Below are 55,651 nucleotides of genomic sequence, written 5' to 3'. Positions count from 1 at the left end.
GAACCGCGCGACGGAGTCGGCCAGCTCCTGCAGGGCGTTGGGCTCGAAGAACTCGCGCGGCTGGCGCTCGTTGCGGGTGATCTGGTCGATCGGGATGGTCGTGATCGTCATGGCTCGCTCCAAGAGGCCAGGTTCGGGGGCGCTTCCCGCCTCCCGTACTCTTATTCTAGCGGCTCAGATGATCTTAGGCCAGATTTTTGGGCCAAATCTTCGCAGGTCAGAGGGCATACGAAGGGGCGGCCCCCCTGGGATGGCCGCCCCATTTCGTGTGTGCAGATTGTTGGTCAGCTCACCTGCACCAGCAGCTCCCGCTCGCGGCAGGAGCAGTTCGCCCCGTGGTGCGCTTCCTCGTCGATGACCACCACGGCCAGCGTGCTCAACACCGCCCCCGCCTGCCGGACACTGAGAGGCGGGCGACCCGACTGCTCGGCCTCCAACATGCGCCTCCGGATTCGTGCCGGATCGATTGCCACTTCGGCCCTCCCCTGCGGGGCGGTCCCCCCGCCCCCACTTTCCCCGTGTCCCCGGAAGCCGTGCGACCTCGCACGGCCGAGCCCTTGCACTGCGGCCAAGGGCGACCCACCCACCCGACCCGGGCGCGCCCGGCCCCCCTTGTGCGCCCCGGCCCGGTCTGCGGCAACGACCTACCAGGTCGTGTCGTTGGCGCGGGCAACGTTGTCAACGCCGGGTCGGGGAGCGACGGACCAGGTGGTGTCGTCGCCGACGGGGGCAACCACCCAGGTGGTGTCCCCGTTGGGCGCCACGGCCCAGGTGGTGTCGCCGGCGACGACGGTGTCGGCCTGCACGTCGAACGCCCCGGCTGCGGCGAGCCCCGTCAGCGCGGCAAACGTAACGGTGGCAGCAATACGGGCACTACGGGAAAGAAGCATGAAAACCCCGAACTTTATAGCTGTCGCGAGAGTGGGCGCGCTGTGCGGCGGCGGCAACTGGGCCGCCAGGCTGTACGTGAACCGTTACACGCGGTGCGCATGTGCCATTGGCAACCATGTAGGGGTCCTGTGGAAAGATCAAGAACAGCCGACGTCGGATTTTCACCAGTCCCACAACTCAGAGGTTGCAAGGTGCCACAAGTACCCGACCTGCCCGATCTGTCCGCGTCACTGGCCGACGCGTATCAGCGCATTCTCGACGGCGAGACCCTGGCCCGGGAAACCGAGGGTCTTGACTCACTGTTGGGCAACGGTCTTGCAGCCCAGTACCCGTACGCGCCGGACACATATAGTCCGGTCGAACCGCAGTACGGGGCGCTGCGGATGATGCACATCCTGCACGCCCATCTTGAACAGTTAACGGCATACGCGGGCGCAATGCCGGACCTGCTGGTGGATCTCCGGGACCGATACCAGTCGTCCCGGCCTTCCGATAAGTCGATCCAGCACCTGATCGGCCGCCCGGCCATCAACAAGCGCATTGCCGCCGAACACAGCGGCGCCCGCAAGGAGATTCTGGCAGCTCAGCCGGGACCTCGCAGCACCGAAGACCTGGCTCACTCCTTCGAGCGCGACCGCTCCGGATTGCTGCGCGGCCTGACCATGCGCACGGTCTACCACGGCTCTGTGCGTCGGGTCGCAGCGATCGGCGACTGGGCGCGAAACATGGCGGCCGCCGGCGGCGAAATACGCACTGTTCAGGGCCGCTTCGCGCGCAGCATCGTCTTCGACCGTCGCGTGGCGTTCGTGCCCGTCTTCACCAACGAAGGCGAACCGCCTCCCGACGAGGCGGTCATGGTCTCCGACCCGCTGGTCGTCGGGCACATCGCCCACCACTTCGACCTGTTGTGGGAGCGCGCCGACCAGTGGGAGGGGCGCCGCGAGACCCCCGAGGACGGCTTAGTCACGAACCGCAGTCAGCGGGACATCCTGCGGGAACTGTGCCTTGGACGCACCCAGGCTCAGGCCGCGAAGAACCTCGGCATCAGCTCGGCCTGGGTCAACAAGCAGATGGGGGAGCTGCGAGACAAGCTCGGCGTGGGCACCCTGAACGAGGTCATCTACTGGTGGGCGACGTCCCCCGACCACGACGAACAGGACGGTTGACGCGGCCAGCGCACCGACTACGAGGTAACGGCGGTGCGCCAGGTCAGCGTGACCCGGTCGTCCACGTCTCGCACCCCGCGGGCACGCGCCGGGTACACCTGGACCTTCTGCAGCAGCAGGACGAGCAGGGCCCGCTTCGACTGAGCCGGCGCGTGTTCCCACCAGCGGGCCAGGTCCTCTACGCCGCCGACCGGCACGTCCACGGCCTGCTCCACGTACCGCAGCCTCGAACGGGCCTGCTTCAACCGCTGGCTGGTCTCCCGGTCTGCGGCGACGTATGCGTCCCGCGACAGCTCACCCTTGGCGTACGGCTCCGCCAGTTCGCCCCGCGACTTCTCCAGGTCGGCGATCTGCGCACGCAACTCCTCCGCCTCAGCGGCCAACTGCGCGCGTGCCTGCTCGAGTGCGGCCTGCGCGTCCGGGCGCGCCAGCTCGCCAAGAGCGTTCTCGCCCAGGTGGTCCTCCAGCAGCGCCGCGTTGATACGGACCTTGCCGCACCCGCCGCGCCCCTCGAAGTTCGTCGGGCAGCGGTAAGACGGTGTACTCGCGCTGGTTCGGCTGCCGGTCAGCTGCTGCCCGCACTCACCGCATTCTGCGAGCCCGCCTGTGGCCAGGTACTCGTAATCGTCCTCACGGGACTGCCCGCTGCGGACACTGCCGCGCCGGCTGGGGCGGTGCTCCTGCAGCCACCGGAACTCCTCCGGTGTGATCAGCGCCTCCCGGCCGGTCTCGCGCAGCTCTCCTGTATCAGGATCCCGCTCCAGGCCAGCGATCGCCGGGTTGTCCAGCAGCCGGCCGAGCGTCATGGTGGTCCACTCGCCACCCATGGTTCCGCGGTGGCCCTCGGCCGTAATCCAGGCCGCGACCTCAGCTTGCGACTGGCCTGCCCGGATACGGCCCACAGCCTCGCGAACGACCTGACGCTCCTGATCGCGGACACGCGTCAGGGCCTGGTTGTCGAAGCCGTACAAGCGCGGCATGCCACCGTTCCCAATTCAACTCAGCGGCCCGCAGACGCCAGTCCCTGTCGCAGCGAGCCGACCCCCAATGCTTCCCACAAGGCAGCCGTGGGAATGCGTACCGTGCTCCCCATGGACAGCGTCCGCACAGGGAACTGACCGGTCTTGATCAGGTCGTACGCCTTGTTGTGACCGATACCCAGAGCGCGGGCGGCGGTCACGACGTTGACCGTCGCGGGAAGCGCCAGGACCTCGTCCAAGCTCATGCCCCGCTGCTCATCGGCCGGAATGCTCGTTGTCGCCATGATCGTTGTCGCGTTTCTCCCCCGCGCCAACTTGTGCCACACCATACACGGGGTGCCGTAAGAACCAGCGTGTCCGTGACAGATTAGGGAAGAATGTGCGCCCACAGTGACAGGCAGGCGTAGGGGTGGGGGACGGTGTTCGAGGACAAGACGTACAAGCGGTGTTCTTGCCATGGCCCGCTGGTGAAGGACGGCAACCCGGTCCTCGACGACAACGGCAATCCGAAGGTCGGCCGTCTCGACAAGACCTGCCCCAAGCTCAGCCAGCGCGACCACGGCACCTGGTACTACTCCATCGAGCTGCCGCCCGGTCCGGACGGCAAGCGCCGGCCGCGCGCCAAGAAGGGCGGCTACCGGACTAAGAAGGAAGCAGCCTCCGCAGCCGAGAAGGTGTGGAAGCTCGCGGAGGGCGGCGTCGACGTCCTCAGCGAGGAGACCGTCGCGGACTACCTGCGCCGCTGGTTTGCCAAGCGTGTCGACCTGAAGCGGTCCACACGCGACAGCTACGAGGACTACATCGAGCGGGTCTTCATCCCCTACCTCGGCGGGACCAAGCTGCTGCAGCTGCGCTCCCTCCACATCCAGGGCATGTTCGAGAAGCTGTGGGCCGACAACGAGGTCCACGCGGAGAACCTCCGCAAGGCGCACGAGGCTCAGACCGCTGAGCGCACCGCGCACACGGCCTGGAAGGACTGCCCGGAGCGGCCGCGGCCCAAGGAGCTCCGCCAGGCTTGGCAGGACGCCAAGGCGGCCTTGAAGGAGGCGCGGACCCTGCCCACGCACGTGACGGGCCCCGGCACGCAGAAGAGGATGCTCAACACGCTCTCCGGCGCCCTGGACGACGCCGTGAGCAAGAAGCTGATCTCCGAGAACTGGACGAAGGGCGTCGTCCTGCCGAAGTACGTCCGCCCCAAGCCGATCGTGTGGACACCGGCCCGGATCGAGGCGTGGCGCCAGACCGGCGAGAAGCCCGGCAAGGTCATGGTGTGGATGCCCGAGCAGACAGGCGAGTTCCTGGATGCCGTCGCCGGGCACCGCCTGTACCCGATGTTCCACCTCATGATCTTCCGAGGGCTGCGCCGCGGTGAGGCCGCTGGCCTTCCGTGGGGCGAAACCGATCTGGCGCACGGCACCGTGCACATCAGCGAGCAGCTGGTCGTCGCGTCGTACGAGGTGTGGGAGGACACCCCCAAGAGCGAGAGTGGCGAGCGCACTATCAAGCTGGACTCTGAGACGCGGAGGCTGCTGCAGCTGTGGCGCGAGCGTCAGGCCGGGGAGCGTGCCGAGTGGGAGGAGGCCGCCCGGACCTGGAACAACACGGGCCTGGTCTTCACGTGGGAGGACGGCCGCGCGTACCACCCGGAGCACCTGTCGCAGACCTTCGGGCGCCTGGTGAAGAAGCTCGGCCTGCCGCCGGTGCGACTGCACGACCTGCGCCACTGCGCGGCAACCCTGTCCCTGGCCGCCGGTCTGCACATGAAGGCAATCCAGACGCTGCTGGGGCACGGCTCCTACTCGCTGACCGCCGACACCTACACGTCGGTCCTGCCGCAGTTCGAGGAGGCCCAGGCCGAGGCTCCGCTCGCTCTGGTCCCCCGCAGGTCGCCGGCGCAGCGTGAGGTTGCTCACGAGCTGGAGGCGAAGCCCGACGCTCCCTCAGGGGATGGAGCCGATGTTCCCCCGGGGAACGGCCCCGATGTTCCCCGTGAGGACGCTGCATAACGCGGCGTTCCCCCTACGTTCCCCTTGAGCGTCAAAAGGCCCCTCGGAGGCAGTCTCCGAGGGGCCTGTTTCATGCTCTGATGCAGGTCAGAGGGTGAGCCGCCTGTCGGGTTCGAACCGACGACCTTCGCTTTACAAGAGCGGTGCTCTACCAGCTGAGCTAAGGCGGCACGGCACCGTCCCCGCGCCGGGTTGCCCGGGCTTCGGGTGGGGCCATGAGAAGTGTACCCAGGCGGGGAGGGGGGAGGGCCCGGGAAATGGGCGCCAGGGGGGTGCTGACAAAGCGGTGCGGGCCAGGTACCGTCGCGGGAGGTCCACGACTTGTGGACTAGACCTCTTTTCCTTTACTCGGATCGTCCGGCACGTTCCTGCCGGTGAAGGGACCACTGCACCATGGCTACTGTCACTTTTGACAAGGCGACCCGGATCTACCCCGGGTCCGAGCGCCCCGCCGTCGACGCGCTGCAGATCGACATCGCGGACGGCGAGTTCCTCGTCCTCGTCGGCCCCTCGGGCTGCGGCAAGTCGACCTCGCTCCGCATGCTGGCCGGCCTGGAGGACGTCAACGGCGGCGCCATCCGGATCGGTGACCGGGACGTCACCCACCTTCCGCCCAAGGACCGGGACATCGCCATGGTGTTCCAGAACTACGCGCTGTACCCGCACATGACCGTCGCGGACAACATGGGCTTCGCCCTGAAGATCGCGGGCGTCAACAAGGCCGAGATCCGCAAGCGGGTCGAGGAAGCCGCCAAGATCCTGGACCTGACCGAGTACCTGGCCCGCAAGCCGAAGGCGCTCTCCGGTGGTCAGCGCCAGCGTGTGGCGATGGGCCGCGCGATCGTCCGCGAGCCGCAGGTCTTCCTCATGGACGAGCCGCTGTCCAACCTGGACGCGAAGCTCCGTGTGCAGACCCGTACGCAGATCGCCTCCCTGCAGCGCCGCCTCGGCGTCACCACGGTGTACGTCACCCACGACCAGACCGAGGCCATGACCATGGGCGACCGCGTGGCGGTCCTCAAGGACGGTCTGCTGCAGCAGGTCGACACCCCGCGCCACATGTACGACAAGCCGGCCAACCTCTTCGTCGCGGGCTTCATCGGCTCCCCGGCGATGAACCTGGTCGAGGTGCCGATCACCGACGGCGGCGTGAAGTTCGGCAGCGCCGTGGTGCCGGTCGAGCGCGACGCGGTGCAGGCCGCTGCCGACAAGGGCGACCGCACGGTCACCGTCGGCGTCCGCCCGGAGCACTTCGACATCGTCAGCGCCGAGGGCTCCGGCCTGTCGAAGGACGAGCCGGCCGGTCTGGCCGTGACGGTGAACGTCGTCGAGGAGCTGGGCGCGGACGGCTTCGTCTACGGCTCGGCCCAGGTCGGCGGCGAGCACAAGGACCTGGTCATCCGCGTCGGCGGCCGCCAGGTGCCGGAGAAGGGCTCCGTGCTGCACGTCGTGCCGCGCGCCGGCGAGACCCACGTCTTCTCGACCTCCACCGGTGAGCGTCTGAGCGACTGAGCCACCGCTCGTCCGATCGTCCGGTTCCGCGACGGTCACACCCGGCCCGGCCCCCGCGCAAGGGGGGCCGGGCCGCGGCCGTTTCCGGCGCCGCGACACCCCGTTTCCGGGCATAACCCGGCGTTTCGACCATGTTCGTCAATGCGGATGTAGTCGATCAAGGGGCATTCATCACTCATCAGAGTGGCTAAATGTCGCCAAATCATCACTCCTCGCTACCATCACTGCCGTGAACCAGGTAGCCCGCCGCATCGGCAAGTCACTCGCCCTCGTCCTCCCGGTCGTCCTCGTGCTCTCCGGCACCCTCGCCGTCACCCGCGTCCCGTGGGCCACTTCGGCGTCCGACGCCCAAGTCCTCACCGCCTCGCACCAGAAGAAGGCGGCGACCGAGCGGTCGGCCCCGCAGGAGGTGCTCCGCCGCAAGCTGCTGGGCGAGGTGCAGGAGAAGAACCCCGGCATCGCCCTGACGCACCTGCAGCGCGAGATGAACGAGCGGCCCTCGCTGGCGCAGTACTGCGGCTCGATCGCCAAGTCCCTGGGACGGGCCGCGGTCGCCAAGTACGGCTCGGTGCACCGCGCCCAGGCCTGGTCGCGGCCGGTCTGCGACACCGCCTTCGCGACGGGTGTGGCCTCCGTCGGATGACCCGGCGCGCGGGTCGCGTAGGGTGCGCCCATGAACGGCACGCCCGCGACCTCCCAGACGGTGACCCAGGCCGTCCTCCTCGCCGGAGGACAGGGCTCCCGTCTGAGGCCCTACACCGACACCCGCCCCAAGCCGATGATCGAGATCCCCGGGACCGGGGTCCCGATCATCGGCCATCAACTCGCCTGGCTGGCCGCCGAGGGCGTCACCGACGCCGTGATCTCGTGCGGCCATCTCGCTGAGGTCCTCCAGGAGTGGCTCGCGGGCGCGGCGGACGATCTGCCGCTGCGGGTGACCACCGTCATCGAGCGTGAACCGCTCGGCCGCGGCGGCGGCCTGAAGTACGCCGCGGCCTCCCTGCCCCGGCCGCGGGAAGCCTGGTACGCCACCAACGGCGACATCTGGACCCGGTTCTCGCTGCGGGAGATGGCCGCCTTCCACGTCGAACGCGCCGCGGTGGCCACCCTCGCGCTGGCCCGCCCGCGCATCCCGTGGGGCGCCGTGGAGACCGACGAGTTCGGCCACGTCCTGGACTTCATCGAGGCGCCACCCTCGCCGTTCCTCATCAACGCCGGCGTCTACGTCTTCTCCCCCGAGTTCACCGGACTGCTCCCGGAGCGCGGCGACCACGAGCGCACCACCTTCCCCCAACTCGCCCGGGAACGGCGGCTGGCGGGCTTCCCGCTGCCCCAGGGCGCGTACTGGCGGGCCATCGACACCGCCAAGGACCTGGCCGAGGCCGCGAAGGAACTCGCCTCCCAGGCCTGAGCGCAGGGGCCGCGAGGGGGCCGTGCGGCCGCAGGGCCCCGGGACGGCGCGAAGAGGCGGCCGGAGGAAGGAATCCTCCGGCCGCCTCTCGGTGTCTCCGTACGGGCGTCCCGCGTCCCCGTACGGGCCTTACGCGACCCTGCCCGGCCCGTGCTTCGACGGGGCGCCCAGCAGCCAGCCGGAGGTCTCTCCGCTGCCGAGCAGCCCGCCGAGCGCGCCGCCGCTGTCGGAGCCCCCGCCGCCGGTGCCGCCGCCGTTGCCGCCGCCCGGGGTGGGCGGGTTGCTCGGCGGCGTCGGACGGGACGGGACGGACGGCACGGACTGGGAGGGCCCGCCGCCGGTGCCGCCGCCGCTGCCGGTGTTCGTGGAGGACGAGCCGGAACGGGAGTGCGTGGCGTTCGGCGCCGAGGACGCGGCCCCCGGGACCGACGGCGAGGAGGACGGGGACGACGACGGACCGCCGGATCGGCTCGCCGAGGGGCCCGCGGAGGGCCGGGACGACTTCTCGCCCGGCACCTCGGGCAGCGGGGAGCCGTCGAGGTTGTTGGTCGGCAGGTCGGTCGGGGCCGGGAGTTCCGTCCGCGGGCTGGTGGAGCGTACGGCCGTGCCGAGGGTGGCCCCGACGACCAGCGAGATCCCGGCCAGCACGGTCGCCAGCACCGCGCCGCGCCGCAGCACCCGGCGGCGCAGCTCCCACAGCGGGACACGCGGGCCGAGCTTGCGCCAGGCCTCGCTCGCCAGCCGGCCGTCGGCGGAGTAGACCGGTGCGCCCGCGATGACCAGGGGGCTCCAGGCGGCGAGCAGGATGATGTCGGGCGTGTCGTACGCCGGTACGGTCCGCCAGCTCACCGTCACCAGCAGCGCCGCCGACAGCAGGGCCCCGATCGACGCCGCGAACCGCTGCCAGAGCCCGAAGACCGTCAGCACACCGGCGATCACCTGCAGGAAGGCCACCGTCAGCCCGGCGCCGATGGGGTGCGCGAGGGCGAGGTCGCGCAACGGCTCGGCCAGCCCCCACGGGTGCAGCGAGCCGAGCCAGGTCACCATCGAGCCGCGCTTGCCGCCGTCGAAGTAGACGGGGTCGCAGAGCTTGCCCATCCCGGCGTAGATGGAGATGAAGCCCAGGAAGATGCGGAGCGGCAGCAGCACGATGCCGAGGTTCATCCGGCGGCCGGGGTAGTAGGCGTGCCGGATCGGCTCGGCCCGCTCCCGGTTGCGGGCGCGGCCCGGCTCCCCGTACCGCTCCTCGGAATCCTCGTCGTCAAAGTCACGGGGCGGCGCGGTGTACGCGAACTCGCCGGTGTCCTCGGGATCGAGGTGGTCGTCGTAGGCGCCGCGCGCGGGACGGACCCCGCCGAGCATCTCGCCGGGCGCGGGCGGACGGCGCGGGGGGCCGACGACGGGCTGCGGCGACTCCTCGATCCGCGGCAGCACCTGCGTCGCGGCGCCGATGTCCGGGCCGTCCGCCTGGCCGTGGCGCACCGCCGCGAGCAGCTGGGTGGCCGCCGCGTCGCCGGGTGCGCTGCGCCCGGACCACACCAAGGGCGCGCCGCGGCGCTGCGCGGCCGCGGAGGGGCGTACGGAGGTGGGAATGACGGGGACGCGCTGGGTCCTCGCCAGCGCGCGTCCCGACGTCGCGCCGAGCTGCACGCGGAAACTGGCGTGATTGACGATGACCTGGGCCGGGTCGGAGGAGACCTTGAGCATGTTGAGCACAGGCTCATCGGTGATCGCCGACGACCGTCCCCCCGGAGGAGTGCGGGGTGTTCTGGTGTCCACACTCATCTAACCGAGTGACACCCGATAAGGACACTGTGTGACGGGCCCCGTTGTGTCCGAGGCCCGTCAATCAAGGGTTGTCGGGGGGAGCGCGAGCGGCTCAGGCGCGGCGGCGCGCCGCCTCGTAGAGCACGATGCCCGCCGCGACACCGGCGTTCAGGGACTCCGCGCCGCCCGGCATCGGGATGCGCACCCGCAGGTCGCAGGTCTCGCCGACGAGCCGGGACAGGCCCTTGCCCTCCGAGCCCGCGACGATCACGACCGGCCCGGCCAGCGCCTCGAGGTCCTGCAGTTCGACCTCGCCGTCGGCGGCCAGGCCGACGACCGTGAGGCCCGCCTTCTGGTACGCCTCCAGCGTCCGGGTGAGGTTGGTGGCCCGGGCGACCGAGACGCGCGCGGCGGTGCCGGCCGAGGTCTTCCAGGCGCCCGCGGTCATTCCGGCGGCGCGGCGCTCGGGGACGACGACGCCGTGGCCGCCGAAGGCCGCGACGGAGCGGACGACGGCGCCGAGGTTGCGCGGGTCGGTGACCCCGTCCAGCGCGACGATGAGCGGGTCCTCGCGCGCGTCGAAGGCCTCGGCGGCGAGGTCCTCGGGGTGGGCGTACTCGTACGGCGGGATCTGCAGCACCAGGCCCTGGTGGTTGAGCCCGTTGGTGATGCGGTCCAGCTCGGGGCGCGGGGCCTCCATCAGCGGGATGCCCCGGTCGGTGGCGAGCTTGATCGCCTCGCGCACGCGCTCGTCGTTGTCGATGAACTGCTGGACGTAGACCGCCGAGGCCGGGATGTCGGCGCGCAGCGCCTCCACCACCGGGTTGCGCCCGGCCACCAGCTCCGAGGTGGACTTGGAGCCCCGGCCGGACGGGCGGCGCGACTGCGTGGACGCGGCGCGCTTCACCTTGGCGTTCGCGGCACGCTGCTTGGCGTGCCCCTTGCGCGCCTCCGCGGGCGGGGTGGGGCCCTTGCCCTCCAGGCCCCTGCGCCGCTGCCCGCCGCTACCGACCGTGGCGCCCTTCTTGTTGGACGTGCGGCGGTTCCTGCGCTGGCTGTTGCCGGCCATGGGTCACCTGTTTCCTGCTGCTGTCACTGCTACTGCGTGAACGTACGTACGTGTCAATGATGGCGCGAACGCCCGGCTACCGTGAGCCGAGCGACCAGCGCGGCCCGGAGGGGGTGTCCTCGATCTCCAGCCCGGACTGCTGGAGCTGGTCGCGGATGGCGTCGGCGGTCGCGTAGTCCTTGCGCCCCCGGGCCGACTCCCGCTGCTCCAGCACCAGCCGGACGAGGGAGTCCACGACCCCGTGCAGGTCCTCGCTGCGCTCGCCGCCGGACCAGTGCTCGTCGAGCGGGTCCAGGCCCAGGACACCGAGCATCGCACGTACCTCGGCGAGGCGGGCGACGGCGGTCTCCTTGTCGTCGGCGGTGAGCGCCGAATTGCCCTGCCGGACCGTGGTGTGGACGATCGCCAGCGCTTGGGGGACGCCCATGTCGTCGTCCATCGCCTCGGCGAAGGCCGGCGGCACCTCGGCCGCCGGTTCGACCGGGCCGGCCTTCTCGACGACCCGCTGCACGAAGCCCTCGATCCGCGCGAACGCCGACTCGGCCTCGCGCAGCGACTCCTCGCTGTACTCGATCATGGAGCGGTAGTGCGGGGTGCCCAGGTAGTAGCGCAGCACGATGGGGCGCCAGCGCTTGGTCATCTCGCTCACCAGGACCGAGTTGCCGAGCGACTTGCTCATCTTCTCGCCGCTCATCGTCACCCAGGCGTTGTGCACCCAGTACGCGGCGAAGTCGTCGCCGTAGGCCTTCGCCTGCGCGATCTCGTTCTCGTGGTGCGGGAAGATCAGGTCGATGCCGCCGCCGTGGATGTCGAAGGCGCTGCCCAGGTACTTGTGGGCCATCGCGGAGCACTCCAGGTGCCAGCCGGGACGGCCGCGGCCCCAGGGGGTCTCCCAGGAGGGCTCGCCGGGCTTGGCGGCCTTCCACATCGCGAAGTCGCGCTGGTCCCGCTTGCCGGTCTCGCCCTCGCTCTCCGGCTGGCGCAGGTTGTCGAGCTCCTGGTTGGACAGCTCCAGGTAGTCCGGGAAGGAGCGGACGTCGAAGTAGACGTTGCCCTCGGACTCGTAGGCGTGGCCGCGCTCGATGAGGCCGCGCATCATCTCGATCATCTCGGGGATGTGGCCGGTGGCACGCGGCTCGTACGTGGGCGGCAGGCAGCCGAGCGCGTCGTAGCCCTCGTTGAAGGCCCGCTCGTTCTCGTAGCCGATCGCCCACCAGGGGCGGCCCTGCTCACCGGACTTGGTGATGATCTTGTCGTCGATGTCGGTGACGTTGCGGACGAACGTCACGTCATAGCCGCGGTGGGCGAACCACCGGCGCATGATGTCGAAGTTCAGACCCGACCGGATGTGCCCGATGTGGGGTGCTGCCTGCACGGTCGCGCCGCACAGGTAGATCGAGACGCAGCCCGGCCGGAGCGGGGTGAAGTCACGGACCTGGCGCGCGTTGGTGTCGTACAGGCGAATAGTCACGCATCAAGGGTAGTGGCCCCGGGTGCGTGCGCCGTCCGCTCGGCGTGAGCTTCACGGTGTTGTGACGCTCGCGGGGGCCGTGGCATCGCTCGCGGAGCCGGCGGGCCGCCGCGAGCTTCACTCGTACGGCGGATGGCGGGCCCTCCGGACCGCGGGCCAACTCGCCCCCGGAACAGGTCACTTCGCCCGGCGGACCACCAGTGCGGTGGCGACCGCGGCCAGGCCCTCGCCTCGTCCGGTGAACCCCAGCCCGTCGGTCGTCGCGCCGGAGACCGCCACGGGCGCGCCCACGGCGGCGGAGAGGATCTTCTGGGCCTCGTCCCGGCGCTTGCCGATCTTGGGGCGGGGACCCACCACCTGGACGGCCACATTGCCGATGTCGTAGCCCGCCTCGCGGACGATGCGGGCGGCCTCGGTGAGCAAGGTCACACCGGAGGCGCCCGACCATTCCGGCCGGCCGGTTCCGAAGTGCGCGCCCAGGTCGCCCATCCCCGCGGCGGAGAACAGCGCGTTGCAGGCGGCGTGCGCGACGACGTCGGCGTCGGAGTGGCCGGCGAGGCCGTCGCCCTCGCCCTCCCACAGCAGGCCGGCGACCCACAGTTCGCGGCCCGCCTCGAAGGCGTGGATGTCGGTGCCGATGCCGACCTGCGGCAGCGGCGGCACGGCGGGAACCGGCTCAGTACTCATCGGCGGCCCTCCTGCGGGCGAGAACGGCCTCGGCGAGGACCAGGTCCAGCGGGCGGGTGACCTTGAAGGCCTCCTCGTGCCCCGGTACGACCAGCACCGGGACGCCGAGCCGCTCGACCATGCTCGCGTCGTCCGTGACCTGGCCGGTGACGGTGGCGTGCGCCTTGAGCAGCGTGGCCCGGTCGAACCCCTGGGGGGTCTGTACCGCGCGCAGCAGCGCCCGGTCCGGTGTGCCGACGACGGCGTCGCTGGCCGGGTCGATCTCCTTGACGGTGTCGGCGAGCGGCAGTCCCGGCACGACGGCCGGGGCGCCCTCCCGTACTGCGGCTGCGACGCCGTCGACCATGTCGACCGGCACCAGCGGGCGGGCGGCGTCGTGGACGAGCACCACCTCGACCTCGCCGGGCAGCGCGGCGAGTCCGAGCCGCACCGATTCCTGGCGGCTCTCGCCGCCGGCGACGACCTTGATGTCCTTGGCCTCGGGCAGGCCGTGGCTGTCCAGCAGCGCCCTGACCTCGGCGACCCCGTCCGGCGGGGCCACCACGACGACCAGGGAGACCGCGCGGGCGCGGGTCATGGCACGCACGGCGTGCACGAGGATCGGAACGCCGCCCAGGGTGCGCAGCGCCTTGGGCGCACCGGGGCCGAGCCGGACTCCGCGTCCGGCGGCGGGAATGACTGCCGCGGTAGTCAGGTTTGTGTCCTTGGCCGAAGTGGGTATCGCCTCATCGTGCCGGGCACGAAGCCCCTGTCGGACCCTTCCGTGACACCGACAGGGCCTGCTGCCCGGGCCCGGCACTCAGTATGCAGGGGGAAGCGACGCGCGAACGAAGACGAGGGGGCTCGTCGGCGTCGTCGAAGAGTCAGGAGCGCCACAGAGGCGTCCCGGCATGCCACAGTGCCCGGCGTATGGGACGCACCGGGCACTGCGGCGGAAATCCGCGTCAGGACGCGAGGACCTCGTCGAGGAGGGTCTCGGCCTTGTCCTCGTTGGTGTTCTCCGCGAGCGCGAGCTCACTGACCAGGATCTGGCGGGCCTTGGCGAGCATGCGCTTCTCGCCGGCCGACAGCCCGCGCTCCCGCTCACGACGCCACAGGTCACGCACGACTTCCGCGACCTTGATGACATCGCCGGAGGCGAGCTTCTCCAGATTTGCCTTGTAGCGGCGGGACCAGTTGGTGGGCTCCTCGGTGTACGGTGCCCGCAGCACCTCGAAGACCCGGTCCAGCCCTTCCTGACCGACCACGTCGCGCACGCCGACGAACTCCGCATTGTCCGCGGGCACGCGTACCGTCAAGTCGCCCTGGGCGACCTTGAGCACCAAGTAGGTCTTGTCCACGCCTTTGATCTGGCGAGTTTCGATGGCCTCGATCAGCGCGGCCCCGTGATGGGGATAGACCACGGTGTCGCCAACCTTGAACGTCATGTGACAGGTACCCCTTCCGTGGCTATCCAGGGTAACACGGGAACGGCTCGTTCTGAATGGCGTTTTCGCAGGTCAGGGCATATCTCGGGGCTTGACAAGTGCGCCCGGAACGTGCTGCGAGAGGGCATCGGGGGGCGGAATTCGCAGGTCGGAGCGGGTGTCGAGGGGGCCTGAAACGCGCCCGTTACACCCCTCGGATGGCCGGGGCAAGTGGAGGAACATCCCGTTTTGTCGCTCTCTTGCGGGGGGTCTCCCGCTACTCCGTTCGGCCGCCACGGGCCTCGCGTGATCCATTTTCGTACCACGCCGGATTTCCGTCCGGTGGATGAACAGGAAATGGATCTTGCCGATGTGGCGGGAATCGTTCGGCGGAATCCCGGAATGGATTCCGCCGCGGTCGCGGCGGAGCCCCGGGGACGGCTCTCGGCGGCCTTCCGAAGGTCTCCGGACGGCCTCCGGGACACCCGGGCGGGTGAAGCCCCGCCCCGCCGAGGGGTGGCCCGGTGCGGGCGCGGAAGACAGGCTCGGTAACCTAAGCCAGCACCAGGTAACCCGTAAGTCCCGTACGTCCGTACCTCCGTACCCCGCCCAAGGAGATGCCGCCGCCGTGAGCAGCAGCCTTCGACGCGGCGCTCTCGCCGCCGCCCTCGCACTCTCGATCGTCCCGCTCGCCGCCTGCGCCGCCGGGAACGACGCGGAGACGCTGCGCGTCAGGCCGGACAACGCGGCGACCAGCGTCGGCGACATCGAGGTCCAGAACGTCGCGGTCCTCACCGGCTCCACCTCGGTGACGGCCAGGATCTTCAACAACGGGGCCGAGGAGCAGACCCTCGACTCCGTGACGGTCGGCTCCGTGCGGGCCGAGCTGTCCGGCACCGTCAAGCTGCCCGGCCACAGCTCCGTGCTGCTCGGCGGCGACGGCAACCCCGCGGCCGTCATCAAGAGCGGTGGCGAGGCCAAGCAGGACGGCGACTTCCAGAAGGTCGTCTTCCAGTTCAGCAAGACCGGCGAGGTCCCCGTGCAGGCCATCGTGCTGCCCGCGGCCGGCTACTGGGCCTCCTACGGCCCGAGCGAGAAGGCCTCCCCGAGCACCACCGCGAGCCCGGCCGAGTCGCCCGCGGAGGGCGGCCACGGCACGGCTTCGCCCACCGCGACGGAAACGGTCACCGAGTCGCCCGCCGGCTGAGGCACCGCGCACACGAAGGGGCCCCGGGGAGCGTGTCGCTCCCCGGGGCCCCTTCGCTTCGCGTCCGGCCGCGGCCGGTTTACGGCTCGAACTTGTAGCCCAGGCCGCGGACCGTCACCAGGTAGCGCGGCGCACCCGGGTCGGGCTCGATCTTGGCGCGGAGGCGCTTGACGTGGACGTCGAGGGTCTTGGTGTCGCCGACGTAGTCGGCCCCCCAGACCCGGTCGATGAGCTGCATGCGGGTGAGCACGCGGCCGGCGTTGCGCAGCAGCATCTCCAGGAGGTCGAACTCCTTGAGCGGCAGGTCGACCTTTCCGCCGCCCACCGTGACGACGTGCCGGTCGACGTCCATGCGCACCGGGCCGGCCTCCAGCGCCGACGGCGAGATCTCCTCGGGCTCGCCGCGGCGGCGCAGGACGGCCCGGATGCGGGCGACCAGCTCGCGGGAGGAGTAGGGCTTGGTGACGTAGTCGTCCGCTCCTATTTCGAGACCGACAACCTTGTCGATCTCGCTGTCCTTCGCGGTGACCATGATCACCGGAACGGCGGACTTCAGCCGCAGCTGGCGGCAGACCTCCGTGCCGGGCAGGCCCGGCAGCATCAGGTCGAGCAGGACCAGGTCGGCGCCGTTGCGCTCGAACTCGTCCAGCGCGTCGGGCCCGGTCGCCGCGATGGCGACCTCGAAGCCCTCCTTGCGGAGCATGTACGACAGGGCATCACTGAAGGACTCTTCGTCCTCGACGACGAGTACTCGGGTCACGGGAGGACCTCCGGAGCGGGGATGTGATCGGGAAACGTCTCGTAGAGGGCGGAGGAGGAGCCGGCGCCGGGCTCGGGGTCGGAGTCCTCCGCCGCCACGGCGGTGGAGCGGTCCCGGCCGTCCCGGGTCGCCGCGGCTTCGGGCAGCCGCAGAGTGAAGGTGGAGCCCTGGCCTTCGGCGCTCCACACCGTGGCCTCCCCGCCGTGGGAGGCGGCCACGTGCTTGACGATGGAGAGACCGAGACCGGTGCCGCCGGTGGCGCGCGAGCGCGCCGGGTCGACCCGGTAGAACCGCTCGAAGATGCGGTCCCGGTCCTTTTCGGAGATGCCGATTCCCTGGTCGGTCACGGAGATCTCGATCAAGCCCCCAGAGCCGCCGGCCTGGGAGGTGCCCCCGCCACCGGGTGCGGCGACCCTGCGGCCCGCGATGCCCACACGGGTACGGGCCGGGCTGTAGTTGACCGCGTTCTCGACGAGGTTGCCGAGAGCGGCCGCGAGCTGGCCGCGGTTGCCCCAGATGTACAGGTCGGGGGCGCCACCGGTGGCCATGGTGATCTGCTTGGCGTTCGCCGGATGGCGGCAGCGGTCGACCGCCTCGGCGACGAGGTCGTCGACGGCGACGGCCTCGGCGTCGTCGAGGGGGTTGTCGTCCTGGACCCGGGAGAGGTCGATGATCTCCTGGACCAGGCTGGTCAGCCGGGCGGCCTCGATCTGCATCCGGCCGGCGAAGCGCTCGACGGCCTCGGGGTCGTCGCTGGCGTCCATCACCGCCTCGGAGAGCAGCGACAGCGCGCCGACCGGCGTCTTGAGCTCATGGCTGACGTTGGCGACGAAGTCGCGCCGTACCGCCTCGATGCGGCGGGCGTCGGTCAGGTCCTCGACCAGCAGCAGCACCAGACGGGAGCCCAGTGGTGCCACCCGGGCGGAGACCGCGAGGCCCTCGCCGCGGCCGGTGCCCCGGCGCGGCAGGTCCAGTTCCACCTGCCGTATCTCGCCGTCCCGCCGGGTCTCCCGGGCCATCTGCAGCATCTGGTCGACGGCGAGCCTGCCGCCGCGGACCAGTCCGAGGGCGTACGCCGCCGAGCTTGCCTTGACCACCGTGTCGCCCTCGTCGAGGACGACGGCCGACGAGCGCAGCACGGAGAGCACCGTGTCCACGCCCGGCGGTAGTACGGCTGCGGCGTCGGGCCGCAGGGATGTGCGTGTGGGGCGGGCCTGTTCCCGCTCACTCCAGCGGAACGCGAGCACAGCGATCACACCGGTGCAGAGCCCGGCGATCGCACTGGCTGCGGCGACTGCCGCGTTCACGTCCATACCCCCAGGTTAGGGGGACGGAATGAGTGGCCCACAGCCGTCGGAACGTCTTCTCGAACGCACGTTGCCAAGAGTTCACCGTGGTGTCAGCCCCGATTCATTCCGGATGCTCGGGGGGTACGCGTGTGCGCGCGAGGTTGGGAGCGTGACAGCGTGGGAGGACAATCCTCTTTTCGAACGGCTGAAGCGGCAAGGAAAGGAACGCGATGCGCGACGCATACCATGAGGAACTCGACTCGATCGGTGACGGCCTGGTCGAGATGGCCCGGCTTGTGGGCTCCGCGATCGGGCGGGCGACCACGGCGCTGCTCGACGCCGACCTCAAGCTCGCGGAGAGCGTCATCGCCGCCGACGAGAAGGTCGACGACCTGCAGCGCGAGCTCGAGAACCGCGCCATCACGCTGCTCGCCCGCCAGCAGCCGGTCGCGACCGACCTGCGGATCGTCGTCACCAGCCTGCGGATGAGCGCCGACCTGGAGCGCTCCGGCGACCTGGCCCGGCATGTGGCGAAACTCGCACGGCTGCGCTTCCCGCAGACCGCCGTCCCGAACGACCTGCACAGCACGATCCTGGAGATGGGACAGCTGGGGCAGCGCCTGATGGCCAAGGCGGCCGAGGTCATCGTCACCAAGGACGTCGACGACGCGCTGCAGCTGGAGGCGGACGACGACCGCATGGACGAGCTGCACCGCACGCTCTTCCAGCACCTGCTCGACGACCGCTGGAAGCACGGCATCGAGACGGCCGTGGACGTCACCCTCGTCGGCCGGTACTACGAGCGCTTCGCCGACCACGCGGTGTCGGTGGCCAAGCGCGTCGTCTACCTGGTGACCGGCGAGCACGCGGACGAGCTGACCCCGCCGCCCACCCCGATCCCGGCGGACTAGTCCCGGCCCGGACACCCGGCCGACCGGCATCCGGCGGACGGCGCGGTGCGGCGCGCGGGGCGGGAGCGTCCTGCGGGGCGGAACGCTTCCGCGCGCCGTTGATGCGCCGGTGGGGGAGGCCGTTCACTGGAGGCAGGCATGCAGGCAGCCGTCACCAACGGCAGAGGAGGGTAACCATGCCCGAGTCCCCCACGTCGCCCACCGCCCGTGATCAGCCGTCCCCCGAGGGGACGCCGCAGTCCACCGGTATCCGCGAGCTGCCGCTCCTCGGAGCGTGCGGATGCGGATCGGGCTGCGGATGCGGTTGCCAGTCCGGAGCGCCGTGCCGCTGCGGCAGCAACTGCTGACTTCCACGCCACCCGTGTTCCTCACGCTCGGGGGCCCGTCCGGTCGTACCGGGCGGGCCCCGAAGGCCGTTCACTCCCCGGCGTGAGCGCGCTTCAGCGCCGCGAGGTCCATCTTCTTCATGGACAGCATCGCCTCGGTGGCCCGCCGGGCCTTCTCGGGGTCGGCGTCCCCGACCATCGCGAGCAGCACCTCGGGGAACACCTGCCAGGACACCCCGTACCGGTCCTTCAGCCACCCGCAGGGCCCCTCCTCGCCGCCCTCGGTCAGCTTGTCCCAGTAGTAGTCGACCTCCGCCTGGTCGGCGCAGCGGATCTGGAACGAGACCGCCTCGTTGAAGGTGAAGTGCGGCCCGCCGTTGAGCGCGACGAACTTCTGCCCGTTGGCCGTGAACTCGACGGCCAGCACGGAGCCCGCGGGGCCCGGGCCCGCCTCGTTGTAGCGGCCGATCGTGCCGATGGCCGAGTTCTCGAAGATCGAGACGTAGTAGTTCGCCGCCTCCTCGGCCTGACCGTCGAACCACAGGCACGTGGTGAATCCGTCGGTGGTCATCGCTGCCTCCTCCTGACGCGTTGGCGCGTACGTCCATAGGACGGGCGCGGCGCGGGAAACTCATCGCCGTGCGGCGCCGCGCGTCGGTTCGCCCCCGCGCCGGGGACGTCGATGCGCACCGGCCGGGTCACGGGGCGGCTCACGAGGCGGCTCACGAGGTGGGTCGCGGGCCGGGCGGCGTCCGCTCGGCCGGGAGGTCCGACGACCGGGCGCCGGTCATCAGCAGGTGCCCCCTGCGGAACCGCTCGTCCGCTCCCGGCTCGCGGAGCATGCGCCCGGTTTCGACGAACCCGGCGTCCCTCGCCAACGCCGCGAGCTCGTCGACGGGCCATCGGTACGCCGTCGTCACCTTGTGGTCGAACGCCTCGACGGGGCCGCCCTCGGATTCGAAGAACGCCAGCAGCAGATGGCCACCCGGTTCCAGGACCCGGCGGAACTCGGCGAAGTAGTACGGCAGTTCACGTGGCGGCGTGTGGATCAGGGAGTACCAGGACACGATGCCCGCCAGCTCGTCGTCGGCGAGGTCCAGCGCGTCCATCGATCCGACGTCGAAGCGCAGCTCCGGGTACGCCTCGCGGGCGAGCCCGATCATCACGGGCGACAGGTCGACGCCGAACACGTCGAGCCCCAGGGCCCGGAGGTGCGCCGTTCCGTGCCCGGGCCCGCAGCCGAGGTCGGCGACGGGCCCCGCACCGGCCGCCCGTACGGAGTCGGCGAACGCCGCGTGCATCGAGCGGTCCAGCGGGAGCGAGTCGAGCGAATCGCGGAACAGTTCGGAATAGAGGACGGCGACGGCGTCGTATGCCCGGGCTGTCGCGCCGGGACGGAGCGAGGATTCGGTCACGGGGCACGACCCTAGGCCATCGCCCTTCGCCGGGTGGGCCGTCGGCGCCCTGTCGTCGAGCCTCGACACCGCGGCGCCGTACCGCGGTCGGGCGCCGATCGCCGTGGCCTGGCCCGCCTCAGGACTCGTCGGAGAGGAAGTGCTCGGCCAGGGGGGTGCCGGCGAACTCCTCGCGCATCAGACGGGAGAAGAGCAGCAGCGAGTTGCGCGGCCGGTGGAGGACCGCGAGTTCCTGGGCCTCCCCTTCGGCGTTGCAGGTGACCGTGAGGACGACCTTCAGGGGCTCGCCCCGGACCGAAGCGGTGTGGACCTCGAGGAAGCCGTTGTCACCGAAGTCGCAGGCGAGGCTCACGTCCTGGAACTCGCACAGTTCGCGGGCCTTGAGCACGATCTCGCGGACGGCGTCCGCGCCGTGCGCCGTGCCGTTCATCGCCGCGCCTTCCAGGGTGGCGTCGTCGGCCAGGTTGTCCAGCCACCACGGGGAGCGGTCGGGGCCCTGGCGAGTGGTGTCGCCGCTGTCCACGTCCGGCATGTCCTGCCTCCTTCGGAGTCCGGCCGCGGCCGGATGCTGTGGGGGGGATCGGGTTCCACCGGCCGGAGACGGCCCCGGCGCAAATCAGAGCATATACTCCTAGTTCTCTGAGGCGAACCGGCGGGCATCCCGGCCGCGCCCCTCACGTGCGTCCCGTGACCGCCGCCCGGGGATCCGTGCCAGCCGGCCGGCCTCAAAGCCCCCGCCGGGGCTCGCCGGTGCGGCGTCATGGCTTCATTCGAAGGCGGTCTCCGTGAAGGAGAGTCCCCGACGCTCACCGAATGGGACGCAGACCGGACTCCGGGTCAGTGCCTCCACGCATGGCGGCATCCCATCACAACCGGCGGGCGAGGCCCTCACGCGGCCCCCCGGCTCGCCCCCACCCGCACCGAAGAGTGCGGTAGGCGACGTACGCGGACGCTCCCCCTCGCGGAAGCACGAGCCGCCCCCTTCGAGGGTCGCCGGCCCGCCCGCGACCGACGGTCCCGGCGGCCGGCCGGTCGACGTGTTGAACGGGTTCGAAGTTCGCTTCCGTGACCTGTGAGCCCGTTGTTAGGATCCGATCATTCGGGTGTGGGGGGCGGGGGACGCCGGGATCGACCGGCTTGCTTGCTGTGAGTGCTGAGGACCGAGCCGATTCCCCTGCCTGTTCCCGGTCCTTTCGCGTCAGGGGTGGAATCAGGTGGCCAGACGTGTCCTCCTCCGCAGTGCCGTCACGACGGTCGTGTCGCTGTCGCTGACTGTCGGTCCCGCCTCCTGGGTCGCATCGGCCGACGCAGGAACGTTCAGTGGGGCCACGATTCCCGCAACGATGCGCGTCATACCGGGCTCCGGCTCCGTGGTGAGCGTCGGGCCTTCCGGGTTTCTGCACAGCGCCACCACCACGAGCGGTCCCTCCGGATTGGAGTGGACGGGCGCGGACGGCTCGACCCGAAAGCTTGAAGGCACGCATCTGTACGACCCCGTGGAGCACTACGGAGCGGCGTCGGACGTCGTGGCGCTGCCACCCAGCGGTGGCACAGGCGGCGTACTGCTGCGGAACATGGTCACCGACGAGACCACGACGGTCACAGTCCCCGCAGGTCAGGTGTACAGCAGGGCGATCGGGACCACGGTGGTGACCAAGGGCGGAGCCGGTGCCGACGGGAACTGGACCGAGTTTCATCTGCTGAGCGATGAGAACGGGACCACGGTGGACCGCCGTGTGACAGGCCTTCCGGAGGGTGCCTCCATCACCGCTGTCGGGCGGGCCGGCGTCCATGGGTTCCTCTCACTTCTGAAGGTCCCCGGACAGGACGTCGACCAGTACGCCTGGATCGATCTCCGCACCGCGGAAGCCACGTTTCTGCCGTACGGCACGGTCTATGGGAACTCCGTGGTGACCGCCCTTCACCTGGTCACCCCCCAGGCCGATGGCGTGCGGATCTATGAGCAGGGCCGGTTCGACACCCCCGTACGCGAGGTTCAGGTCGGTCTCAAGGACGCGAAGGTCCTCGGCGTCGTCGGCGACTCTCTGATCGTGGCCCGCTATGACGCCTCGCTCGGTCAGAAGGCGTCCGGGGCGTCCATCTGGAAGGTCGTGGCCGTCCCCTTCGACGGTTCCGGCGAACGGACGCTTCTCGCCCGTGCGGTGGGGGACCGTGTCGCCGTCCGGCCGGACGGCGGTGTTCAACTCGTCGGCGGCCAGTCCGCGGAGGACTACGGCTACCAGGACATCACCGCCGGGCCGGACGGCGTACCGCACGCGGCTCGTGTGCTCGGCATCCCGCCGGTCCCGATGGCACTGCAGCGGCTGACGTTGGATCACGGCAATGTCAGGACCCTGGAGTTCGGCGACGGGGCCACCTCCGTGTACGACCGCCCCCTCACCGAAACCGCACCCGGATACGGCGAGCGCGTGCGGATGGGCGGCCTGCCGGTCCCGTACACCAAGTGCAGCGTCGCCTGGGGGCTGTGCCCCGAGCTGTATCCCACCGGGGACGGCCGGACCGTGTACCGCGGGACAGTGAGCGTGGACAGCGGCTGGCAGCCCAAGCTGTTCGTCGTGGGCAAGGGCGGGACGTTCCCCGGAACGCCGATCGAGACGGGCCTCCAGGATTCCTTCGACGATTCCCCGGACCAGATGAGGATCGTGGGGGCATCCGAGAACCTGGTGCTGGTCGAAGGGAGACCTGCCGGCGGCAGCCGGGAACTCCGGGTCGTGGACATCGACTCCGGCAAGGTCGTGCACACGGAGCCGTACCAGATGGGTGCGATCTGGGGGACCACCCTGTGGTCCTCGGCTCCGGGCGGCAAGGTCACGGCCAAGGACGCGCGCACCGGGGCCTCGCTGACGTCCTTCACGGTGAACGCCGGGTGCTCCTCCATGGTCGACCTGCAGGCCGTCGGCCGGTGGCTGTACTGGACGTGCAACGTGAGCACCGCTCCGTACGCCGCGGGCGGCGTCTACGACCTCCAGTCCAGGAAGAACATTCCGCTTCCCTCCACCGCGCAGGCCTACCTCGGCGACGGTGTCGTCGCCATCCGGGGCGGGCAGGGGCTGGGTGTCTACAACCTGCAGACCGGGACGGCGGTCCAGCGGGAGGCCGTCGACGCCGCGGGGCTTGTGGCGCTCGACCCTCGTAGCGGTGACCTCGCGTACTCCACGCCGGACCAGGCCGTCCACGTCCTGCACATCGGGCGGCCCGAGGCTGCCCTGGTCTCTCCCTACCGGAATGTCACCGCGCGGGTGGAGACGGACGCGACCCCGGTCTCCTGGCGCGGTGCATGGTGGCTCTCCGAGCCGGCGGCTTCCTGGAGGGCGGAGATACGCCACAAGGCCACGGGCCGCGTGGTGGCCACGCGCAGTGGCGGACCGGCCGGGTACTCGATCGCGACGACGTGGGACGGCCGCGACGCCACAGGCGGACGGCTTCCCAACGGCTCGTACACCTGGACGCTGACGGCTCAGCCGGCGGACGGGCAGGGAGCGGCGTTGGTCCAGTCCGGCACGGTCCGGTTGACGGGTGGCACAGCGGTATGGCGGGACCACGTCGGCGGCTCGGCGCTGCCCGACGGTGTCGGCGACCTGCTCACGCTCAATTCCTCGGGCGCGCTGACGTTCCAGCAGGGCACGGGCACGGGCACGTTCTCGGGGAAGGTCAGCGGCAGCGGCTGGGCGACGAGCACCCGCGCCGTGCCCGTCGGGGACCTCAGCGGCGACCGCTGCAACGACGTCCTGGTCCGGCTGAGCAGCGGCACCGGCACCCTCCGCCTGTACAGGCCGGCCTGTGGGGCGGCGCTCAAGCCGACCACCCCGTACACCACGCTGGGTACCGGCTGGAACCAGTACGACGTCCTGACCTCTCCCGGTGACGTCACCAAGGACGGCCGCCCCGACCTCATCGCCCGCAACGCCTCCACCGGGGCGGTGTACCTGTACAAGGGAGCGAGCGGCGGCAAGCTGGCCGCGCGCGTGAAGCTGGCCGACAACTGGAAGACCTACAAGAAGGTCGTCGGGGCCGGCGACCTGAACGGTGACGGCATCGGCGATCTCCTCGCCCAGGACAAGTCGAACAACCTGTACCGGTACTCCGGCAAGGGCAACGGCACCTTCGCCGCGCGCGTGAAGATCGCCACCGGCTGGGGGGCCTCGTACAACGCGGTCGTCGGCGTCGGGGACGTCAACGGCGACGGCAAGGCCGACCTGATCGCACGGGACACCGCCGGGAACCTCTACCGGCAGAGCGGCAACGGCAACGGGTCCTTCGCCGCGCGCGTGAAGATCGCCACCGGCTGGCAGGGCTACAAGGGCATCTTCTGAACCGCCGACGCGGACGCCGTGGACCGGGTCGGGAGTGCATCCCCGACCTGGTTCCTCGTCCTTCGAGGGGGTGAACAGCCGGGGCGCCTTCTGGTTCCCGGCGTGGACCCCGGTGGCACGCGTGTGACGCGGCCCCGGACGCAACGAAGGGCCGGCCCGGGAGGAAACTCCTCCTGAGCCGGCCGTTCTGGCTGTGCCCCTGTCTGTCCCGAGGGGTGGACACCTCTGAGCCCGGCCCCGGCAGGAGGGATCTCACCCACCGGCGGTCACAGCAGCCCCGAAAAAAACACCGAACTCATGTACAACCTTTACGCCCCGGCCCAGGTCTCCTGATAGCCGGTCTCCTGTGAACCGCGGGACAACTCGCGTCGAACACGGGGGAGCCGCAGCCCGTCAACTGCGGATGCCCGCCAGGCATCCCCCGCATGCCGCAGGAGAAACAGCGTGCACAAGCACCGCCGACTCGCCCTCGCGACGGCCACCACTGCCGCGTTGACGGGTGGTCCGCTCACCCGCGCCGCCGCCTCCCCCGCGACCGCGGCGGACTCCGTCACTGTCGCGAAGGCCGACTTCAACGGCGACATCGCCACCTCGGCGCCCGGCGCCCACACCGGCGGCCAGAAGGACGCCGGCCGGATCGTCGTGCCGTACCGCACCGCCACCGCCGGCGTCCCCACCGTGCGTACCCCGCGGTGCGGCGCCGTCTTCGCCGACTGACCACCCCTCGTCCCGCTCATCCCGGCTGGGCCCATCACTCGCGGGCCCGGCCTCCTCTCACCCGGAGCCCCGCCTTGCGCAAGCGCGTCCTGCTGCTGGCCACCACTCTGACCACCGGCCTGCTCACCGCCCTGCCCCTCACCCCCGCCGCCGCCGCGCCCTCCCGTCTGGCCGGCGACTTCAACGGCGACGGCTACCTGGACATCGCCCTGAGCGCCGCCGGCCACCAGGTCGGCAAGGCACAGCAGGCCGGTGCGGTCGTCGTGCTCTATGGCTCGTCCTCGGGCGTCTCGGCCGCCAGGCGCACCCTCATCACGCAGAACTCCGCCAGCGTGCCGGGCACCGCCGAAGCGGGGGACCTCTTCGGCCAGAGCCTGGCCGCCGGCGACCTCGATGGCGACGGCTACTCCGACCTCGTCGTGGGCGCCCCGAACGAGACCATCGGCGATCGGGACGGCGTGGGCAGCGCCACCATCCTGTGGGGGGGCACGTCGGGCCTGTCCGGCGGCGCCCTGGTGCCCCAGCCGTCCAGTCTGGACGAGTGGAACAACTTCGCCGCCGGCATCGCGGTCGCCGACTTCGACGGGGACGGGAAGAACGACGTCACCCTGACCGGGCGGACCCAGACCCGCGTCTACAAGGGCCCCTTCACCCGCACGGGCACCCCGGTGAACAACCTCCGTGTCGGCGAACTGGGCACCACCTTCAACGTGTTCGCGGGCGACCTGAACGGCGACCGCGCCGCCGAGCGCATCTACCCCTTCCTCGTCGACGGCGACGAGGGCGGCGACATCAGGTACTTCACCTGGAACGGCTACAAGCAGGTCATGAAGAGCCTGCCGAACGCCGACGGTCTGTCCGGCTCGATCGGTGACATCAACGGCGACGGCTACGGCGACGTGGTCCTCGGCGACCCCACGGACCCCAGCGCGTCCAAGAAGACCGGCCACAAGGGCGGCCAGATCTCCGTCTGGTACGGCGGCCCGAGCGGTCCCGACCCCGCCCAGACGCCGACCGTGATCCACCAGGACACCGCGGGGGTGCCCGGGGCCGGCGAGGCCGAGGACCTGTTCGGCTCCTCGATCAGCACCGGTGACATCAACGGTGACGGCTACCGCGACGTCGCGGTCGGCGTGCCCGGCGAGGACGTGGGCGCGGTCGGTGAGGCCGGCGCGGTGACCGTCCTGTTCGGCTCCGCCTCGGGCCTGACCACCAAGGGCGCGAAGAGCTGGACGCAGGACACGAAGGGCGTTCCCGGCGGCTCCGAGGCCTGGGACCAGTTCGGCCAGTCGGTGCGGCTGATCGACATCAACAAGAACGGCAAGGCCGACCTGGTCACCGGCGCCGGCGGCGAGAACGGCTACGGCGCCGTCACGATCCTCCGCGGCGCCGCCTCCGGTCTGACCGCCGACTCCGCCAAGTTCATCGGCGCCCGCGACGTCTCCGTGCAGGACATCGGTGACTTCGGCTGGGCCATCGCCCAGTGACACACCCCCGCCCCAGGCCTCCCCGAGGAAACCCCATGCGCAAACGCGTTCTCGCCGTCGCCGTCGTCGGCGCGCTGGCCCCGCTCGCCCTGACCGTCCCCGCCGCCCACGCGGCCGCGGCCGCCGTCCCGTACGACTTCAACGGCGACGGCCGCGTCGACCTCGCGATCGGCGCCCCCGACGCGACGGTCGGCGGCCAGTCCAAGGCGGGTGCCGTCTCGGTCGTCTACGGCAGCTCCACCGGGCTGAAGACGGCCACCCGCACCCTGATCACCCAGAACACGGCCGGCGTGCCCGGCGCCGCCGAGGCGGACGACGCGTTCGGCAGCGCCGTCGCCTCCGCCGACCTGGACAAGGACGGCTACGCCGACCTCCTGGTCGGCGCGCCCGGCGAGGACGTCTACGGCGACACCAACGGCGGCACGCTGGTCGCCGTCTGGGGCTCCCCGTCCGGTCTCTCCGGGGCTCGCACGGTCGTCAACTACTGGCAGTCGGAGACGGACCGCTACGGGCAGGCCCTGGCCGTGGGCGACGTCGACGGTGACGGCGACCTCGACGTCGTGATCGGTTCCACCGGTTCCGTCGCCCTGAACTTCGTCAACGGCCCAGTCACCCGGTCCGGCTCCTTCCAGGGCGGCTCGGGCGCGAGCTTCCCCGCCCCCTACTCCCCGTCGTACGGCGCCACCTCCGTGTCCGCCGGGCGGATCTCCCCCGCCTGGTCCACCAGCCTGGTGGTGCACGGCCGGCAGCCGCGCACCGGTGCCGCCGTCACCCACCTGGTCACCGACCCGTCCATCGGCAACTACACCGACTGGTGGCAGGAGCTGCCCGGCGGTACGGTCTCGTCGGTCGGCGACATCGACAAGGACGGGTACGCCGACATCGCCATCGGCAATCCGGCCGAGCCCTCCGCCGACCCGGCGGGGGCCAAGGGCGGCAAGGTCACCGTGGTCTACGGCGGACCGGGCGGCAAGGACACCTCCCGCGCCCCGCTGGTCCTCGGCCAGGACACCCCGGGCGTGCCGGGCGCGGCCGAGGCGGGCGACGCCTTCGGCAGCAGCGTCTTCCTGGGCGACGTGGACGGGGACGGGTACAAGGACCTGGCGATCGGTGCGTCCGGCGAGAACCTCGGCACCGGATCGGTCACCGTTCTGCGGGGCACCGCCTCCGGGCTGACGACCAAGGGCGCGGCGTCGTACACCCAGAACACCGCGGGCGTCCCCGGCACGGCCGAGAAGGGTGACCGCTTCGGCGCACGGGTCCTGCTCGCCGACCACTCCGGTGACCATCGCGCCGAGCTGACCGTGGGAGGCCCGGGCGAGAACGCGGGCGACGGCGCGGTCTGGTCGCTGCGTGGCGCCTCCGCCGGACCGACGACGGCCGGGGCGCTCTCCTTCGGCCCGTCGGCCACCGGGGTCTCCACGGCGGGCACCCCGCGGTACGGCTCGGTCCTCAACAACTGACGCTGTGCGGCACCCCCCGGGATCCTGCCCGGGGGGTGCCGGGCAGGATCCCGAACCGCCCTGCCCGGCGCCTCGTGGCAGCGCTGCCGCGGCGTGCACGCGCTCCGGCGCTTCTCCGCTTCGGTGCTCCTGGACGCGGGGGAGAACATCAAGGCCCTGGCCGAGTACCTCGGTTGCTCGGACCCCGGCCCCGGCCTGACGCTCGGGGTGTACGCGCACCTGCTGCCGTCGAGCCGGGAACGGACCCGGAAGGCCGTGGCCGGCGGCTTCGAGTCGGCGGCCCGGCCAACGCCGTGACGGCCCAGAGACGGCCCCGGAGCGGCACCAAGCCCCCTGCCCGCGGTTTCTCCGCGGGCAGGGGGCTTGGTCGCGTCGGACCACTTCTTCTTGCCCCGGGTTTCGACCACCCGGTTTTTGGGGCTGCTCAGCGGGGTGACCGCATAACCGGCAGTGACTCGCGCAGTTGCGCCTCCAGATCCCAGTCGGCGGGTTTGCCCTTGATGTCGCCCTTCCAGGGGTGCCCCTGGGCAATCCAGTCGTTGCGGGCCTTGATCACGCCCGCGTCTGTTGCGTCCTCGTACCCAAACTCGATCCCGCAGCACCCACAGATGTCGAAGGTCGCGACGTCCCCGCCCTCGCCCCAGGGCGCGTATCCAAGGTCGAACCCGCAAATCGGGCAATGATCCCCTGGCCTCTCGCTTCGCACTCTTCTCACCCTACTGATCGGGCTGAACCCGGAAGGTCGGTGGACCTCCACTGGCTGCGGCACGATCCGTCTTGTCGCCCTGGGTCTTGCCCGAGATCTCGGTGATCTGCGTTTTCGCTGGTCCGAGCGGTGCCTCGGTGTGCCTGAGTGGGTGTCATTGATCGTCGTTGGCCGCTGTTGAACAACCTCGCACGGCCCCGAGACGGTCCAGCGATCCAGGCCATCCGCCGCGCCGCACTTCTGATCCGTAGCCATAGCCAGATCGGTCGGCAGCGGCCGTACATGCTGTTTCCAGGCGTCAGAGGGAGGAGGCCGAATGACCATCCTCGGACCGGTGCCCGGAAGCGACGAACCGTCACCGAAGGATGACGTTCACGCCTCGCGCCTCGAAGATCTCCAGGATCAGGTCAAACACCGTAACCTCGCGATCGCCGGCAGGCACCCGCTCCACCAACCGCGTTCGAGTCTCAGCCGAGGAATCCCAGAGCAAGGTGAACGCAGGGGTGGCGCCCCACCCGCCACAGAGACAGTCGTCCAGAGCGTCAAGGTTCCAGCCAAAGTATCCGCCCGGCCCGTTGATGGCCTCACCGATCGCGCAGTAGAAGCTGTCCTCGTCGACGATGTGCCGGCCGTCCAAGGTGAACACCTGGCCCGCGGGGGCATCGGGCTTTCCCTGGCGTCGGTACTCCCGGGACCACAGCGCCACCGACAGCCACGCGCGTCTTCCTTCGGGTGTGAGTTCGTGCCACATGCCGGTGCGGTTCAGTAGCCCCGCGCGGACCAGGTCCCACGCCTGTTCCGCTCCGGGGAGTGCGTCGTCACACCACAGCGTCACCGTGAGGTCGACGAGGCCGGCATCGCGAGCGGAGGGCTTGACGTCGACGACGGTGACCTCGCCCACGAAGTAGGAACCCACAGTGACACCCTCGCCGTCGAGGAGTTCGAACCAGGCGTTCCCCGCCACAGCACAGCGGCCGCCGACGTGATCGATGCCCTTCAGTAGGCCACCCTGCGGGAGGCAACCTGCGAGCTGCACTCGGCGTGCTCCCTCCTCATCCGGCAGCGGAGTAAACAACCCCTCAACCTCGTGAGCAAAGCCCCAGAAGTCGCTGTCGTCCTCGTCCGAGGTCAGCGCGTACTTCCGCCCCTCGCCGCCCCACCCTGAAGTTCGCATCGCACCCCCAAAGAGAGCGCTGATCCTACGACGCCCGTGGATCTGCCCGGCGGCGGCCGCCACCTGCTGGTGACCTGGACCTGGTGTGCGATTGCTTGTGGCGTTGATTCCCGCGCGAGTCGATGCGGCAGAGGCTTCTCGGAGGCGCCATGTGGGACGGCCCGTTCTACCGGGTGAAGCGCGAAGACTACGAGATCTGCTTCGTGCCAGGAGCGGGCGAAGACCTGGAGGCCGTGTGCAACGTCGACATGTGGCTGACCTTCCCCGACGGCAATCGGTGGTCCGGAACGATGCTCACCCTCGACGAGGTCCAGCGCCTGATGGACCGGTGGGAACACATGGGCGAGTGCCCTGACGGCACGTTTGTCGGAGCGGCTGACACCACTCCGGCTATGCCCTCAGGAGATCGAGGATGGCTTGGGCGGCAGCGGCGGGGTCGGCCGCCTCGATCCAGGAGTACTCGTCAGAGACGATGAACACCGGCTGGCCGCCAGGCCGGCACTCAACTTCCACAGCCTCGATGCTTCCTGCGATTCGGAGCAGAAAGTCCGCGTCATCCCTCTCGCCGCCGGCCGCACGCTCAACGACAAGGTCCGGCACCTCCGCGCGGACGAGGCGGAAAGCATCGTTCAAAGGCCAACCGGTCTCGCCAGATCCGGGATCTGCGTTCATGGTCCCGATCATGCCATCCGGGAGCTCGCCAGGGCCGACAGTGCATCGGCACTTGATCAGTTCTTCTGGAAGCGATCCGGCTGGCTGGCCACCTGCGCCGATGCCTCAATGTGCGGCGTTGGCCTGCGTTGATCTGGTTGGCGCTTGTCATCGTCTGTCAGCGTTGATCGGCCTCGGACGGCCCAGGGACGGCCCAGGGACGGGCACAGCAGGGATAAAACCTGATGTCGCGCGGCAGGGCGGGTGCCACACTGCGCGGTGTGACGCGACCGGAGATGACGGAGCTGGATCACCTGCGCGAGGTGGAGCGCCTGGCGCGGGCTGTTGTGTCCGCGGCTGGGGGCGAGGGCTGGCTTTCGTACGCCCCGGATCCGGATGACGCGAGCGGTCTGCAACGAGCGGTGAATGCTCTCGCTCGGTCCATTCGGCATTACCACTTCCCAGGCGACGGCTGTGTAGAGGATGAGGAACGCCCCGTGGTGAAGCTCGCGGGAGTAGTCGTCCTTCGCCCTGACGCGATGCCGGCCGAATGGACGGGAACGTACGAGGAGGCGTGTACGCGTCTTGGTGTTGAGCCCCGTCCGGATGGCTGGGCTCTGTGGAATACCTGGGGCGACGACAACATGCGGGTCACAATGATCGTCTCCGCCGTCGACAGTACGGAGGGCCTGCTCGCGAACTGGTCGCGTGGCCGCTCCGTCTATCCGGTGATGCCGTTGCCCTCACAGGTAGCCCTGATCCACCAAGGCTGGTCCGCACCCATGATCTTCTCGCCGTACGGGGCACAGAAGGTGGGTCTTTCGGGTCTGCCGTGAAGCCGCTGTTCTGCCGCTGAGGTCGGCGTAGCGGCTTTGCACGGGAGCTGCCGTGGGGCGAGAGGTCGGAACCCGTACGCTGGCCGCGAATCGGGCCGGCTCCTTGCCTGCTCGTACGTGCGCGTCATCTTCTCCAACGTCCGCGCCGTGCTCTCGGCCGCCATCGAGGACGGATGCCTACGCCGGAGGCGCGATCCGTTACGCACAGCTACTGGGTGGCGGGGTGCACACCACCACCCACTCAGCCGTGTTCCGCCACCTCCACACAACTCTTCGTACACCTCGTGAGTCACATCTCCGAGAACCTTCGCTCCTATTGCCCCCTTCGACTAAGGGAGTTCCACCGTGCGTGCACGCACCCTGGCCGTCGCCGCAGCAGCGGCCCTCACCGCCGCCGGTCTGACCCTGCCACTCGCCGGGAGCGCCGCGGCTGCAACGACTCCGCGGTTCGACTTCAACGGCGACGGATACGCGGACATCGCGGTCGGCATGCCCAACGCCACGGTGGACGGCAAGGCCAAGGCCGGCTACATCAGCGTGATCTATGGCGGCCCGCAGAGCCCGAGCCAGTCCACCGGCGTCATCAGCCAGGCTGGGGCCGGCATACCGGGCACGCCCGAGGCGGGCGACCGCTTCGGGTCCTCCGTGGCACCCGTCGACGTGAACGGCGACGGCGTCTTCGAGCTCGTCGTCGGCGCGAGCGGAGAGTCGCTCACCTCCGATCAGCTCAAGGACAAGGGCACCATCACCGTCCTCGACGGCTCGGGGTGGAACGTCAAGGGCACCACCGTGGCCAGGGGTGTGGGCGAGTTCAGCAGCATCGGCCGCACCATCGCCACGGGCGACTACGACGGCGATGGCGACACCGACCTCGCGTACGGCGAGAACAGCGAGGAGAGCGGCTCGCTCCGGTTCCGCCCGGGCCCGCTCACCGCAGACCCCGTGACGACCACCACCCTGCGCCGCTACAGCATGGGCGGCGCCACCCGCGACTTGGCCACCGGCGACTTCGACGGCGACGGCCGAGACGACCTCGCCGCCACCTGGCAGGGCATGGAGGACTCCGGCACCTTCATCACGCGCTGGGACGACCAGGCCAAGCCGGCTCAGTGGTACGCCGACGCCGACCGGGGCAGCTCGCTTGCCGCCGCCGACTTCGACCGGGACGGCACGGACGACCTCGCGGTCGGCCTCGTACAGCCCAACCCCGAGTCGGAGACCACGCATTGCGAGGACCGGCTCGGCGGTGCGGTGCTCCTGCTCAAGGGCTCGAAGACCGCGAACTTCGGCACCGGGAGCGAGTGCATCACCCAGTCGAACCCGGAGGTCGGCGGTACCGCCGAGGAGGGCGACGACTTCGGCGCCGCGCTGGCCGCGGGCGACCTGAACGGCGACAGCCGTCCGGAACTGGTGGTCGGCGTGCCCGGCGAGGACGTGGGCACCGTCAAGGACGCGGGCGGCTACGTCACCATGAACGGCACGGCGCGCGGCCTCTACGGCGGTCTGGCCCGCAGCCAGAGCACCCCGAACATGCCTGGCACGGCCGAGGCCGGCGACCGCTTCGGCGCCCGGGTGGCCATCGGCGATTACAACCGTGACGGACTGTGGGACACCGCAGTGAGCGCGCCCGGGGAGAACGCCGGTGAGCCCACGTCGGGTGGCGTCTGGTTCGCGCCGAGCAGCACCGAGGAGACGTACCCGCTGGGAAAGTCGCTGACCCCGTTCGGCTTCGCGCTGCCCTACGGGGCCATCAAGTACGGCGAGGTGCTGGGGCTGTGAAACGCCCCGCCGGCCGCCCCACAAGTCCCTACTGGGGGGGCGCTACTGAAGTTCCCCAGTAGCGCCCCCCAGTAGGCACACACCGCGTTACCGCCCTCGCGGAATACCTCGGGCACTCCGATCCGGGGCCGACGCCGAAGGTGTCCGCGCACCTCATGCCGAGCAGCCGGGACCGGGGCCGGAAGGCCCTCGGGCAAGCTCTCCGGCCGCAAGATCACACGGGCTGAGGTTCCAGAGGGGTTCCACGGCATGATCGCGATTCTTACTTCTTCTTGCCCTGGGTCTTGCCCGAGATCACGGCGACCTGCGTTTTCGCTGGTCCGAGCGGTGCCTCGGTGCGCCTGAGTGGGTGTCATTGGTCGTCGTTGGCCGCTGTTGAGCAACCTCGCACGGCCCAGAGACGGCCCAGGAAGCCAGGCCATCCGTTGCGCCGCACCTTCTGATCCGCAGCTCTAGAGAGAACGGTCGGTCACAATCATGTTGGCCGAAGTTGAGCTCATGGCGACCGCTGCCGATCGCGGGCGGGCGCTGGGGTTGCGGTACGTCGCTGCTGTACGGGTAGCGTCCCCCTGGTGGATCTCAACCTCATCAAGGATGTCCCCGGCGGGCTGACTCGGAGGGCTCGCAACTTTGTCGCTGTGCACGGAATCAGGGTCGATACCCGGTCTGTCGAGCAGCACAGGCAGTGGTGGCTTGACCGGGAAGTCCCAGCGGATGTCGTTGACCGCATGGCGGCCTACCAGGAGCACTGGGGCGGCCTGCTCCTGCCGCCGGCCTCCCAGTACGACGGAGGGCCGAAGTACTTCGACGCGGACTCCCCCGAAGGAACGTCCTCCGAGGGCTGGTGGTTCGAGGCCGGCCCACAGCGGACCGCCGTTCCTTACGCATTCATGATCGGCCCGGCTGGTGAGTTTGGGATCCAAGCGGACAGCTGGGCGCCGTTGCACGCGAGTGTCGAAGGGTGGATCGAGGCGCTCGCGCTGACTCGTCACGCGTCGATGTGGGCCAAGCAGATCACGAAGATCACGGGCGATGACGTCGATGGCATCGAACTTGATGCCATGGAACCGGTCCTGGAGGTACAAGGGCTCGCTGACAACTGGTGGCGTGGTGCGGATTCGCTGGTCGCCATCTACACAGGCGAGGCGCGATGCTTGTCCTTTCCAAGGGGGCGTACTGCGTTGATCTACTCCGGCCTTGACGAGTGGGGGCTATACGGAGGTGTCGGCAACGGGTCGCCTCGGGCGGAGCAGTCTTGAAAACCGTCGTGGCAGCGATGTCACCGTGGGTTCAAATCCCACACTCTCCGCAACAGGTCGGCGAAAGCGCTGGACGGAAGGGGTGCCCCGAGACACGGGGGCGCCCCTTCTTCGTGCTCGATGACATCGTGGTTCCCCGCGGTTTCCCGTGCGATCAGGCACGCAAGGGGCACGGCTCTCCCCCCTCGCACTTGGCCAGGCCAGGGATCGCATACTGACGCCATGCTCTCGCCCCAGCGGTTCCGGGATCCCCGGCACACGAAGTACGACTTCGTTGATCATGTACTTGTGCGGTGCCCGAATTGCGCCAGCATTGCGCATGTGGTTCCGGCCGCACCCGCGACTGAGGGCGAAGCCCCTTCGGTGCTCGCGCAGCGTCGGCTAGTCTGCCGGGCGTGTGGTTTGACGCGCCATGCGGCCAGTGGTGTTCGCCTCTTTCGGGGCGCGGGGGAGGCTGTAGATCCATATTTCGGCCTGCCACTGTGGTTGCAGTCGGAGACGCGTCACGGCTGGCTATGGGCCTACAACCCTGAGCACCTGGAGTTGATCAAGCGGTTTGTTCAGGCGCCGTTGCGTGAACGGGCTCCTTGGGACGCGAAGGCGCGCGTAAGGATGACGCTCATTGCCCGGCTCCCAGCCTGGATCAAGAGGGCGAAGAATCGGGCTGAGGTCTTGCGGGCCATCGAGCGCATCCAGGACTCATCGGTGAACTAGCTGCTCCAGCCGACTGGCTGATCGGCACGGTGACGGGGATCCCGACCGTGGATTGGACAGCCGATCCGCTTCGCATACGCCTCTGCACGGGCCGTGGAGCACCAGTTTGGAAGACTGAGGCTACGGACTGCGCCCCACCTGGGCGGACGCTGAACTGCGGCATCGTTGATCCGTCACCGCTGTTCCCCGTGGCTCCCCGTTCGACACCGCCCTACGTGGCACGGCTGTGGCACGCCCCCTAAGCGATCTGGCAGCCTTGCTGTCGGAGTCCTGCCTTACAGTGCGGCGCGTGAACACTCTGCCTGCTGAGCTTGCCGCGCTGCTTGGCGCCACGGACGAGCATCGTGCACCCGTGCCCCTGCCGCCCGGCACGACGGTCCACGCCGACGAAGGAGACGGTCCCCCAGTCCTTTGGATGAGCGACGGCGCCGCCGATCCCGACATCTGGGCCCAGCTGTGCTCTGCTCACGACTCTCTCGGCCTCTGGCCGCTGCTCCTGACCGGTCTGGATGACGACGAAGATTTCCGACCCTGGGGCTCGGGCGAGCTCTGGCTGGACAAGCTTTCCGACCCCAGGTCGCACGATCCGCAGACCCTCTTGTCCCACTGGTGGAGCACCTACACGGCCACGGAAGACGGCGACGACGAACGCGACGTAGCCAGGCGTCTTGCGGTAACCGCGCCCTACGGCCAGTTCTGGCCCGGTCTGGCACCGGCGGCTGCGATGCGGACCTCGGCAGGGCAGCGGGCGGCTGCATACGCCGCAGAGCTATTGGCAGCCGACCCTTCCCTGCGCCTGGGGTTGGTGCCGGCTGGTTCTGGAGCGGAGGCGCTTCGAGAATGCGGCTGGCAGGGGCCGCTGAACTACACCAACGACACAGGGGAGATCGCTGCCGTTGTCCTCGACTGGGAGCGCCGCTTCGGGGCCCGTGTCGTCGGCGTCGGTTTCGCCGAGCTGTACCTCAGCGTGGCTGCCCCTCCCACGACTGCCGAAGAAGCCCTCCGGGTCGCGGCCGAGCATTTCGCATTCTGCCCCGACAACATCTGGCAAGGCAGGCACCCACACACCCTCACCGGCTACGCCGAGGAACTGGTGGACGCAGCAGCGTGGACCTTCTGGTGGGATTAGCGGTCAAGGAGTGCAGAGGTTCCTGGCCTCGTGCCACATCAGACATCCCGCAGTGACTGCCGCGCTCTACGACGCGGCTGGTGTGGAGAGGCTTTGGGCGGGAGTTTCAATGACTGAGTCAAGCCGCTGCGGGCTCCGGCGGGGCTGGGGTGAAGAGCCTGTTGTCGCGTAGGAGCGCCCACAGGACGTCGACTCGTCGTCGGGCGAGGGCGATGACGGCTTGGACGTGCGTGAGTCCTTGGCCGCGCTTTTTGAGGTAGAAGTCTCGGTTCGGTCCCTCGCGCATGATGCTGGTCTGGGCTGACAGGTAGAACACCCTGCGCAGGCGGCGGCTGTAGCGTTTGGGTCGGTGAAGGTTGCCGGTGCGGCGTCCTGAGTCTCGCGGGACGGGAACGAGGCCGGCGGCGGAGGCGAGGTTCCCGGCGTCGGTGAAGGAGGCGAGGTCTCCTGCGGCGACGACGAACTCGGCGCCGAGGATGGGCCCCATGCCCGGCAGGGATTCGATGATCTGGGCTTGTGGGTGTGAGCGGAAGGTGTCGCGGATCTGCCTGGCGGGAACAGGCGGAGACAAGAGAACGGCCGGAGCCGGATTTTCTGAGGGACTGAGCATGGCCCGATCAACCGGCTGACGGCCCAGAGACGGCCCCAGAGCGGCAACAAGCCCCCTTCCCGCGGAGAAATCGCAGGCAGGGGGCTTGATCGTGCCGGATTACTTCTTCTTGCCCTGGTTCTTCACGGCCTCGATCGCCGCCGCGGCCGCCTCGGGGTCGAGGTAGCGGCCGCCGGGGGTGACGGGGCGGAAGTCGGCGTCGAGCTCGTAGGCGAGCGGGATGCCGGTGGGGATGTTCAGGCCCGCGATGTCGGCGTCGGAGATGCCGTCGAGGTGCTTGACGAGGGCGCGCAGGCTGTTGCCGTGGGCGGCGACCAGCACGGTGCGGCCGGTGAGGAGGTCCGGGACGATGCCGTCGTACCAGTACGGCAGCATGCGCTCGACGACGTCCTTCAGGCACTCGGTGCGCGGGCGCAGCTCCGGCGGGATGGACGCGTAGCGCGGGTCGTCGCTCTGCGAGAACTCGCTGCCGTCCTCGATGGGCGGCGGCGGGGTGTCGTAGGAGCGGCGCCAGAGCATGAACTGCTCCTCGCCGAACTCGGCGAGGGTCTGCGCCTTGTCCTTGCCCTGCAGCGCGCCGTAGTGGCGCTCGTTGAGGCGCCAGCTGCGGTGGACGGGGATCCAGTGCCGGTCGGCGGCCTCGAGGGCCAGCTGCGCGGTGCGGATCGCGCGCTTCTGGAGGGAGGTGTGGACGACGTCGGGGAGGAGTCCGGCGTCCTTCAGCAGCTCGCCGCCCCGGACCGCCTCCTTCTCGCCCTTTTCGTTCAGGTTGACGTCAACCCAGCCAGTGAAGAGGTTCTTAGCGTTCCACTCGCTCTCGCCGTGGCGGAGGAGGATCAGCTTGTACGGAGCTTCAGCCATGCCAAGGAGTCTAAGAGAAAACCCTTTGGCGCCCTCCGGAGGGCGGATGTAAGCTGCGCGAGCCGCCCTGGCCCATTACGCCCATCACGCCACCGACGCCGCGAGGAGCCGCCGCCGTGCCCGATGTCAGACGTGCCGTACGGGAGACCGTCTCGGGACTCCCCCGGACCTTCTGGTGGCTGTGGACCAGCACGCTGGTCAACCGGCTCGGCGGCTTCGTCGTCACCTTCCTCGCCCTCTACCTCACCGGAGACCAGGGCTACTCCGCCACCTACGCCGGTCTGGTCGCCTCCCTCTACGGCCTCGGCGGTGCCTTCGGCGCGGTCGTCGGCGGGGTGCTGACCGACCGGGTCGGCCGGCGCTCGACGATGCTCCTGGCGCAGCTCGCCGCCGCGGCCGCCACGGCGACGCTGGCGTACGTCCACGGGCAGGTGGCGATCGCGACGGTGGCCTTGGTGATCGGCCTGGCGAGCAGCGCCTCGCGGCCCGCGGTGCAGGCGATGATGGCGGACGTGGTGCCCGCCGCGGACCGCGTGCGGGCGTTCTCGCTCAACTACTGGGCGATCAACATCGGCTTCGCCGTCTCCTCGGCGGCCGCCGGCCTCATCGCCTCGCAGGGCTACTTCTGGCTGTTCCTCGGCGACGCGCTCATGACGGTGCTCTGCGCACTGGTGATCTACGCCAAGGTGCCGGAGTCGATGCCGGGCCGCGAGCCCGCGACTTCCGGCCCGTCGCCGGCGGACGCCGCCGGGGCGAAGGAGTCCCGGGTCGGCCTCGGGGTCGTGCTGCGCGACCGGCGCTTCATGGCGTTCGTCGCGCTGACGTTCCTGCTGGGCACGGTCACCCAGCAGGGCTCGACGACCCTCTCCGTCCACATGGGCGGGCAAGGCTTCACCGCGAGCGAGTACGGCCTGGTCATCGGCCTCAACGGCCTGCTGATCGTGCTGCTGCAGATCCCGCTCACCCGGCTCGTGGAGCGGCGGAGCGTGGCGGCGCTGCTCACCGCCGGCACGCTGCTGATGGGCTGGGGCTTCGGCCTCACCGCCTTCGCCGGGACGGTCGCGTTCTACGCGTTCACGGTGGCGGTGTGGACGATCGGCGAGATCCTGCACGCGCCGGCGTCGATGTCGCTGGTCGCCGATCTGTCACCGGCCCACGCGCGGGGCCGCTACCAGGGGATGTACTCCCTGGCCTGGCCCGCGGCCTCCTTCGCCGGGCCGCTGCTGGGCGGCCTGGCGCTGGACCGGTGGGGCGGCGGCGTGGTGTGGGGGGCCTGCGCCGTGGTCGGCACGGTGGCCGGTGCCGGGTACTGGCTGCTGCTGCGGGAGCGCCGGGCCCCGGGCGAGCCGGTGGACGCGGTGCCTCCGGCCCCGGCGAGGGTGCCGGAGCCGACGGCGGACTGAGCCCGGGCCCGCGCGCGGGTCCTCGTACGCCCCAGGGGTTCCCGTACGCCCCGGGGTTCCCGCCGCTCCGGGCGGCCGGCGGCGCGGCGCGGCGCCCTGTTCGGCGGGGGAAGAGCGCGTCGCCGCTATTCGGCGGGCTCCTCCGCCCTGCCGGTCAGATGGGTGAACGCGTCGAGGTTGCGCGTGGACTCGCCGCGCGAGGTTCGCCACGCGTACTCCTTGCGGATCGCGGAGGCGAAGCCCAGTTCCAGCAGCGTGTTGAAGCTTCCGTCGGCGTTCTCCAGGACGGCGCCCAGCAGCCGGTCGACCTCGTCGGGGACGACGGCGACCAGCGGCAGACGGCCGGAGAGGTAGACGTCGCCGAGCGCGTCGATGGCGTAGGCCACCCCGTACAGCCGGGTGTTGCGCTCCAGAAGCCAGCGGTAGAAGGCCTCGTGGTTCTCGTCGGGGCGGCGCACGACGAAGGCGTTGACCGTGAGGGTGTGCCGCCCGACGGCCAGGGCGACGGTGGTGGACAGCTTGCGCGTGCCGGGGAGCTTGACGACGTACTCACCCGCGGCGCCGGTCTCCCAGTCGAGTTCCGCGTCCTTCAGTGCCCGCTCGACCGCCGCGCGTGCCGCCGTCTGCTCCCGCTCACCCATGCGGCGATCGTAGGCGACGGCGCCGCTCCGCCATCGCACCCGCGTACACCTCGGCGGTCCTGGTGGCCGCCGCGTCCCAGCCGAAGCACTCCGCGTGCCGGGCCGCGGCCGCCCCCATGCCGGGGACCAGCTGCGGGTGGTCCACGAAGCGGCGCAGGGCGCGCGCGTAGTCGGCGGGCTCGTGCCCCGCGACGAGGAAGCCGGTCTCGCCGTCCTTCACGGCCACCGGCAGACCGCCGACCGACGCCGCCACCACGGGCGTGCCGCAGGCCTGCGCCTCGATGGCGACCAGCCCGAACGACTCGCTGTACGAGGGCATGACCAGCACGGACGCGGCCCGGTACCAGTCCGCGAGCCGGTCCTGGGCGACCGGCGGCTGGAACCGTACGAGGTCGGAGATGCCGAGCCGGGCCGCGAGCTTGTGCAGGCGCTCGGGCTTGGCCAGCCCGCTGCCGCTCGGCCCGCCGACGACGGGGACGACCAGGCGGTCGCGCAGGGACGGGTCCTCCGCCACGAGGATCGCCGCGGCGCGCAGCAGGATGTCCGGCGCCTTGAGGGGCTGTATCCGTCCGGCGAAGAGCGGGATCACCGCGTCCTGCGGCAGGCCCAGGCGCGCCCGGGCCCCGGCACGGCCGCCGTGGGCGTCCGGCCGGAAGCGGTCCAGGTTCACCCCGGGGTGGACGACGGCGACCTTGCGCGGGTCGGCCTCGTAGTGCCGGATCAGCTCGTCCGACTCCTCGGCGGTGTTGGCGATCAGCCGGTCGGCGGCGGAGACGATCTGCGTCTCGCCGATGACCCGGGCCGTGGGCTCGGGGGTGTCGCCCTCGGCGAGGGCGGCGTTCTTGACCTTGGCCATGGTGTGCATGGCGTGGACCAGCGGGACGCCCCAGCGCTCGGAGGCGAGCCAGCCGACGTGGCCGGAGAGCCAGTAGTGCGAGTGCACCAGGTCGTAGTGGCCCTGCCGGTGGCTGGCCTCCGCGTGCATCACCCCGTGGGTGAAGGCGCACAGCTGCGCGGGCAGGTCCTCCTTGGCCAGGCCCTCGTACGGGCCGGCGTCGACGTGCCGCACCAGGACGCCGGGGGCCAGCTCGACCGTGGGCGGCAGGGCGGCCGTGGTGGCGCGGGTGAAGATCTCGACCTCGACGCCGGGACCCTCGGCGAGCCGCTTGGCGAGCTCGACGATGTAGACGTTCATGCCCCCCGCGTCGCCGGTGCCCGGCTGGTGGAGGGGAGAGGTGTGCACGCTGAGCATGGCCACGCGCCGCGGGCGGCGCCCACCGACGGCATGGCGCCGGAACCGGCGTTGTGCACCGCCGGTCAGCTTCGCCACGTACTGGCTCACGTCGCGTCCTCCACTTCTCGGAAGGGCGGCCGAGCGGACGGCACCCTTCAACAGGAACAACCGGCGGAGAGCCTAGATCCATTTCCGCTTTGCCAAAGCGTGACCGAGAACCTGGCCCGGATCCGGCGCGCCCGGCCTCGCATAGGCTCGACGCATGCGCGCGACACGGCCGGTCGGAGAGGTGACCCGGGGGACGACCAACCCCAACCGGTTGCGCCGCATGGACCGCTGGATCGCCGCCGCGCACGGCCCCGCCCTGCGCCGCTGCGACGATCCGCTCGCCGTGGACCTGGGCTACGGCGCCGCACCGTGGACGGCCCTTGAGCTGCTGGAACGGCTCCGCACCGCCCGCCCGGACGCCGAGGTGGTCGGCATCGAGATCGACCCGGCCCGGGTGGCCGCGGCCCGGCCGTACGCCCGCGAGGGGCTCTCCTTCGCGCACGGCGGCTTCGAGGTGCCCCTGCCGGACGGCCGCAGGCCGGCCCTGATCCGGGCGGCGAACGTACTGCGCCAGTACGACGAGGAGCGGGTCGCCGAGGTGTGGACACGGCTGCGGGCCCGCCTCGCGCCGGAGGGGCTGCTGGTGGAGGGCACCTGCGACGAGATCGGCCGCCGCCACGTCTGGGTGGCGCTCGGCCCCGAGGGACCGCGCACGGTGACCTTCGCCACCCGGCTCGGTTCCCTGGAGCGTCCCTCCGACCTGGCGGAGCGGCTGCCCAAGGCGTTGATCCACCGCAATGTGCCGGGCGAGCCGGTGCACGCGTTCCTCACCGACTTCGACCGCGCGTGGGCCGCGGCCGCGCCCTTCGCCTCCCTGGGCGCCCGGCAGCGCTGGATCCGCACGGTCCGCAGCCTGGCGGGTCCGGGCGGCTGGCCGGTGACGGACGCCCCGGCCCGCTGGCGCCAGGGCGAAGTGACCGTCCGCTGGGAGGCCTTGGCCCCGGCCTGACCCCGCGTCCCCCGGCGCCGGGGGACGCGGGAGGGCGAAGCGGCCGCCCGGGAGACCGCGTTCGGGACGCGCTCCGCGGCACCGGGTCCCGCGCCGGAGGACGGCACGGCGCCGCCGCCGGATCCACCGGGCACGAAGACGTCCGCCCGCGGCTCTGGCCGATTGGCGCCTCCCATGGCACCATCCCCAGCCATGTGACGGTTCGTCAGATACGCTGCGGAGGTGCCCGCATGAAGCGTACGGCCGGTCTGGCCTGTGCCGTTCTGCTGCTCCTCGCCGCCCCGGTCCCGGCCGCGCACGCCGATCCCCCCAGCCCCCGGCGCACCCTGCAGGACGTGCGCGCCGAGGTCGACGCCCTCTACCGGCAGGCGGAACGCGCCACCGGCACCTACAACGCCGCGCACGAACGCGTCCTCGCCCAGCAGAAGGAGATCGTCGCGCTCGCCCGCGTCATCGACCGGGAGCAGGCCCGGCTGCGCACCCTGACCGCCCAGGCCGGCGCGCTCGCCCGTGCCCAGTACCGCGGCGGGGGGATCGGCCCCGGCGTCGGCCTCCTGCTCGGCGACGACCCGGACGCGTTCCTGGACGGCCTCGTCCTCGCCGACCGCGGCGCGCAGGCCGCGAACGCGACGATCGACGAACTGCGCACGACCACGGCGGAACTGGGCGCCTACGCCCACTCGGCCACCGTCGCCTGGGAGCGCCTCATGGCCGACCAGAAGAAGGCGGCCGACGCCAAGCGGGAGATCACCACGCGCCTGGCCCGGGCGCGGACACTGCTGGCCGGGCTGGAGGCCCGGGAGCGGGCGCGACTGGAACGGCTGGAGGACGAGGCCGCCTACCGTTCGCAGGTCGCCTGGCTGCGGACCGACGCCGCCGCCCGCCTGCGCCGCAATGCCGCGGGCGCCACCCGGCAGGGCGCCGCCGCCGTCGCCTTCGCCACGGCGCAGATCGGCAAGCCCTACCGATGGGGCGCGGGCGGGCCCGCCGCCTACGACTGCTCGGCGCTGACGCAGGCCGCCTGGCGCGCGGCCGGGGTGGGCATCCCGCGTACCTCCCAGGAGCAGTGGCGGCTCCTCCCCCGCGTCCCGGTGGCGTCGATGCGGCCGGGCGACCTGGTCGTCTACTTCGAGGACGCCGGCCACGTCGGCATCTACGTGGGCGACGGCGCCATCGTCCACGCGCCGCGCCCCGGGCGGCGGATCACCATGGCGGGTGCGGGGTCGATGCCCATCCTCGGCGTCGTACGCCCCGGATGACCCCGGCCCCGTGGCGCGGCACCGGCCCGGCCCGGCCCGACCCGACCCGACCCGACCCGCGTGAACGTCCGGCCCGGGCCGGAAGGAACGGCGCCCGGCCCGGTCGGTGTGACCTGGGTCCTGTGACCGCCGCCGCGTGACCCGCACCACCCCGCGACGGGGCAAACGTGACGTTGGTCATGCCCGGTTCGTCCTATCGCGGTCGAAATCCGCAGCTCAGAACGGCATATGACACCGGTGGTTTACCGGCAGGGCCTCCCCCGCCGCCGGGCGCTACCGCTATGGTCGCCCTTCAGTGTGCTCGGAGCAGAGCAACCGATCCGACCGATCCGACCGCTCCGGGACGTTGCCCTCGGGGGGAGGGAAGGAATTGTCCGATGTCGCCGATGTCCGCGACCGAGCGGCGCACCGACCAGTACGCCGCCGTGCCGGGGCCGCGCCGGGAAACACCCCCGGCCGACGGCCGGACCTCCCCTGCCCTGACCCTGCTCGCCATCGGTGAGGACCCCGCGGGCGCCTTCACCGTCCCCGACCTGCTCGACGTCTCCGGCACCCGGGTCCGCATCCGCCGCGCCCGCAACCTGACCGAGGCCGAGCGGCTGCTGAGGGACGACGTCAACTGCATCCTGCTGGAACTCTCCGCCCGTACCGCCGAGGGCGCCGGCTCCGACGGAATGGACAGCCTGCGGCAGCTGCTGCGGCTCGCCCCGCGCACCGCGGTGCTGGTGCTCACCGCGGGCGGCGACACCGACGCCGAGCGCGCCGCGGAGGCGGTCCGCGTCGGCGCCCAGGACCATCTGACCCCGGCCGACCTGGAACCGTCCCATCTGACCCGGGCGATCCGCTACGCCGTGGAGCGCAAGCGCGCCGACGTCGCGCAGCGCCAGCTGACCGAGACGCGGCTGCTGGCCCAGGAGAACTCGCGGCTGGAGCGCGGACTGCTGCCCACCCCGCTCCTCCACGGCGCCGACCTGCGCTTCGCCGCCCGCTACCGGCCCGGCCGCAGCCGCGCCCTGCTCGGCGGCGACTTCTACGACACCGTCCGCACCCCGGACGGGACCGTGCACGCGATGATCGGCGACGTCTGCGGCCACGGCCCGGACGAGGCCGCGCTCGGCGTGGAACTGCGGATCGCCTGGCGCGCGCTGATCCTCGCCGGGCTCTGCGGCGCCGGCCTGCTGGGCACGCTCCAGCAGGTGCTGGAGCACGAGCGGTCCGACGAGGAGATCTTCGCGACCCTCTGCCAGGTCGACATCAGCCCGGACGGCCGCGCCGCCGACCTGTGGCTGGCCGGCCACCCGGCGCCGCTGCTCTCCCTGTCCGGGATGGCGCCGCAGCTCCTGCCGTACGAGCACGGCGGCCCGGCGCTCGGGCTGCTGCCCCAGAAGGACTGCTGGGAGGGTGCGCGGTTCGAGCTGGGCGAGGCGTGGAGCCTGATGCTCTACACCGACGGGCTCATCGAGGGCCGGGTCGGTCTGGGCGCGCAGCGGCTGGGCCAGGAGGGCATGGTCGAGCTGGTGGGGCGGCAGATGTCCGCCGGGCTCGCCGGCGAGGAGCTGCTGGACGCCGCCATGACGGAGGTGCGGGAACTCAACGGCGGGGAGCTGACGGACGACGTCGCTCTCATGCTGCTGGAGTCGGGCGCCTGATCGACGGGGCGGGCCCCGGTCGGGCGTCGCCCCGGTCCGGGGGCGCCGCGGTCGGGGGGTGCCCCGGTCGGGGAGAGCCCGGTTTCGGCCCGGTTCGGCGGCCGGCCGCCTCAGCGGTTGAAGGGGCCGTACGGGCCGTCGCTGCTGCTGCCGCCGCGTCGACGGGGGCCGCCCTTGCCCGCGACCTCGCGAAGCTTCGGGCGCACGTCCACCATGTACACGATCACCGCGATCAGGCCGATGACCGGCAGGAACGACAGGATCGAGAAGATCTTCATCACCACGGCGGAGATGCCGAGAATGATCAGCCAGAACGCCTTGGTGTTCTTGTCGGCCGCACGGTAGGCGTCCTCACGATGGATCGCGGCGTTGACGAACGCGAAGACCGCGAGCAGGAAGAGCGCCCAGGACACCAGTCCCAGCACACCGAGGAAACCCGTAACCAGCATTGCCGTCCACCTCCGTCGTCGGCTCCCACCGTACCGGCACAACGAGCCGGGCACGCCGTGCGTGCCCGGCCCGTGATGTACCGGCCGCTCAGGAAGCGGGCTTGCCCGGCGTCGCGGGCTTCTTGGCCGCGGGGGCCTTCTTCGCGGCGGGGGCCTTCTTCGCCTGGCCGTCCTGCGCCGAGGATTGCGCCACGGCGGGGGCCGGGGCGGGGGCCGGGGCGGGCTTGGCGTCCGAGACCGGCGCCTGCCGCGCCGCCGGGACGGGCTCCGGCTCGATCGCGACCGCGATGTCCCCGACCTGCTCGGCGGCCTCGCCGCGCCAGGTGGCGACCGCGTCCTTGCCGCGCTCGGCCAGCCCGTCGTACGCCTCCTTGGCGCGGACCGCGTACTCGGCGGCCCGGCCCACCTGCTGCAGCGCGAAGTCCTGCGCGGAGTCGCGCAGCTTGCGCAGGTCGCCGTCGATGGTGCCGAGGAGGTCGTTGACCTTGGCCTGCGCCTTGGTCTGCGCGTCCTTGGCCTGCGCGGTCACCTTCTCCTGGACGGCCTTCGGGTCGGTGCCGCGGATCTTCTCGATCCGCTCGGGGGCCTCGGCGCGGATCTTCTCGATCAGCGGCGGCACCTCCTTGAGCTTCTCGGCGGCAAGGTCCGCGGTGCCGGCCAGCGCGTAGAGCGGGGTCGGGTCCTTGAGGGTCTTCACGATGTCGTCGGTGATCGCCATGAGGGTTTCTCCCGTATGAGGATGGTGGCGTTTACGTCTGTCGAGTCCGCTGGTCCGTGCGAACGGGGTGCGCCGGTCAGCCGGCGGCCGCGGCGTCGCCGCCACCGCCGCCGTCCGGTCCGGCCGCCTTCGGCTTCAGTACGGCGACGGCCTTCTTCGCGGCCTTCTTCGCCACGTGCTCGCGCGGCGCAGCGGGCTGCTCGTCAAGAGCTTCCTCCACTGCGGCGTTCTCCTTGCGGAACGACTCGTAGATCTGCAGGAGGACTTGCTTCTGCTTCTCGTTGATCGCCGTGTCGGCCAGGATGGCGGTGCGTACCTCCATCCCCGCGTCCTGGTCCCGCTCGTCGAGGATCCCGGCTTGCACGTACAGGGTCTCGGCGGAGATGCGCAGCGCTCTGGCGAGCTGCTGCAGGATCTCGGCACTGGGCTTGCGCAGCCCGCGCTCGATCTGGCTGAGGTAGGGGTTGGACACCCCCGCGGCGTCGGCGAGCTGACGCAGGGACAGCTGCGCGTTGCGGCGCTGCTCCCGCAGGTACTCCCCGAGGTTGCCGACGTTCAGTGAAGCCATGCCTCCGAGGATGCCGCGCGGTGCTAACTTTTGCAAGCAAGGTGCTTGCAAAAGTCTCGTTACGGGGATGTGACATCCATCGCCCGGCCCAGCCGGCGGGCCCCGCGGCCGCCGCGGGGCCTCGTGGGACCCCGCCGCTGTCCGCCCCGGCGCGCATAATGCGGCCGTGGACCTGCGCCCCGAACTGCTCCCGCCGCCCGTCGACCCGGAACGCCTGACGCAGGTCGCCCGCGAGATCGAGCGCATCGCGGACCTGGCCGGGTCCGGCGGGCCCGCCGAGGAGGCCGTGGCCGCGTTCAACGAGCGCACGGGCCACACCTACCTGCCGTCCGACTTCGCCTGGTACCACGCGTCCCGCGGCCTGGAGGAGTTCGCCCGGGAAGCGGCCCGGCCCGCCCGGCCGCGGGTGGCCGACGTGACACGCGAGGAACTCGTCGAGATCGTCCGCCGCATCACGGCCGATCCGGCCGGCGAGGACGCCGACTACTACCTGCTGCTCTTCGACTGCAACACCCTCCACCCCCGGGCCTGCGACCTGATCTTCCGCCCTCCGGCCGGCCTCGAGGACGCCTCGCCCGGGCGGATCGTCGACGCCGCCCTCGCCTACCGCCCGATCGCCCTGTGAACCGGGCCCGGGCGGCCCGTTGACCTTCACCTTGGGGCAGGCCACAGCATCGAAGCGGCCGGGCGGCGTGCCCGGCCCGAGGGAGGGAGCCCGCCATGGAATCGCTGACGATCGGGGCGTTCGCCAAGGCGTCCCGGCTGTCGCCGAAGGCGCTGCGGCTGTACGACGAGCTGGGGCTGCTGACGCCCGCGCGGGTCGATCCGCTGACCGGCTACCGCCACTACGCGCCCGCCCAGCTGGAGCGGGCCCGGCTGGTGGCGTGGCTGCGGCGGCTGGGGATGCCGCTGGCCCGCATACGGGAGGTGTGCGCGCTGGACGCGCCCGCCGCCGCGCGGGAGGTCCGGGCGTACTGGGCACGGGCCGAGGCCGCGCACGATGCGCTCGGGGATCTGGCCGCCTTCCTCGTCGATCACCTGTCCCGGAAGGACTCCGCCGTGAACGACGCGAACCACCCCCTGGAACTGCGCTACGCCGCCCTCTCCGATGCCGGACTCGTCAGGGAAGGCAACCAGGACACCGCCTACGCCGGCGCCCGGCTGCTGGCGGTGGCCGACGGTTTCGGCGGCGAGGGGGCACCCGCGGGTGCCGCCGCCGTCGACGCGCTGAGGGAGCTCGAGACCGGCGCCGCCTCGGGCGGGCTGCTGGACGTGCTGCAGGACGCCCTCGACCGGGCCGACGAGACCGTGCGCGGCTTCGCGGAGTCGGGCACCACGCTCACCGCTCTGCTGTGGACCGGGGAGCGGCTGGCGCTCGTCCACATCGGCGACTCCCGGGCGTACCTGCTGCGCGAGGGCGAGCTGTTCCGGATCACGCACGACCACACGATGGTGCAGTCGATGGTGGACGAGGGCCGGCTGACCGAGGCCGAGGCCGCCTCGCACCCCCAGCGGTCGCTGCTCGTAAGGGCGTTGGGCGCCGGCACCCGTCCCGCGGGCCGCCTGCCCGACCTGCGGCTGCACGATCCGCGTCCCGGCGACCGCTATCTGCTGTGCACGGACGGCCTGTCCACCGTCGTACCGGACGACGAGCTGCGCCGGGTGCTCGCCTCCGGCACCGGCCCCGGGGCGGCGGTGCGCGAGCTGGTGGGGCTGGCCAACGCCGCCGGCGGTCCGGACAACGTCAGTTGCGTGGTCGCCGATGTGCGGGAGCGCTCCGCGGCGGCATAGTCGTCGCCCATGAGCGACGAATGGTTTCTGCAGACGGGTCACGGGGTGCGGTTCGAGTGGGGACCGGAAGGCGCCCGGCGGATCGGCGCGGCGGTGGCCTGCCTGGTCGTCGTCGACGTGCTGTCGTTCACCACCTCGGTGACGGTGGCCGTCGAGGCGGGCACCGCGGTGCACCCGTACGCGTGGCGCGACGCCACGGCCGCGGCGTACGCACGGCGGGTCGGGGCGCGGCTGGCGGTGGGTCGACGGGAGGCCGGCGAACGCTCGCCGTGGTCGCTGTCCCCCGCCGCCCTGCGCCGTGCGCCGTACACGCCGCGGCTGGTGCTGCCCTCGCCCAACGGGTCCGCGATCGCCGCCGCGGCCGGGGAGGCGGCGACCGTCGTCGCCGCCTCCCTGCGCAACGCGCCCGCCGTCGGCGCGTGGCTCTCGCGGCACGGCTACGGCACCAGGAACCGCCCCGTCGCGGTGATCGCCGCGGGTGAGCGCTGGCCGGACGGGACCCTGCGGCCCGCACTGGAGGACCTGCTCGGTGCCGGGGCGGTCGTCGCCGCGCTGCGGGAGCACGCCCCGGCGGTGACGCTCTCCCCCGAGGCGCGCACCGCCGTCGCGGCCTTCACCGGCACCCCGGACCCCGCCGCGGCCGTCGCGTCCTGCGCCTCCGGACGTGAGCTGGCCGGCGGCGGCTTCCCGGAGGACGTCGCCATCGCGACGGAGTCCGGCGCGGCGTCCGTGGTCCCGGTCCTGTCCGACGGCGCTTTCACATCCCGGCCCATTGCGGACCGGAACTGACCGCAAGGCTGCGTACCGTCGAAGACGCCAAGGACGCCGGAAGGCCGGCGCCCGTGGCAAGGACCCACGACCAAGGGGAGCGCGCGATGCCGACAGTGGTACGGAACGAGACGGGCGAACGGGACGCACTCCTGGCCTACCTGGAGGCGCAGCGCGGCGGGGTGCGCCGGGCCGTGCTCGGACTCACCGACGAGCAGGCGTCCTCGCGGCCGAGCGTCAGCGAGATGAACCTCGCCGGACTGGTCAAGCACGTCGCCAGGACCGAGGAGTCCTGGGTGCAGGGCCTGCTGCTCGGCCACGAGGACAAGAAGGGCACCGAGGCGGACTACGTCGACGGCTTCCGCCTGCTGGAGGGCGAGACCCTCGCCGGCCGGCTGGAGGAGTACGCCCGGATCGGCCGGGAGACCGAGGAGGCGATCCTGGCTCTGCCCGACCTGGACGTCGTGGTGCCGCTGCCGGACGCGCCCTGGAACCCGCCGGGCATGAAGGTCAGCGCCCGCTGGATCCTGCTCCACCTGATCGAGGAGACCGCCCGGCACGCCGGGCACGCGGACCTCATCCGCGAGTCCCTGGACGGCCGGACGGCCTTCGAGCTGGTCGCCGAGGCGGCTCAGCAGGGGAAGCCGATGGGGTGACCGCTCACGCCCCCGTGGCCACCGGTTCCTGCAGCTCCGTCACCCAGGTGTCGGGATGCCCCTCGCACTCCAGGTACAGCTCGCGGGGGTAGCCGACGGACCGGTGGCCGTGGGCGTCGATCCCCCGGGCCAGGGCCTGGACGCTGCGCAGCACGTCGTCCATGGCTCCCCGGTGGACGATCGTCGCCGCGCTCTCCAGCTCGGGCAGGTCGACGACCGCGAAGTCGTACCGGTCGTCCGGCTCGACCGCCACCTGCAGCCCCGCGTGGACGAGGATCGCGCCCTCCCCCTCCGGCGCGTCCTCGTAGTACGCGATCCCCGGCCCCGCCGGGCGCACCCCCGCCGCGTCCAGCCGCCGGCACAGCTCCTCGTACAGCGGCTGGATGACCGGCCCGATCTGCCCCGGCTCGAACCCGGCGGCGGTCGCCGTCAGCTCCGCGAGCCGCACCGGCGGCACCCTCTTGATCACCACGTCGTCCGTGGACATCCGTCCCTCGCTCTCGATGGTCCGGAGTCTCGCCTCGACCCCCGCCAGCCGGGCCGCGTCCGCGGCCATCGCGGCCGCGAGCTCGGCGCGGCGCAGCCGCAGCATGCCGCGCAGCTCCTCCGCGCTCACCTCCTCGTCGAGGATCGACCGCACCTGTTCGAGGGTGAAGCCGAGGTCCTTGAGGGCGATGATGCGGTTGAGCCGGGCGAGCTGCCCGGCGGCGTAGCTGCGGTAGCCGGTGGCGGGGTCGACACGGTCGGGGCGCAGCAGTCCGACGGCGTCGTAGTGACGCAGCATGCGGACCGACACGCGGCCGTGCCTGGCGAAGTCTCCGATTCCGAACATGACGTCTCCGAGTCCACCGCCTCACACGGTGTGAGGGTCAAGCACGGGGTCGAGCGGGAACGGCGGATGCCCCGGCGCGCGGTCGGCGCCGGGGCATCCGGAGGGGCGAGCGGGGTCAGCCGCGCAGCTCGGCGGCGACCAGCTCCGCGATCTGGACGGCGTTGAGCGCGGCGCCCTTGCGGAGGTTGTCGTTGGAGAGGAAGAGCGCGAGGCCGTGCTCGACGGTCTCGTCCTGGCGGATCCGGCCGACGTAGGAGGGGTCCTTGCCCGCGGCCTGCTGCGGGGTGGGGATCTCCGACAGCTCCACGCCGGGGGCGGCGGCCAGCAGCTCGTAGGCGCGCGCCACGCTGACCGGACGCTCGAAACGGGCGTTGACCTGCAGCGAGTGCCCCGAGAAGACCGGCACGCGGACGCAGGTGCCGGACACCTTGAGCTCCGGGATGCCCAGGATCTTGCGGGACTCGTTGCGGAGCTTCTGCTCCTCGTCGGTCTCGAAGCGGCCGTCGTCGACGATCTTCCCGGCGAGCGGGACGACGTTGAAGGCGATGGGCCGCTGGTAGACCGCGGGCTCGGGGAACTCCACGGCCTCGCCGTCGAAGGCCAGCTCGGTCGCCCGGTCGGCGACCTTGCGCACCTGGCCGTCGAGCTCGGCGACACCGGCCAGGCCGGAGCCGGAGACCGCCTGGTAGGTGGTGGCGACCAGCGCGGTCAGCCCCGCCTCCTCGTGCAGCGGGCGCAGCACGGGCATCGCGGCCATGGTGGTGCAGTTCGGGTTGGCGATGATGCCCTTGGGGCGGTCGGCGATCGCCTGCGGGTTGACCTCGGAGACGACCAGCGGGACCTCGGGGTCCATCCGCCAGGCGGAGGAGTTGTCGATCACGACCGCGCCCGCGGCGGCGACCTTCGGGGCCAGCGCCTTGGAGGTGGCGCCGCCGGCCGAGAAGAGCACGATGTCGAGACCGGTGTAGTCCGCGGTGGCCGCGTCCTCGACCGTGACCTCGCCGTCCTTCCACGGCACGGTGCGCCCCGCCGAACGGGCCGACGCGAACAGCCGCAGCTGCTCCACCGGGAAGTCGCGCTCGGCCAGCACCTTGCGCATGACACCGCCGACCTGGCCGGTGGCTCCGACGATTCCGATCCTCATCCGGTCTCTCCGATCAGTGCGTACGTACGGTCCCGAGTATCCCCCGATGCGGCAAGTGCCCGGAGGGCCGTCTCAAGCGACGGTCGTCCGGCGGGCAGCAGCGGCAGCCGGACGTCGGGGGTGGGGATGCGTCCCTGGGCGTGCAGTACCGCCTTGATCACCGTGGGGTTCGGCTCGGCGAAGAGGGCGGCGGCCAGCCTCGCGAGCGCCTGCCCGCGTGCTGAATCGTGGGAACGGGCCAGCTCCACCCACTGCTCGGTGGCCAGGTGCGCGGAGGCCGTGATGGCCCCCTCGGCGCCCAGTGCCAGCAGGGCGGGCGCGAAGACGTCGTCCCCGGCGTACAGCGGCACCTCCCGCACCAGCAGGACGGTGTCCTGGTCGATGCCGCCGACGGCGTGCTTGAAGCCGGCGACCCCGTCGATCGCGGCGACCCTGCGCACCGTGTCGGCGGTGAGGGCGAGCCCGGTGCGGTACGGGATGTTGTAGACGACCAGCGGCACGGCGGACGCCCGGGCCAGGGCCTCGAAGTGCGCGACGACCCCGTCCTGGGAGGGCCTGACGTACGACGGCACGGAGACGAGGGCGGCGTCCGCGTCCAGTTCCGCGAGTTCCGCCGCGGCCCTGCGGGTGTCCGGCCCGCCGGCGCCCACGGTGAACCGCAGCCCGCGCTCCCGGCACACGCGCCCCACGGTCGCCCGGACGACCGCCTTCTCGGCCTCGTCCAGCATCGCCGCCTCGGCGGTCGTCCCCAGCGCCAACAGCCCGGCGACACCCCCGTCGGCCATCTCGTGCGCCAGCCGCTCCAGCGCGGCGGCGTCCACCCGGCCGGCCTCGTCGAAGGGCGTGATCAGCGGTACGTGAATACCCATGCCATCGAGCGTGGGCCCACAGCACCCTCAAGGTCCAGTTAATAGTCCTTCATCGCACCGGTAAGCAGTGCTGCACAAAGCCGCATCCCCTACCCTCGGGCCCCATGAGAGACGACCGGTACGAGATCTCCGCCGACCCCGCCCGCGTGGACGCCGCCCTCGTCCACCACTGGCTCTCCACCGACGCCTACTGGGCCCTCGGCCGCCCCCGCGCCGTCCAGGACGCCGCCATCGCGGCCTCCCTCAACTTCGGGGTGTACGACAGGGAGTCCGGCACCCAGGTCGCCTGCGCCCGCGTCGTCACCGACCACGCGACGTTCGCCTGGCTCTGCGACGTCTACGTCACCCCGGCCGCCCGCGGCCACGGTCTGGCGACCGCCCTGGCAACGGCCGCCCGGGACCATCTCGAGGGCCTCGGCGTACGGCGTGTGCTGCTGGCGACGCACGACGCGCACGGGGTGTACGCGAAGGTGGGCTTCGAACCGCTGGAGGTGCCGGGGCACTGGATGTCGCTGGGGCTGTGAGCCCTCCGTCACCTCGGCCTCAACGTGCGGCCGCCCGCTTGCGGGGCGCACACACCCTGAAGGTCCGTCCCCGACGGCGCTCCGGGTGTCGCAGCGCGTGCCAGTCGGCCAGCGCGACCTCGATCTCGCCGTACGAGGGCACGGTCAGGCCGATCGCCTCCTCCGCCCGCGTCAAAGCACGCTGCACCCTGGCGACGGACGGCCCGAGGCGAGGGCATCCCGGCCGCCTCCCCAGGTCCACCGCCGCCCTGACCACGTCCGCGTAGACGGACTGCGCGTACTCGAAATCCAGGTAAGCCTGCAGATCTGTACGCAGTCCGGCGGTCATCGCGGAACAGCCCTGCCGGACGAGCGCCTCCTCCCAGAGGTGCGTCATCCGCTCGCACTCGTCGTCGGTGTACCTCATCCTCACCAGATGGGTGGCGAGGTCGTGCAGGGGGTCACCGTACGTGGCGAGCTCCCAGTCCAGGATGAACAAGCCCCCGGCGTCCAGCAGCACGATGTTGTCCCGATGGAGATCGGTGTGCAGCAGGGCATAAGGCCTCCGCTGCAACTCCGGGGTACGGGAACTCACCTTCGCGCGAAAGCGGGCCAGCGCGTCGACCGGTATCCCGAGTCCGTCGAACAGCGCGCCGAACACCGGACGATGGCGCCGGTGCACCCGGTGCTCGGCGTAGTGGACGAGGTAATCGAGAAAGGCGTCGCTGCTCTTGTGGTCCTGTGGCCAGCCGACCGGCAGGGCCGGAAGCTGGTCCGCCCCGACGACAGCCGTGCCTGCGAAGACCTCCGCAAGGTCACGCAGCATGTCCCCACCCAGCGGACCGAGAATCTCCGACAGCACCGTGCCCGGTTCGTACCTGTGCACCGATGCGCCCGCGAAGGCGACGAGGCACCGCGGGGTGACGAAGCCCGACTCGGGGCTCACCCCCTTCAGCGCGGCAAGCACCGCGGCCTCGTCCCGCCACGTGCGCATCACAACCACGGGCACCTCGAGCGGGATCCGCAGCTTGACACTCGCAGCCGAATCGGGCGGGATCCGCAAGAACCAGGCGAGCATCCGGCCCAACGGAACCACCTGATTCGAGTGGTGATGTCCGGCAATCGCGATCACGCCCGCACGGCGTCTCTTCCATGCGAAGTGCCATCTCACGAGGGACTCGTAGAGCCGCGAGCGCGTGGCATCGCCACCTGAGGAACCCGGAGTCACCGTCTCATCAGTCAACTTGCACCGACCGATTGAAAGTTCACCAATGGGGCACCATCACTTGACCGCATGACGAAGGGCGATCCTATGCTCTTCGGCCCCAAGCCGCCCATCAGTTCTGACAGTGCGTCGATCGACTCGCCCGCACCCCGGTTGTCACAGCGATCGGCGATTGAGGGCCGGAGGGATCCCAACCGCTCCTGACCCACTGCCGGTTCCCTTCGCGCCTGCTGCCGAAGATCCCACACCATCGACGGCCACCAAGACGCCCATGAGCACGCCGCATGCCGGGACGACATGGTGAGCTTGTTCCGCTTTGACGGACACCAACGGTGTGGTGGTCAGGCTGCGTGTGCTGCCTCGTATTCGGCTGGGCTGCGGTAGCCGAGGCTGCTGTGCAGACGGTGCAGGTTGTACCAGCTTTCGATGAAGTCGAAGATCGCGGTGCGGGCGGCGGCCCGGCTCGGCCAGGTCGCGGTGCCCAGCAGCTCGCGCTTGATGGTGGCGAAGAACGACTCAGCGAGCGCGTTGTCCCAGCACTGTCCCGTGCGGCCGACCGACAGCTGGATCCCGAACTCTGCGGCCAGCGCTGCGAATTGCTGACTGGTGTATTGGCAGCCGCGATCGGAGTGGAAGATCACCGGACCGGTGGGGCGGCGCTGCCGGCAGGCTGCGGTGAGGGCCTCGGCGACCAGATCGGTTCGCAGGTGATCGGCGGTGGCCCAGCCGACCACGCGGCGCGAGGCGATGTCGATGACGGTGGCGAGGTAGAGCCAGCCCTCGTCGGTCGGGACGTAGACATCCGATGCGGATGAACTGTCAAGCGGCATCGAGGATTTGGGTGCCTGGGGCTGTCGGGAAGGCGGCGGCTTCGCTGTAGTGGAGCCGTTG

At 71.1% G+C, this 55,651-nt stretch carries 53 protein-coding genes, 1 tRNA gene and 4 pseudogenes (1 of these 58 cut by a window edge); 27 read left to right on the top strand and 31 right to left on the bottom strand.

Annotated elements, in window-relative coordinates; translation table 11 throughout:
• Both AB0F62_RS19035 and AB0F62_RS19030 read right to left on the bottom strand, forming a co-directional pair.
• Positions 1-111 carry the 5' portion of a ParB/RepB/Spo0J family partition protein gene (locus AB0F62_RS19035; RefSeq protein ID WP_361799815.1) on the bottom strand. 999 nt of this gene lie to the left of the window's left edge, so the window shows 111 of its 1,110 coding nt (coding positions 1-111); it begins with the start codon at positions 109-111; the stop codon falls past the left edge of the window.
• A gap of 533 nt (positions 112-644) precedes the next feature.
• Entirely contained in the window at positions 645-890 is a 246-nt protein-coding gene (locus tag AB0F62_RS19030) for a hypothetical protein (RefSeq protein ID WP_361799812.1), read from the bottom strand.
• A 192-nt stretch (positions 891-1,082) separates the two neighbouring features.
• Between AB0F62_RS19030 and AB0F62_RS19025 the strand changes: the two genes are divergently transcribed.
• Entirely contained in the window at positions 1,083-2,057 is a 975-nt protein-coding gene (locus tag AB0F62_RS19025; RefSeq protein ID WP_361799810.1) for a hypothetical protein, read from the top strand.
• 17 nt (positions 2,058-2,074) lie between these two features.
• Here the strand turns inward: AB0F62_RS19025 and AB0F62_RS19020 are convergent, their stop codons facing one another.
• Both AB0F62_RS19020 and AB0F62_RS19015 read right to left on the bottom strand, forming a co-directional pair.
• A complete protein-coding gene (locus tag AB0F62_RS19020; RefSeq protein ID WP_361799807.1) occupies positions 2,075-3,037 on the bottom strand; it encodes a recombinase zinc beta ribbon domain-containing protein in 963 nt (320 codons plus the stop codon).
• A 20-nt stretch (positions 3,038-3,057) separates the two neighbouring features.
• The gene (locus AB0F62_RS19015) at positions 3,058-3,321 is read right to left on the bottom strand and encodes a DNA-binding protein (RefSeq protein WP_361799804.1); all 264 of its coding nucleotides are present in this window, start codon (positions 3,319-3,321) and stop codon (positions 3,058-3,060) included.
• A 135-nt stretch (positions 3,322-3,456) separates the two neighbouring features.
• Here AB0F62_RS19015 and AB0F62_RS19010 point away from each other — a divergent pair, with 135 nt between their 5' ends.
• On the top strand, positions 3,457-5,043 hold the full coding sequence (locus AB0F62_RS19010) for a tyrosine-type recombinase/integrase (protein WP_361799801.1): 1,587 nt from the start codon (positions 3,457-3,459) through the stop codon (positions 5,041-5,043).
• 97 nt (positions 5,044-5,140) lie between these two features.
• Here AB0F62_RS19010 and AB0F62_RS19005 read toward each other — a convergent pair.
• Positions 5,141-5,213, bottom strand: a tRNA-Thr gene (locus AB0F62_RS19005).
• 223 nt (positions 5,214-5,436) lie between these two features.
• On the opposite strand from AB0F62_RS19005, the gene ugpC reads away from it, so the two are divergent.
• The 3 genes from ugpC (at position 5,437) to AB0F62_RS18990 (ending at position 7,966) form a co-directional block, all read left to right on the top strand.
• Positions 5,437-6,555, top strand: coding sequence for a sn-glycerol-3-phosphate ABC transporter ATP-binding protein UgpC (gene ugpC / locus AB0F62_RS19000; protein WP_361799798.1), 1,119 nt, complete (start codon positions 5,437-5,439; stop codon positions 6,553-6,555).
• 229 nt (positions 6,556-6,784) lie between these two features.
• On the top strand, positions 6,785-7,198 hold the full coding sequence (locus AB0F62_RS18995; protein ID WP_361799795.1) for a hypothetical protein: 414 nt from the start codon (positions 6,785-6,787) through the stop codon (positions 7,196-7,198).
• Positions 7,199-7,228: 30 nt separating this feature from the next.
• Entirely contained in the window at positions 7,229-7,966 is a 738-nt protein-coding gene (locus AB0F62_RS18990) for a nucleotidyltransferase family protein (protein WP_361799792.1), read from the top strand.
• A gap of 129 nt (positions 7,967-8,095) precedes the next feature.
• Here AB0F62_RS18990 and AB0F62_RS18985 read toward each other — a convergent pair whose 3' ends face one another.
• The 6 genes from AB0F62_RS18985 to AB0F62_RS18960 all read right to left on the bottom strand — a co-directional run bounded on the left by AB0F62_RS18985 (position 8,096) and on the right by AB0F62_RS18960 (position 14,387).
• Complete coding sequence (locus AB0F62_RS18985) at positions 8,096-9,751, bottom strand: DoxX family protein (RefSeq protein WP_361799789.1); 1,656 nt, start codon at positions 9,749-9,751, stop codon at positions 8,096-8,098.
• Positions 9,752-9,845: 94 nt separating this feature from the next.
• A complete protein-coding gene (gene rlmB / locus AB0F62_RS18980) occupies positions 9,846-10,802 on the bottom strand; it encodes a 23S rRNA (guanosine(2251)-2'-O)-methyltransferase RlmB (protein ID WP_361799786.1) in 957 nt (318 codons plus the stop codon).
• A gap of 76 nt (positions 10,803-10,878) precedes the next feature.
• Complete coding sequence (gene cysS, locus AB0F62_RS18975) at positions 10,879-12,273, bottom strand: cysteine--tRNA ligase (protein WP_361799783.1); 1,395 nt, start codon at positions 12,271-12,273, stop codon at positions 10,879-10,881.
• Between the two features lie 177 nt (positions 12,274-12,450).
• Complete coding sequence (ispF, locus tag AB0F62_RS18970; RefSeq protein ID WP_361799780.1) at positions 12,451-12,960, bottom strand: 2-C-methyl-D-erythritol 2,4-cyclodiphosphate synthase; 510 nt, start codon at positions 12,958-12,960, stop codon at positions 12,451-12,453.
• Positions 12,950-13,681, bottom strand: coding sequence for a 2-C-methyl-D-erythritol 4-phosphate cytidylyltransferase (gene ispD, locus AB0F62_RS18965; RefSeq protein ID WP_361799962.1), 732 nt, complete (start codon positions 13,679-13,681; stop codon positions 12,950-12,952). Before ispD ends, ispF begins: the two co-directional genes overlap by 11 nt.
• A gap of 223 nt (positions 13,682-13,904) precedes the next feature.
• Entirely contained in the window at positions 13,905-14,387 is a 483-nt protein-coding gene (locus AB0F62_RS18960; protein ID WP_018559600.1) for a CarD family transcriptional regulator, read from the bottom strand.
• A 607-nt stretch (positions 14,388-14,994) separates the two neighbouring features.
• Between AB0F62_RS18960 and AB0F62_RS18955 the strand changes: the two genes are divergently transcribed.
• A complete protein-coding gene (locus AB0F62_RS18955) occupies positions 14,995-15,573 on the top strand; it encodes a DUF461 domain-containing protein (protein ID WP_361799777.1) in 579 nt (192 codons plus the stop codon).
• A 79-nt stretch (positions 15,574-15,652) separates the two neighbouring features.
• Here the strand turns inward: AB0F62_RS18955 and AB0F62_RS18950 are convergent, their stop codons facing one another.
• Positions 15,653-16,333, bottom strand: coding sequence for a response regulator transcription factor (locus AB0F62_RS18950; RefSeq protein ID WP_361799774.1), 681 nt, complete (start codon positions 16,331-16,333; stop codon positions 15,653-15,655).
• Positions 16,330-17,646: an ATP-binding protein gene (locus tag AB0F62_RS18945; RefSeq protein WP_361799771.1), complete on the bottom strand. Its 1,317-nt coding sequence runs from the start codon at positions 17,644-17,646 to the stop codon at positions 16,330-16,332. Before AB0F62_RS18945 ends, AB0F62_RS18950 begins: the two co-directional genes overlap by 4 nt.
• A 206-nt stretch (positions 17,647-17,852) precedes the next feature.
• Here AB0F62_RS18945 and phoU point away from each other — a divergent pair, with 206 nt between their 5' ends.
• On the top strand, positions 17,853-18,533 hold the full coding sequence (phoU, locus tag AB0F62_RS18940) for a phosphate signaling complex protein PhoU (RefSeq protein WP_361799768.1): 681 nt from the start codon (positions 17,853-17,855) through the stop codon (positions 18,531-18,533).
• Positions 18,534-18,950: 417 nt separating this feature from the next.
• On the opposite strand, the gene AB0F62_RS18935 is transcribed toward phoU, so the two are convergent.
• From AB0F62_RS18935 to AB0F62_RS18925, 3 genes are all read right to left on the bottom strand, one after another.
• Complete coding sequence (locus AB0F62_RS18935; protein ID WP_361799765.1) at positions 18,951-19,430, bottom strand: VOC family protein; 480 nt, start codon at positions 19,428-19,430, stop codon at positions 18,951-18,953.
• A 151-nt stretch (positions 19,431-19,581) separates the two neighbouring features.
• The gene (locus tag AB0F62_RS18930; protein WP_361799762.1) at positions 19,582-20,274 is read right to left on the bottom strand and encodes a methyltransferase domain-containing protein; all 693 of its coding nucleotides are present in this window, start codon (positions 20,272-20,274) and stop codon (positions 19,582-19,584) included.
• Between the two features lie 118 nt (positions 20,275-20,392).
• Positions 20,393-20,806, bottom strand: a complete 414-nt coding sequence (locus tag AB0F62_RS18925) for a hypothetical protein (protein WP_361799759.1) — start codon at positions 20,804-20,806, stop codon at positions 20,393-20,395.
• An 811-nt stretch (positions 20,807-21,617) separates the two neighbouring features.
• Here AB0F62_RS18925 and AB0F62_RS18920 point away from each other — a divergent pair.
• The 5 genes and pseudogenes from AB0F62_RS18920 to AB0F62_RS18900 form a co-directional block, all read left to right on the top strand.
• Positions 21,618-24,608, top strand: coding sequence for an FG-GAP-like repeat-containing protein (locus tag AB0F62_RS18920; RefSeq protein ID WP_361799756.1), 2,991 nt, complete (start codon positions 21,618-21,620; stop codon positions 24,606-24,608).
• A gap of 444 nt (positions 24,609-25,052) precedes the next feature.
• Positions 25,053-25,271, top strand: a pseudogene (locus AB0F62_RS18915) (hypothetical protein); the annotation flags it as partial.
• 128 nt (positions 25,272-25,399) lie between these two features.
• A complete protein-coding gene (locus AB0F62_RS18910; protein ID WP_361799753.1) occupies positions 25,400-26,812 on the top strand; it encodes an FG-GAP-like repeat-containing protein in 1,413 nt (470 codons plus the stop codon).
• A gap of 35 nt (positions 26,813-26,847) precedes the next feature.
• Positions 26,848-28,275, top strand: a complete 1,428-nt coding sequence (locus tag AB0F62_RS18905; RefSeq protein WP_361799750.1) for a hypothetical protein — start codon at positions 26,848-26,850, stop codon at positions 28,273-28,275.
• Between the two features lie 90 nt (positions 28,276-28,365).
• Positions 28,366-28,572: pseudogene (locus tag AB0F62_RS18900) on the top strand (hypothetical protein); the annotation flags it as partial.
• 127 nt (positions 28,573-28,699) lie between these two features.
• On the opposite strand, the gene AB0F62_RS18895 reads toward AB0F62_RS18900, so the two are convergent.
• From AB0F62_RS18895 to AB0F62_RS18885, 3 genes are all read right to left on the bottom strand, one after another.
• Positions 28,700-28,831 carry a hypothetical protein gene (locus tag AB0F62_RS18895; RefSeq protein WP_361799747.1) on the bottom strand — a complete coding sequence of 44 codons (132 nt, stop codon included), beginning with the start codon at positions 28,829-28,831 and terminating at the stop codon, positions 28,700-28,702.
• Between the two features lie 505 nt (positions 28,832-29,336).
• Positions 29,337-30,218 (bottom strand): barstar family protein, encoded by an 882-nt coding sequence (locus tag AB0F62_RS18890; protein WP_361799744.1) that lies wholly within the window; start codon positions 30,216-30,218, stop codon positions 29,337-29,339.
• A gap of 327 nt (positions 30,219-30,545) precedes the next feature.
• Positions 30,546-30,827: a hypothetical protein gene (locus tag AB0F62_RS18885; protein ID WP_361799741.1), complete on the bottom strand. Its 282-nt coding sequence runs from the start codon at positions 30,825-30,827 to the stop codon at positions 30,546-30,548.
• Between the two features lie 260 nt (positions 30,828-31,087).
• Here AB0F62_RS18885 and AB0F62_RS18880 point away from each other — a divergent pair, with 260 nt between their 5' ends.
• The 6 genes and pseudogenes from AB0F62_RS18880 to AB0F62_RS18855 all read left to right on the top strand — a co-directional run bounded on the left by AB0F62_RS18880 (position 31,088) and on the right by AB0F62_RS18855 (position 36,523).
• Complete coding sequence (locus tag AB0F62_RS18880) at positions 31,088-31,642, top strand: hypothetical protein (protein ID WP_361799738.1); 555 nt, start codon at positions 31,088-31,090, stop codon at positions 31,640-31,642.
• 345 nt (positions 31,643-31,987) lie between these two features.
• Positions 31,988-33,421, top strand: coding sequence for an FG-GAP and VCBS repeat-containing protein (locus tag AB0F62_RS18875; protein ID WP_361799735.1), 1,434 nt, complete (start codon positions 31,988-31,990; stop codon positions 33,419-33,421).
• 86 nt (positions 33,422-33,507) lie between these two features.
• Positions 33,508-33,648 (top strand): annotated as a pseudogene (locus tag AB0F62_RS18870) (site-specific integrase); the annotation flags it as partial.
• A 345-nt stretch (positions 33,649-33,993) separates the two neighbouring features.
• A complete protein-coding gene (locus tag AB0F62_RS18865) occupies positions 33,994-34,680 on the top strand; it encodes a hypothetical protein (RefSeq protein ID WP_361799732.1) in 687 nt (228 codons plus the stop codon).
• A gap of 222 nt (positions 34,681-34,902) precedes the next feature.
• Positions 34,903-35,394: a hypothetical protein gene (locus AB0F62_RS18860; RefSeq protein ID WP_361799729.1), complete on the top strand. Its 492-nt coding sequence runs from the start codon at positions 34,903-34,905 to the stop codon at positions 35,392-35,394.
• Between the two features lie 289 nt (positions 35,395-35,683).
• Positions 35,684-36,523, top strand: coding sequence for a DUF4253 domain-containing protein (locus AB0F62_RS18855; RefSeq protein ID WP_361799726.1), 840 nt, complete (start codon positions 35,684-35,686; stop codon positions 36,521-36,523).
• A 118-nt stretch (positions 36,524-36,641) separates the two neighbouring features.
• On the opposite strand, the pseudogene AB0F62_RS18850 reads toward AB0F62_RS18855, so the two are convergent.
• Together AB0F62_RS18850 and AB0F62_RS18845 are read right to left on the bottom strand one after the other, a co-directional pair.
• A pseudogene (locus tag AB0F62_RS18850) lies at positions 36,642-37,073 on the bottom strand (transposase); the annotation flags it as partial.
• Between the two features lie 159 nt (positions 37,074-37,232).
• The gene (locus tag AB0F62_RS18845; protein ID WP_018559609.1) at positions 37,233-37,994 is read right to left on the bottom strand and encodes a phosphoglyceromutase; all 762 of its coding nucleotides are present in this window, start codon (positions 37,992-37,994) and stop codon (positions 37,233-37,235) included.
• A 116-nt stretch (positions 37,995-38,110) separates the two neighbouring features.
• Between AB0F62_RS18845 and AB0F62_RS18840 the strand changes: the two genes are divergently transcribed.
• Positions 38,111-39,397 carry an MFS transporter gene (locus tag AB0F62_RS18840; protein WP_361799722.1) on the top strand — a complete coding sequence of 429 codons (1,287 nt, stop codon included), beginning with the start codon at positions 38,111-38,113 and terminating at the stop codon, positions 39,395-39,397.
• A 125-nt stretch (positions 39,398-39,522) separates the two neighbouring features.
• Here AB0F62_RS18840 and AB0F62_RS18835 read toward each other — a convergent pair whose 3' ends face one another.
• Complete coding sequence (locus AB0F62_RS18835) at positions 39,523-40,038, bottom strand: YbjN domain-containing protein (protein WP_361799719.1); 516 nt, start codon at positions 40,036-40,038, stop codon at positions 39,523-39,525.
• Entirely contained in the window at positions 40,031-41,359 is a 1,329-nt protein-coding gene (mshA, locus tag AB0F62_RS18830) for a D-inositol-3-phosphate glycosyltransferase (RefSeq protein WP_361799959.1), read from the bottom strand. Before mshA ends, AB0F62_RS18835 begins: the two co-directional genes overlap by 8 nt.
• Before the next feature lie 175 nt (positions 41,360-41,534).
• On the opposite strand from mshA, the gene AB0F62_RS18825 reads away from it, so the two are divergent.
• From AB0F62_RS18825 to AB0F62_RS18815, 3 genes are all read left to right on the top strand, one after another.
• On the top strand, positions 41,535-42,329 hold the full coding sequence (locus AB0F62_RS18825) for a class I SAM-dependent methyltransferase (RefSeq protein ID WP_361799716.1): 795 nt from the start codon (positions 41,535-41,537) through the stop codon (positions 42,327-42,329).
• A gap of 230 nt (positions 42,330-42,559) precedes the next feature.
• Positions 42,560-43,588 carry a C40 family peptidase gene (locus AB0F62_RS18820; protein WP_361799713.1) on the top strand — a complete coding sequence of 343 codons (1,029 nt, stop codon included), beginning with the start codon at positions 42,560-42,562 and terminating at the stop codon, positions 43,586-43,588.
• Positions 43,589-43,965: 377 nt separating this feature from the next.
• The gene (locus tag AB0F62_RS18815; RefSeq protein ID WP_361799710.1) at positions 43,966-45,237 is read left to right on the top strand and encodes a SpoIIE family protein phosphatase; all 1,272 of its coding nucleotides are present in this window, start codon (positions 43,966-43,968) and stop codon (positions 45,235-45,237) included.
• A 110-nt stretch (positions 45,238-45,347) separates the two neighbouring features.
• Here the strand turns inward: AB0F62_RS18815 and AB0F62_RS18810 are convergent, their stop codons facing one another.
• The 3 genes from AB0F62_RS18810 to AB0F62_RS18800 form a co-directional block, all read right to left on the bottom strand.
• The gene (locus AB0F62_RS18810; RefSeq protein WP_361799707.1) at positions 45,348-45,686 is read right to left on the bottom strand and encodes a DUF2516 family protein; all 339 of its coding nucleotides are present in this window, start codon (positions 45,684-45,686) and stop codon (positions 45,348-45,350) included.
• An 88-nt stretch (positions 45,687-45,774) separates the two neighbouring features.
• Positions 45,775-46,404 carry a hypothetical protein gene (locus AB0F62_RS18805; RefSeq protein WP_361799704.1) on the bottom strand — a complete coding sequence of 210 codons (630 nt, stop codon included), beginning with the start codon at positions 46,402-46,404 and terminating at the stop codon, positions 45,775-45,777.
• Between the two features lie 76 nt (positions 46,405-46,480).
• Positions 46,481-46,972, bottom strand: a complete 492-nt coding sequence (locus AB0F62_RS18800) for a helix-turn-helix transcriptional regulator (protein WP_361799701.1) — start codon at positions 46,970-46,972, stop codon at positions 46,481-46,483.
• Positions 46,973-47,138: 166 nt separating this feature from the next.
• On the opposite strand from AB0F62_RS18800, the gene AB0F62_RS18795 reads away from it, so the two are divergent.
• From AB0F62_RS18795 to AB0F62_RS18780, 4 genes are all read left to right on the top strand, one after another.
• A complete protein-coding gene (locus tag AB0F62_RS18795; protein WP_361799698.1) occupies positions 47,139-47,597 on the top strand; it encodes a bacteriocin immunity protein in 459 nt (152 codons plus the stop codon).
• 95 nt (positions 47,598-47,692) lie between these two features.
• The gene (locus AB0F62_RS18790; protein WP_361799695.1) at positions 47,693-48,763 is read left to right on the top strand and encodes a MerR family transcriptional regulator; all 1,071 of its coding nucleotides are present in this window, start codon (positions 47,693-47,695) and stop codon (positions 48,761-48,763) included.
• Positions 48,764-48,772: 9 nt separating this feature from the next.
• Entirely contained in the window at positions 48,773-49,552 is a 780-nt protein-coding gene (locus AB0F62_RS18785) for a 2-phosphosulfolactate phosphatase (RefSeq protein ID WP_361799692.1), read from the top strand.
• A gap of 86 nt (positions 49,553-49,638) precedes the next feature.
• Positions 49,639-50,187, top strand: coding sequence for a DinB family protein (locus tag AB0F62_RS18780; protein ID WP_361799689.1), 549 nt, complete (start codon positions 49,639-49,641; stop codon positions 50,185-50,187).
• A 4-nt stretch (positions 50,188-50,191) separates the two neighbouring features.
• Here AB0F62_RS18780 and AB0F62_RS18775 read toward each other — a convergent pair whose 3' ends face one another.
• The 3 genes from AB0F62_RS18775 to AB0F62_RS18765 all read right to left on the bottom strand — a co-directional run bounded on the left by AB0F62_RS18775 (position 50,192) and on the right by AB0F62_RS18765 (position 53,032).
• Entirely contained in the window at positions 50,192-51,019 is an 828-nt protein-coding gene (locus AB0F62_RS18775; RefSeq protein WP_361799686.1) for a MerR family transcriptional regulator, read from the bottom strand.
• Positions 51,020-51,134: 115 nt separating this feature from the next.
• On the bottom strand, positions 51,135-52,163 hold the full coding sequence (locus AB0F62_RS18770; RefSeq protein WP_361799683.1) for an aspartate-semialdehyde dehydrogenase: 1,029 nt from the start codon (positions 52,161-52,163) through the stop codon (positions 51,135-51,137).
• Positions 52,160-53,032 carry a dihydrodipicolinate synthase family protein gene (locus AB0F62_RS18765; RefSeq protein WP_361799680.1) on the bottom strand — a complete coding sequence of 291 codons (873 nt, stop codon included), beginning with the start codon at positions 53,030-53,032 and terminating at the stop codon, positions 52,160-52,162. The genes AB0F62_RS18770 and AB0F62_RS18765 overlap by 4 nt, the downstream gene beginning before the upstream one ends.
• A 104-nt stretch (positions 53,033-53,136) precedes the next feature.
• Here AB0F62_RS18765 and AB0F62_RS18760 point away from each other — a divergent pair, with 104 nt between their 5' ends.
• The gene (locus AB0F62_RS18760; RefSeq protein WP_361799677.1) at positions 53,137-53,556 is read left to right on the top strand and encodes a GNAT family N-acetyltransferase; all 420 of its coding nucleotides are present in this window, start codon (positions 53,137-53,139) and stop codon (positions 53,554-53,556) included.
• A 19-nt stretch (positions 53,557-53,575) separates the two neighbouring features.
• On the opposite strand, the gene AB0F62_RS18755 is transcribed toward AB0F62_RS18760, so the two are convergent.
• The gene (locus AB0F62_RS18755) at positions 53,576-54,667 is read right to left on the bottom strand and encodes an aminoglycoside phosphotransferase family protein (RefSeq protein ID WP_361799674.1); all 1,092 of its coding nucleotides are present in this window, start codon (positions 54,665-54,667) and stop codon (positions 53,576-53,578) included.
• A 434-nt stretch (positions 54,668-55,101) separates the two neighbouring features.
• On the bottom strand, positions 55,102-55,651 hold a 550-nt coding region (locus AB0F62_RS18750), incomplete at its 5' end, for an IS3 family transposase (RefSeq protein ID WP_361799671.1).

Origin of the sequence: Streptomyces sp. NPDC026673 (assembly GCF_040638135.1) — a bacterium.
GTDB lineage: Bacteria > Actinomycetota > Actinomycetes > Streptomycetales > Streptomycetaceae > Actinacidiphila.
This window is presented reverse-complemented; position numbering and strand designations above follow the sequence as displayed.

Excerpts from the sequence above, each read along its gene's own strand:
- AB0F62_RS19030 (WP_361799812.1), bottom strand. The coding sequence starts at position 890 with ATGCTTCTTTCCCGTAGTGCCCGTATTGCTGCCACCGTTACGTTTGCC.
- AB0F62_RS19020 (WP_361799807.1), bottom strand. The coding sequence starts at position 3,037 with ATGCCGCGCTTGTACGGCTTCGACAACCAGGCCCTGACGCGTGTCCGC.
- AB0F62_RS19015 (WP_361799804.1), bottom strand. The coding sequence starts at position 3,321 with ATGGCGACAACGAGCATTCCGGCCGATGAGCAGCGGGGCATGAGCTTG.
- ugpC (WP_361799798.1), top strand. The coding sequence starts at position 5,437 with ATGGCTACTGTCACTTTTGACAAGGCGACCCGGATCTACCCCGGGTCC.
- AB0F62_RS18990 (WP_361799792.1), top strand. The coding sequence starts at position 7,229 with ATGAACGGCACGCCCGCGACCTCCCAGACGGTGACCCAGGCCGTCCTC.
- AB0F62_RS18985 (WP_361799789.1), bottom strand. The coding sequence starts at position 9,751 with ATGAGTGTGGACACCAGAACACCCCGCACTCCTCCGGGGGGACGGTCG.
- rlmB (WP_361799786.1), bottom strand. The coding sequence starts at position 10,802 with ATGGCCGGCAACAGCCAGCGCAGGAACCGCCGCACGTCCAACAAGAAG.
- ispF (WP_361799780.1), bottom strand. The coding sequence starts at position 12,960 with ATGAGTACTGAGCCGGTTCCCGCCGTGCCGCCGCTGCCGCAGGTCGGC.
- AB0F62_RS18960 (WP_018559600.1), bottom strand. The coding sequence starts at position 14,387 with ATGACGTTCAAGGTTGGCGACACCGTGGTCTATCCCCATCACGGGGCC.
- AB0F62_RS18945 (WP_361799771.1), bottom strand. The coding sequence starts at position 17,646 with ATGGACGTGAACGCGGCAGTCGCCGCAGCCAGTGCGATCGCCGGGCTC.
- phoU (WP_361799768.1), top strand. The coding sequence starts at position 17,853 with ATGCGCGACGCATACCATGAGGAACTCGACTCGATCGGTGACGGCCTG.
- AB0F62_RS18935 (WP_361799765.1), bottom strand. The coding sequence starts at position 19,430 with ATGACCACCGACGGATTCACCACGTGCCTGTGGTTCGACGGTCAGGCC.
- AB0F62_RS18925 (WP_361799759.1), bottom strand. The coding sequence starts at position 20,806 with ATGCCGGACGTGGACAGCGGCGACACCACTCGCCAGGGCCCCGACCGC.
- AB0F62_RS18920 (WP_361799756.1), top strand. The coding sequence starts at position 21,618 with ATGCGCGTCATACCGGGCTCCGGCTCCGTGGTGAGCGTCGGGCCTTCC.
- AB0F62_RS18905 (WP_361799750.1), top strand. The coding sequence starts at position 26,848 with ATGCGCAAACGCGTTCTCGCCGTCGCCGTCGTCGGCGCGCTGGCCCCG.
- AB0F62_RS18885 (WP_361799741.1), bottom strand. The coding sequence starts at position 30,827 with ATGAACGCAGATCCCGGATCTGGCGAGACCGGTTGGCCTTTGAACGAT.
- AB0F62_RS18860 (WP_361799729.1), top strand. The coding sequence starts at position 34,903 with ATGCTCTCGCCCCAGCGGTTCCGGGATCCCCGGCACACGAAGTACGAC.
- AB0F62_RS18845 (WP_018559609.1), bottom strand. The coding sequence starts at position 37,994 with ATGGCTGAAGCTCCGTACAAGCTGATCCTCCTCCGCCACGGCGAGAGC.
- AB0F62_RS18835 (WP_361799719.1), bottom strand. The coding sequence starts at position 40,038 with ATGGGTGAGCGGGAGCAGACGGCGGCACGCGCGGCGGTCGAGCGGGCA.
- AB0F62_RS18825 (WP_361799716.1), top strand. The coding sequence starts at position 41,535 with ATGCGCGCGACACGGCCGGTCGGAGAGGTGACCCGGGGGACGACCAAC.
- AB0F62_RS18820 (WP_361799713.1), top strand. The coding sequence starts at position 42,560 with ATGAAGCGTACGGCCGGTCTGGCCTGTGCCGTTCTGCTGCTCCTCGCC.
- AB0F62_RS18815 (WP_361799710.1), top strand. The coding sequence starts at position 43,966 with ATGTCGCCGATGTCCGCGACCGAGCGGCGCACCGACCAGTACGCCGCC.
- AB0F62_RS18810 (WP_361799707.1), bottom strand. The coding sequence starts at position 45,686 with ATGCTGGTTACGGGTTTCCTCGGTGTGCTGGGACTGGTGTCCTGGGCG.
- AB0F62_RS18805 (WP_361799704.1), bottom strand. The coding sequence starts at position 46,404 with ATGGCGATCACCGACGACATCGTGAAGACCCTCAAGGACCCGACCCCG.
- AB0F62_RS18800 (WP_361799701.1), bottom strand. The coding sequence starts at position 46,972 with ATGGCTTCACTGAACGTCGGCAACCTCGGGGAGTACCTGCGGGAGCAG.
- AB0F62_RS18790 (WP_361799695.1), top strand. The coding sequence starts at position 47,693 with ATGGAATCGCTGACGATCGGGGCGTTCGCCAAGGCGTCCCGGCTGTCG.
- AB0F62_RS18785 (WP_361799692.1), top strand. The coding sequence starts at position 48,773 with ATGAGCGACGAATGGTTTCTGCAGACGGGTCACGGGGTGCGGTTCGAG.
- AB0F62_RS18780 (WP_361799689.1), top strand. The coding sequence starts at position 49,639 with ATGCCGACAGTGGTACGGAACGAGACGGGCGAACGGGACGCACTCCTG.
- AB0F62_RS18775 (WP_361799686.1), bottom strand. The coding sequence starts at position 51,019 with ATGTTCGGAATCGGAGACTTCGCCAGGCACGGCCGCGTGTCGGTCCGC.
- AB0F62_RS18770 (WP_361799683.1), bottom strand. The coding sequence starts at position 52,163 with ATGAGGATCGGAATCGTCGGAGCCACCGGCCAGGTCGGCGGTGTCATG.
- AB0F62_RS18765 (WP_361799680.1), bottom strand. The coding sequence starts at position 53,032 with ATGGGTATTCACGTACCGCTGATCACGCCCTTCGACGAGGCCGGCCGG.
- AB0F62_RS18760 (WP_361799677.1), top strand. The coding sequence starts at position 53,137 with ATGAGAGACGACCGGTACGAGATCTCCGCCGACCCCGCCCGCGTGGAC.